The sequence below is a fragment of the Streptomyces sp. MMG1121 genome (assembly GCF_001280015.1).
Taxonomy (GTDB): Bacteria; Actinomycetota; Actinomycetes; order Streptomycetales; family Streptomycetaceae; genus Streptomyces.
Genome location: NZ_LGDV01000203.1, coordinates 1 through 57,671, shown reverse-complemented (window position 1 = coordinate 57,671; position 57,671 = coordinate 1). Strand labels below are relative to the sequence as shown.

Here is a 57,671-nt window from a genome sequence, read left to right as displayed (position 1 = left end):
GCACCTTGGAGGAAGACACCGTGAAGCGCATCGGGATCACCGGAGTGGGGAGAGCGGACGGGCCCTCGTGAGGGGCCTGCGTCACGGGGCGAGGAGTCGTCCGAGGTATTCCTCTCTCCCCGGGGCGCCCCCTGGTGAGGGTCATCCCGAGGTCTCGGCGTGCTCCTCGTCCGGGCCGCAGAGCACTCCGTCCTTGCCGTGGTGGAGCACGGTGTTCGCCGCAAGGCAGTCGCACGCGAAGACGGTACGTACGGCACGTCCGAGTTCTTCCGGGGCCTGGTACGTGGGGTGCTTGGAGGCAGCCGCGGGTGAAGCGCCGCAACACCTGCTGGGCGACCGGCTCCCAGCGGATCGGCCGGGTCAGCGAGGCACGGAAGACGCCCCACCAGCGTACGACCTCGTCCTCGAGCGCGGCCAGGCCGGGCCACAGCCGGTCCAGGACTGCGGACCCGTCCATCGGCACCGTCTCCGCGCCGTCGCGGAAGCGGCTCTTGCCGCCGCAGCAGCACGTGCATCACCGCCGTGGCGACGTGGCAGGAGGCCTCCTACCGCACGGGCGCCGAACACGCGTGGCGCCCGCCACCCCTCCCGCCGACGCCCCGCCCCGCGCCGCCCCGAAACGTCAACCCGTCGCGGTACGGCGCAGGTTGCAGGAAGTACACCGCTACCGCCGTCGTCTTGGCTGGAGTTCAACCCGGTGCTGGACGCCCCCGCCCCCGTGCCGCCCGTAACTTCTCAGGCCAGCAGCACAGCGGCACCGGCTCACCACCGGGCCGCGCACGGCGGGCCGCTACGGGGGGACCCAACGGGGGGACCCCGGCCCGACACTGGGAAGGAAACCGATCCGATGAACACACGCAAGCGCCTGGCCTTCTCGCTGGCCGCTGTGGCCTTCAGCTCCGGCCTCGCCTTCGCACCGATGGCATCGGCCGCCCCGAAGGCCGCCACCGCCGCGTGTCCCTACCCGTACGTCTGCTTCTACAAGGGCTCCACCAAGACCGGTTCCTTCAAGGACGTCACCAGCTCCTGGCAGAACCTGGGTGCCAGCAAGGGCGCAAGCTCCATGGTGAACACCCGTCACGACGACATCGTCTACACGCACTTCACCAACGGCAAGACCTACTGCACCCCGCCGAGCAGCACCACCACGTTCAACTCCTGGGTGGTCGACAAGGTCCGTATCAGCTCTGCCGCCAGCTGCTGACCGACCCGCTGATGCTCTGAGGCTCTGAGGACGTGGCCGGGACACCCTTGGTGTTCCGGCCACAGAAACGGCCGATCCGGCGTCGTACGACCTCGTCCTCGCGCGCGTCCGGTGGTTTCCTCGGCACAACCTCTTGGCGCAGCTGACGACCGGGCCACCAACAGGCCCCCTGGTGCCCTCCCGTCTCGGCCCGGGACCGGATCAGCCGGCCACCTACTGCGCGGCCTCGGAACGTCGGCCGTCGGCCTCGCTCGGGGCCGTCACCGCCCCACGCTCACCGTGCATCCCGGTCGAGCATGCTGGCGGTCCGGGTCGACAGCGGCTGCGTCACCGGCTCCTGTCACGTGCGCAGTCCCGGCAAGCTCACGCGTGTGGGGCGGGAGACCACCGATTCTTCACGCGTTTCGGGAGCCCGGGGGGGCTCCCGGAACTACGTGACTCACACGGGTTGGGGTTGCGGTTCCGGTTGCCGTACTGGCGTGGCCTCCGCTTCCCACAGTCTGGTTGTCCGTACGTAGCCGTGGACCACTGAGGCCAGCGACAGAAGGAGAAGTGGTCCGAACACCCATGGATGTTCGGCCATCTCCATCGGCAGATAGCGATAGGACACCAGGAGTGCGGCGAAGACCGTTGTTCCATGGGCGACCAGCCGGGTCCCTGACCGATCCCAGCCACGGGCGAGCGAGCGCAGAGCCGCCTCGACCGTGAGCGCGAACACCGCGCCCGCGATGAGGTCGACGCCGTAGTGGTAACCGAAGCCCAGCGTCGCGCCGAGCGTGGCGATCAGCCAGAACGCGCCTGCGAATCGCAGAATGCGTGGACCTTTACGGGAATGAATGAAAATCGCCGTTGCCCACGCCGTGTGCAGACTGGGCATGCAGTTGCGCGGCGTGATCTCGTCGAACGGCATCTGGCGCGGGGCACTGATCGGCGGCGGCGTGTCCGGCCACAGGTTGGCCACCGCCCAGTGCCCGCCGTCGGCGCCGTAGGCGAAGACCGGTCCGACCACCGGGAAGATCATGTAGATGGCCGGCCCGAGGAGACCGATGACCAGAAACGTGCGCACCAGATAGTGGCGCGGGAATCGGCCCTGGACCGCCACGTCGCGCAGCTGGTACAGCGCGACGACGACCGCGGCCACCGCGAGCTGGATGTAGACGTAGTCGAGAACATGAGCACCGATCGGACCACTGGCCCGGACCATCCGGCCCACCAGCCACGACGGGTTGCCCAGCGCGTGATCGGCGGTCGCCGCGTACTGGTCGAACACCGCGGGGCGGGTCTTCGACGTGATGAGCAGCCATATGTCGCCCGCCTTGCGGCCGGCCACCAGCAGCAGCCCCAGCCCGACACCCTTCAGCAGCAGGACGCGTTCCCGCCCTGCGCGGCGTGTGAGGGCGATGACCGCACAGCCCAAGATCACCCACAACGCGCCGTTGCCGAAAGGGTGGCCGTCGGCCACTCTGACGCCGAGCGCCCACCGCACCAACGCGAAGACGACGTCGATGCCGATCGCGGCGCCAGCGGCGATCAACCGTTGCCGCCGAGTGAGCACCACCATTGTCAACGCCAGACTGGCGTACAGGAGGAAGCCAGATTTGGGCGGGAATATCACCTCCCGCGCCTGATTGGTGAGTGGCCCCTGAATGCCATGACTACGCGCGGCGATCTCCAGCGCGATGATGAACCCGAAGGCCACCACACCCGCCGCGACCCACAACATCGCGCGTGGTTGACGCCACACGGCGGACTTGGTTAGGCAATTTATTCGCGAGAACGTCCGCGATATTGTAGGTATCAATTACTTGGCCGATTTGTCAGTTGTCAATTAACTAAAGGTCACTCTTCGTTCCGGATAGCAAGGCCTTCCGGTGAAGGACGAGCGACGAGGGCGCTCGCCATGGGTTGGATCATGTTATCCGAGTGGTGAGGAGATCTGTCCGCTCCGGGCTGGCGGCCGAGGCGGTGTCCGATCGCGGTGATGCGGCCCTTGAGCGTCAGGGGGACGGCCTACAGGGCCCCGCGGCGCACCGTTCAGCTCAGTACGTCGGTCAGCCCTGGTCGTCGGTGCCAGGCGTGAATGTGCAGGTAACCGCGGCGGCTCGGCGTCCCCCCGCGGACTGGCGACGCGACCCTGAAAGTCAGCCGGCGAGCCGGACGTGGGTGAGCTTGTCAGGGTTGCGGATCAGCCTGATGGCGCTGATGGTGCCGTCCTCCGCGATGTCGCAGCAGCCCACCGAGTCCGGATGGGCGCCGGAGGTGACGACCAGGCCCGGGCGCCCGTTGACCAGCGCCTCGTACACGCCGTAGTCCGGGATCGAGGTGGAGAGGACTCCGAGGATCCAACGGGCGACCTTCTCGGGGCCGAAGATCGGGCGCAGGGCGGCGCGGACCTTCCCGCCGCCGTCGCTCCAGGCGGTCACGTCCGGGGCCAGCATGGCCATCATCCGGTTGATGTCCCCGCCGATGCAGGCGGCCAGGAATTCGTCGGTGACCTTGCGCCGCACCTCGGCGGGCGCGTCGTACCGAGGCCGGCGGGCCTGCACATGACTGCGGGCCCGGCTGCCTACCTGGCGCACCGAGGCCTCGGTGCGCTCCAGCATTCCGGCGATCTCGGCATAGCCGAAGCCGAACACCTCCTTGAGGATGAACACCGCCCGCTCCAGCGGCGACAGGGTCTCCAGCACCACGAGCATCGCCAGCGAGATCGCCTCCGCCTGCTCGATCCCGCCGCTGGCATCGGGCGTGGTCACCAGGGGCTCCGGCAGCCACGGACCCACGTACGACTCCCGCCGGACGACGGCCGACTGCGCGCGGTTGAGCGACAGGTTGGTGACGATCCGGCAGAGAAACGCGCGGGGGTGGGTGATCGCCTCGACGTCGACGGTGCTCCATCTGAGCCAGGCGTCCTGGAGGATGTCCTCGGCGTCGGCGGAGCTGCCCAGCATCCGGTAGGCGATGCCGAACAGCTCGGGCCGGTGTCGTTCATAGAGTTCGAGTGCGGTCACGCACGCGACGGTACCGCGCAGCGGTCCGAGGAGCCCTGGCCGGTGAGCCCGAAGGCGCTGTTCATCCGGGAGCGCAGGTTCTCCACGACGACCATGGCGGTGAGTTCGACGTAGGCGGGCGCGCCGAGTTCCTCGATCAGCCGGGCCGCCGGTTCGTCGCTGACGGACGGCTGGGTCCCGGTCATCGCCTCGGCGTGCTCCAGGACGTCCAGCTCCGGTGCGGTGAACTCCTCACGGTGCTCGGGCCGGCACGGTACGACGTGCAGCTTCGCACTCGGCATGCCCTCGTTGTGTGCCTCCCCGTAGCCGAGTCGGTGCACCAGAGCAGTCGACGAGGTGCGAACCGGCCATCACGGCGGGCAGCTTGAGCTGGGGGTCCAGCTCGCGAGATACGGGCCATGGGGATCGCCTCCGGCTCGGGAATCCGTCTTCACCAGAGGGGACGGGGCAGTTCGCCCGGGTGTGACATGCCGCCCGGGCGGGCCCTGATAGGCACTCGATCACGTCGGACGACCACTGGGATCAGCTGTCGGTGCCCATGCCCATGCCGACGTTAACCCCCGACCAGCTCATGGCCGGTGCCGACACCCGGGTACACGGCCCGGCCACTGCCGAGTGCGCACAGTTCAAGCCATCTCGGCGACTGCTCAACCGCTGGGCTTCGACGCGTAGTTCGAGAATCCTTTCTCCCGCCTCCGGCCCAGGCCAGAGGCCTGGCGACCCGGGTCGGCACGTGGCTGCGGCGCCCGATCGGATTGTCCGGATCCCCGTCACCGGACCCACTGGTTGTCAGTGGCGTGCAGCAGGGTTCCGTCCGCACTCCATGTCCACGCCTGACCGAAGGAGGCCGGTGCCGTCGACGCCATCGCGCAATCCCCCGCTCGGGTTACGGCAACGCCGCAGTCCCCTCGACGAGTGAATCGAACGGGCACGTGCCACGTGCTCAGGCCGACAGCACTTGCCGTTCACGTCACGCATCGAACTTTCGCTCGACCGTTCGCTCGACGCGACCCGTATCGGTCCTGTGATCAGGGCCGTTGTCCGCAGTACTCCAACCGCTTCCCCTACCGAGGAGGACTCGTGAATCCCATGCTCGTACCCGTCGCTCTTCAGCCTGCGTTCGAAAACCCTCCGGCTCGGGCCACGTTCCCGACCGCACTCCGGCGCCCGGCCGACGCCCGCCGCGCGCTGTTCGCATCCGCGTCACGACCGTCTACGAGGTGGGGTGCATGACCCACTCGACCATGCCCGCGCCGGCCCTGCTCGCCTGGGCCGCCAGGGAACTCGGTGCAGAGGTGTCCGTTGCACACGACGCCGCACCCGTCCGCGAGAACTCCCGTGTCTGGGCCCTTCGCCGCCCCGATGACGTGCGCTTCTATCTGAAGGTCTCGCCGAACCCTCCGAGGTACGAGCGGGAGACCTTCGCCCTGCGCCACGCGGTTCCCGCGCTCGGCGCCGGCCACGTGCCGCAGCTGTGTGCCTCGAGCGCCGAACACCTGGCCCTGCTGCTGACCGCCGTACCCGGCGCTCCGCTCGAGCAGCTGACCCTGCCGGTGACCGGGGAGCGCCGGGCACACCGACAGGGCGGCGCTCTGCTGGCCCGGCTGCACACCGCCGGTGACCTGTCCGGCCCGCATCGTCTTGCGGCGGAACGGGCGCTGCTGGCCGCGGCCGACAGCGCCGACAGGCAGTTGCGGCAGGCCGGCGATCTGCTGACGTCGGCGGAGCGCGAGCTGGTGCGCGGCCTCGCCGGGCAACTGCGCGAACTGCCGCCCCTGCCGCTCGCCTTCATCCACGGCGCCGCAGGGCCGCGCCATCTCCTGTGGTCCCCGCGCCTCGGGCAGGCCGGGTGGATCGGCTTCGAGCGGTCACGGTTCGCGGCAGCGGTACAGGACTTCGTGCCGATGAGCTGCGGGATCTGGGCGGATCGACCCGACCTGGAAGCTGCGTGGTTCCAGGGCTACGGCCGCGATCTGATGTTTGCCGAGCGGCACGCGCTGAAGGGGCTGGCCGCTGTGGACGCGGTGAGCTGTCTGGTCCGGGGCCCCGCGCACGACGATCCGGTCGTCACCGCGCTAGGGCGCCGCACCCTGGACCGGCTCATGGCGGGGGTGTTCGCATGACGTCACCCCGTGATCACGAGAAGGCACCTGTGGCGGAGGCCTGGTGTGAGGCCGGCGAGACGGTGTCCGTCCCGGCGGCCCGGACCGGCACACCGCAGCCGTCCGCGCCTCCCGAACTCGACTACAACGGGCGCAAGCACCGGCGTGCCATGGACGACGCGACGCTGTGGGACATGGCCCGTCGCATCCCCGTGGCGCTGGCGCAGACGGCCCGGCTCGCCTGGTCCGTCGACCGGCGTATGGCGGTCACGATCCTCGTCTGCCAGCTGCTGTCCGGCCTGGGAACGGCGGTGATGCTCAGCGCCGTCGCCACAGCCCTGCCGAAGCTGACCGCATCCGACCCGCGCCGGGGGCTGGAGCAGGCGTGGCCGGCGCTGGCCGTCGCGGTCGTGGCGATGGCCGTGGGGGCGGGCATGTGGATCCTCGCGGACTGGGCGACCAGGCGCCTGAACCCGCAGATCGCCTCGGTCGCCGACCTCACCCTGGTCGACCTGCACATGCGCGCCGAACTGTCCGCCTACGACACCGAGGGCTTCACCGACCGCAGTCAGGCAGCGGAGATCGGTGCGCTGCGCGCCGTCGACCTCGTCGACGACGCCAAGACACTCACCAACGGCCTCGTCCAGCTGATCTCCGCGGCGACAGTCCTCACCTCCCTGCATCCGCTGCTCCTGGGCGTGCTCCTGCTGTCCGTGATCCCGCGGGGCCTGGGCGGGGTGATCGCCGCTCGCATCGACTACCGCGTCCACGACCGGACGATCTCCGCACGCAATGTACGGGGCATGATGCGCTGGTGGTTGACGACCGCGGATCTCGCCGACGAGCTGCGGGCCAACACGATGAGGCCGTATCTGCACTTCTGGTACCGGACGATGTGCGACCGGGTCGAGGGCCGGGAACTGGCGGGCGCGCGCCCGTATTTGCTGGTGACCCTGCTCGCCGCGTCCCTGGCCGGGGTGTTCACACTCGGCATGTGGGTCGCGCTGGCCGTGCTGGTGCTGGCGGGCGCGATGTCGGCGGCGGTCGCGGGCACGGCCGTCGTCGCCTCGCAGACCGCTGGGCGCGCGCTCAACTCGATCGTCCGGTACGGAGCGGTGATGTTCCATCACGGGCTCTATCTCAGCGACTACTACGAGTTCATCGACGAGGTCCGGTCCATGACCACGGCCCGGGGCACCCTGCAGGTCACAGCACCCCGGCGGATCCGCCTGGAGGGCGCCGGATTCACCTACGGGTCCAAGGACATCCCTGCGCTGCATCCGGTGACGCTCACCTTCGAGCGCGGCGAGGTCGTCGCTCTGGTCGGCGAGAACGGGGCCGGCAAGTCCACGCTGATCAGGTTGCTCACCGGGCTGACCACGGCCACTGAAGGAGCCGTTCTGTGGGACGACACCGATCTATCCGGCGCGGACGCCGAATCGGTGTGGCGGCACGTCGGTCTCGTCCCGCAGAAGAACGGCCACTGGCCCTTGTCGGCCCGGGAGAACATCACCCTCGGCCAGCCGAGTGAGCACGACGACGACCGGATCTGGACGGTCGCGGAACGGGTCGGCATGGGCGAGGCACTGCGGGCACTCCCCCGACAACTCGACACCCTGCTCGCCCGATCCGTCTGGGGCGGGCAGGAGTTGTCCGGGGGCCAGTGGCAGCGCCTCGCGTGCGGGCGGGCGATGTACCGGGAGCCGGCCGTTCTCGTGCTGGACGAACCGACCAGTGAGATGGACGCCCGCGGCGAGCACGCGATCTTCCGCGAGCTGCGGGCGATGGCGCCGGGCCGTATCACGATCGTGGTCACACACCGGCTCGACAACGTGAGAATGGCTGACCGGGTCGTCGTTCTCGACCGGGGCCGGATCCGCGAGCAGGGCCGGTACGAGGACCTCATCGCGACCAAGGGCAGCCTGCTCGGCGAGCTGCACGCCCTCGCCCAGGACCGCTGACCCTCCACACCACGGGCCGTGCCGGACCATACCGAAAGACGGCACGGCCCCTTTCCCCCTCCCCTGCGTCTGCCCAGCAGCATCCTGCGTGGGGACACGGACACCTCCCACCGGCGAAGAAGCAGCGCCCGCACCACGGACCCGGCATGCGCCACATGCGGTACCGAGCGGCGGCCGGTGCGCTCGGCCACACTGAAGGGGGACAGGAACAGGAAGAGGGGCAGTACGGGACAGGACGGGGGCACAGGCGATGCGCGCATGGGTGGTGTCCCGGCCGGGACCCGTCGAGCAACAGCCGCTGCGGCTCGTGGAGCGGCCCGTCCCGGTACCGGGAGCCGGGGAACTGCTGGTGCGGGTGCTGGCATGCGGTGTGTGCCGTACCGATCTGCACGTCACCGAGGGCGACCTGCCGGTGCACCGAACGGGGGTGACACCCGGGCACGAGGTGGTCGGCACGGTCACCGACACCGGTGCCGGCGTGAGCGGGTGGACCGTCGGCGACCGCGTCGGAGTGGCGTGGCTGCGCCGTACGGACGGCACCTGCCGATACTGCCTGCGCGGGGACGAGAACCTGTGCCCCGCCTCGGAGTACACGGGCTGGGACGCCGACGGCGGCTACGCAGAGTACACAACCGTACCGGCCGCCTTCGCCTACAGGCTGCCGGCAGACATGGACGACATCGCACTGGCGCCGCTGCTGTGCGCGGGCATCATCGGCTACCGGGCGCTGCTGCGGACGTCACTGCCGCCGGGTGGACGTCTCGGGCTGTACGGGTTCGGCGGCAGCGCGCACCTGTGCGCCCAGGTGGCCCTGGCGCAGGGTGCCACCGTGCACGTCCTGACCCGCGACGAGGCCTCGAGACGGCTCGCGCTCGACCTCGGCTGTGCGTCGGCCCGCGGAGCCTACGACCTTCCGCCCGAGCCGCTGGACGGGGCCATCCTCTTCGCGCCGGCCGGTGAACTCGTACCGGTGGCGCTGCGGGCACTGGACCGGGGCGGAGTCCTGGCCGTCGCGGGGATCCACCTCAGCGACATCCCGGTGCTGCGCTACGAGAGCGAACTGTTCTACGAGAGAGAGGTGCGCAGCGTCACCTCGAACACCCGGGACGACGGACACGACTTCCTGGAACTCGCGGCCCGGTACGACGTCCGGGCCACCACACATCCCTACCCGCTCTCCCAGGCGCAGCAGGCGCTCAGCGATCTCAAGGCGGGGCGCTTCGACGGGGCGGCCGTCCTGCTGACCGACCTGTGAACCCCGCATACGAGCTGGTCCGGGATTCGGGGGCGGTGCCCAGGACGCCGTACGCGGAACGCGGCCCGGCAAGCCGCAGGGGCCTTCACTAGTCGGGCAGGTCTAACCTCGTGGCGGCGCGGAAGGCCGCCGTGGTCTGGGGGTCGGACCCGTCGAAGCCCGCCGCGCGCCGGGAACCGGGTTCCGCACCGCTGTCCTGCCCCGGCGCCACCGCCTTGCCGGCTGCTTGGGCCTGCGTCGCAGAACGCCCCGTGGACCGCAGCTGTACGAGGGCCGACGGTCCCTGTGCACCCTCCCGGACGAATGCGTCGACTGTGGCGCCTGTGAGCCGGCGCCGGTATGTGCTGAACAGCGGGCGCACGCCGGAACACGATCGACGCGAGATCATCAATGCGAGTGACAGAGGACGGTGTGCTCGCCCAGCTCACCGGCGTACTGCGCAGGCTGCTACGCCAGCAGGAGGGCCGCGCACCGAGCAGTCCGCGTGCGGGCGGCCCGACACTTGCTGAGGGTCGAGCGGCAGCCATGCGGCCGTAGCGGGCGGTGCCCCGGGGCTACCGGGCAGACCAGTCGAACACTCTGGGGCAGCCGGCCCCCAAGCGGGTGCCGCCGTAGGCTCGGTTCCTGTCGGGGCGGCATCGCAAAGGCCCCGGACGGGTCAAGGATCCGGGGCCTTTGACATCCACTTCGAGACAGACGGAAGTGGCTACTGAAAGCCGGGCGGGCGCAGGACTTGTGACTCGGGCGCCTGGACCCCGTGCGGTGAGCTACCTGATGGAGCTACCAGCCGTGATCGCATTCGCCGAAGTCGGTGATCTGCCCACCTGGGTTTCCCTCACCGTTCAGCACGTTTCCGGCCAGTCCGTTGAGGATGCCCACCTCGCCGAGAACGTCGACGTTCAGGTTGTGGGACCTACACCCGCCGCCATGCATGACCTCCGCGGCCTGGGCGGTGGCAGTGCCTACGCCCATGACGCTGAAGCCGGTGATAATGGCGGCCGCCGCAGCGACCTTGGATATCTTGCGCATTTTTCCTCCTCGGGCCAAGTAGAGCGCCCCATCAAAAGATCCACTTAGCGCTCACCTCGGAGGCTAGATCGACATCTCCCACAGTGCTCATCGGGGAAGCCATCCGGGGGGGCTGAGGCTCGACCGGCCACGACGGCTTCGTCCGGGGCCGGCGCAAGGCAGGGGTTGCGTTGCGTGCCTCCGGCAGGTAGTTGCCGCCCATCCGGCTGGCGACGGCGGATACCGACCTGACTCCACTCAGGTCTCGGACTGCCCGGTGTCCGCGACGGCTGGACGAGGACGGGCAAGGGTGCGGTTGGGCTTCTCCTGCGACGCGATCCGCAAGGAGGGGACCGGCCGGCGCCTGCGCCCTGTCCGACACCTCATGGGGATCACCACCTGGACCGGCGACGACGGCAACGGCACTCGGCACGGGGTCGCCTGCCTCGTCGAGGTCGACGGCGACCTGGACCATATTGGGGGGCCGGCACAGCGTCCACCACCCACACCTCGGGCGGCTCGCGTCACACAGCCATCGCGGGCCGCTCTCAGTACGCGTCCACGAGGTTGTTCTCGCAAATGATCTTTGGGAGTCAGCGATGCGCTACCCCATGACCTCGCGGGCCGCGTCGAGAAACACCGACCGGTTGCCCTCCAGGTAGTCCCGCACGCTCTCACCATCGGACAAGCCGTGCCACACGGTCCTGTTGAGGTCCAGGAAGTGCGCGTGCGCGGCGTCATGCACGAGCAGGGGGAATTGGATGCGTAGGAGTCGATCGGCGACCCACAACCTGTACATGACGTCCCGGGTCGTGAGGTACCAGGCATCGGTGTCCTCCCACTCGGACGGCCGGGTGTAGGCGCATCGTTCCGCCTCCGCCGATACCTCGATGAACCGCTCCAACAGCGCCAGCCGCTCACCGCGTCGGGTCTCGGACAACGCAATCCGCTGCCGTTGCTGTTCAGCACGTTCCGCTGATTGCTGAGTCCTGTGCTGAACGAGGTAGGACAACACGCCGCCGAGGACAACGCCCCCCAGCGATATGAGTGACACCCAGACCTGACCTGCCATGACGGTCATCGTTCCACAGCGTCGATCATCGATACGATCTCGCTGCGGCTGGTGCGATCACGGCGTCCGGGCCGTCCTGGGCAGCCCCGCTCACCGGGCTGACCCCATGTCAGTTCGGCACGATCGCTGAGCAGTCGAAGAACCACCGGCACTCGACCAACCACCGGGCTGCGCACACGACGGCTCACGGCAGTGGCACGCCGAGCGCCCCTCGATGTCACCGCGTCTGCTCTCGGCCGCGCTGGTGTCGGGAGTTGTTGTTGCAGGTGACGCCGCCTGACTGATCCCCAGCGCAGTAGGCCGCGTGCACCGCTGATGTGCTGTCCGCGGGATCGGCGTTGGCCACCATACGGTCAGCCGCCCGCCAGGCGCCCTGGTGGTCCGCCTTCGCGCGCCCTCCGTCGCGGGCAGGTCGTACGCGCGGACCCTGGTCTCGGATGAGCAGCACCCCGGTGCCCCTTGTCCCGCAGCGAGTGCGTCGCGCCCGGCCCCCTGCAGATGTCAGGAGGGAGGGTGCGGAGAAAGACCTGCCGGCTGAGGGGGTGCACTGCACCCAGGCGCGGCCGTGGTGCGCTCGGCCAGCATGGAGGGCATGAACGACTTCTGGACCGACACGGCGCCGCGCACCTCGCGTCGCGGACACTTCTGGATCACCGGCGAGCGGATCGTGCAGGGCGGCGAGACGTACCAGCGCGCCCCGATGTACGTCGAGTGGGAGGCACCCGAGCGGGTCTCGCGGCCGTACCCCGTCGTCCTCGTGCACGGCGGCCTGCTGCAGGGCACCGAGTGGCTGGACACCCCGGACGGGCGGCCCGGATGGGCACAGCGTCTGGTCGAGGCCGGGTATGCGGTGCTGGTGCCCGACCGCCCGGGGCACGGCCGCTCCCCGGCCCACGCCGAGGTCGTCGGCGCCCCACCGGGCCACCCCTTCCCGTACGAGGACGGCCGACGCGTCTTCTTCCCGCTCGCGGACGGCCCCCGGAGCACGCACGGCCGGGTGGACGGGGTGGAGGAGCACACGCAGTGGCCGTTCGACCCGGCGGACGACGCCGCACTGGACGCCTTCATCGCCCCGTTCGGTCCGCTGCCCGCGGATCTGGCCGCCTCCCAGGAGTTGGATGCCGACCGGCTGGCCCGTCTGCTGGACCGCATCGGCCCGTCGATCGTCGTCACCCACTCGGCGTCCGGTCCGGACGGCTGGCTCCTCGCCGACCGCCGCCCCGACCTGGTCACCGCGATCGTCACGGTCGAGCCGCTGGGCCCGGCCTTCGCGACGACCCCCGGCATCGGCACCCTCGACTGGGGGCTGACCGCCGCGCCGATCCGCTACGACCCGCCGCTGGCCTCCGCCGGCGAGGTCCGCGAGGCCGATCCGGCCGGGCTCCGCATCCCGGCCCTCACCGGGCTGCCGGTTGCGGTGGTCACCGGTGGTGCGTCGGCCTTCGCCGCGGCGGGACCGGCGATCGTGGAGTTCCTCCGTACGGCGGGTGCCGCAGCCGAGCGACTCCACCTTCCCGAACACGGCGTCCACGGCAACGGCCACGGTCTGATCTACGAGCTGAACTCGGACGCCGCACTCACCCCGGTGCTGCGCTGGCTGGACACCAAGCTCGCCCAGACCGCAGACCAGCCCGGACAGCGGGTTGCCCGGGTGGGAGACCAGGTTGCTTAGGTTGGAGACCGTGAACACCGAACTGGGCGAATACCTGCGCGCCCGCCGCGACCTGATCTCACCGGCCCAGGCCGGGCTGCCCGAGGACGAGCCGCGGCGCGTCGCCGGCCTGCGCCGCGAGGAGGTCGCACTGCTGGCCGGCGTGAGCGCCGACTACTACACCCGGTTGGAACAGGGACGCGAGCGGCATCCGTCCGAGCAGGTCCTGGACGCCATCGCACGCGCCCTGCAACTCGACGAGCACGCCGCCACACACCTGTTCCGGCTCGCCCAACCGGCACCCAGCGCGCAGGCGCGGGTCGCGTCGGCGTCCGTACGGCCCGAACTGCGCACGCTGCTCGACCATGTCGTCGCCGGACCGGCCTGCGTCCTCGGCCCGGCACTGGACGTCCTGGCCGCCAACGCACTCGCCATCGCGCTGTACGCCGGATTCGCACGGCTGGACAACATCGTCCGCATGGTGTTCCTCGATCCGGCGGCGCGGGAGTTCTACGCCGACTGGGACCAGGCCGCCCGCGGCGCGGTCAGCAATCTGCGCGCCGCCGCCACGCCGTTCCCCGACGACCCACGAGTGACCGCGGTGGTCGGCGAACTCACCGTCCGCAGCCCCGCCTTCGGCGACCTGTGGGCCCGGCACGAGGTACGGCCGCGCACCGGCGAGACCAAGCACCTGCGCCATCCGCGGGTCGGCGACCTGCACCTGCACTACCAGGGCTTCGCCGTCAGCGCGGCACCGGGCCAGCACCTGTACGTCTACTCGGCGGACCCGGGGAGCCCGAGCGCAGCTGCCCTCTCCCTACTGGAAGGATCACTGTGAGCAAGGTGTAGCTCATCCCTGGTCCGCTTCCAAGGGCTTTGAACACGCGGTACGAGGGGGGTCGCACGGCCGGGCACGGCGCGGAGCCTACCGGCAGGACGCCCACGGAACAGGGAACACCCCGCGCGATACGGGCTACGCGCCCCTGGAGGGCACAGTCGAGTCTCCCTGCCTGCGGGTACGAAACCTCCGAGCGCGCCAGCGAGGTGCCGGAAAAGGCTGCACGGCGTGCCATGTTTCTCCTGGTCAGAGGCCCCGTGCGGCCCGCAGCGACACGGACGACGGCCAGGGCCGAGCGGTGGCGGACAGGTTCGGATCCGATTGCCTGTCGACAGGCGGGCCGGCGCGGCATCCAGGACGGCCCTGGCGCACACCCGAACGCGAGGTGCCGGTTCATGTCGCCGAGCACTGCGGAACGCTCACGGTCGACGAGCTGATCGCGTCCGTTCCCGACCACTACGAACAACGCCTGTGGCCCCGCGTGGAGGAACTGATCACGACATACCCGTCGAGCGGCACGGACGGGGGGCCTCGTCCTGGAAGGATCGGCACTCTTGCCTGCGAGCGTCACGAAGCCGGCGGTCCCGCACCCAGCCGTCGTGTGGCTCACGGTGGACGACGCTGCCCTGCGCGCCCGGGTGCACCAGCCGGCCGTTACAAAGAAGCGACGGCACAGGAGCGCCACCTGATGGACGTGTTCCTGGCCCGCTCCAGGCGCTACCAGACGCTCATGCCGGACGCCGTCTCCAGACTGGGCCTGGACCGAATCGACGGTCGCGGCGGTCGGTCGGTCGCGGATCCGGTCGACGCTGTGCTCGCTGCCATCCGAGCCCGCCGACGACGCGCATAATGGACTCAGAAGTCCAATCCGGGAGGGTGCGATGAGCGGTGCGCTGACGGCGAAGGGGCAGGCCACGAGAGCCCGCATCGTCAAGGGCGCGGCCGAGGTGCTGCGGGAGCAGGGGGTGGCGTTGGCGACGCTCGATGACGTGCGAGCGCGCTCCGGCACCAGCAAGAGCCAGCTGTTCCACTACTTCCCGGAGGGCAAGGACCAACTCTTGCTCGCGGTCGCGCAGTTCGAGGCGGACCAGGTCCTGGATGATCAGATGCCGCACCTGGGGTGCCTGGATTCGTGGGATGCCTGGGACCAGTGGCGGGACGCGGTGCTGCGGCGCTACGAGCAGCAGGGCGACCACTGCCCACTGGGCTCACTGATCCTGCAGGTCGGCCGCTCGACGCCGGGCGCGCGGGCGATCGTGACGGAGCTGATGCGCCAGTGGCAGGAGTACCTGGCCGCGGGCATGCGGGCACTGCGGTCGGCCGGGCATCTGCCGGCGTCGTTCGACACCGAGCAGAGTGCCGCGGCGCTGCTCGCGGGCGAACAGGGCGGGGTGTCGATCATGCTGTCGACCGGCCGGTCCACTCATCTTCGGGCGGTTCTGGACAGCGCTATCGGACAGATGCGTGCGGCGATGCGTGCGGCTGAAGTCGAGTGACATCGAATGGCATCGGGTGACATCGTCCGAGAGCACCACCCGACGCGACGGTTGCGGCGATCACCCGATCGCTTGCGGAACCCGCACGGTCGGCTTCCCCGCCCCCGGCAGACGTCCGCCTGTGCCGTTGGCGGGTGAGGTGTCGCCGCGCGATCGAGGGTGGCCGCTCACCTGAGCTGGTGGCGCCGGTTCCGCGTACTGTCGACCTGTGGGGTGATCGACCTATGCGGTGGTCAACTCAGCAGAGGAGTGCCATGGACCTCCAGCTCAAGGGCAGGGTCGTCGTCATCACCGGGGCGAGCAAGGGCATCGGCCTGGCCATCGTTGACGCGTTCGCCCGTGAAGGCGCACATGTCGTCGCCGGCAGCCGGAGTGTCACTCCCGAACTCGAAGCGCTCCAGGACGGCTACGGCGTCACCGCGGTCCCGGTCGACCTGTCCACCGCGGACGGCCCGGACACGCTCGTCCGGCTCGCACGGGATCAGTACGGCAGGGTCGACATCCTGGTCAACAACGTGGGCACCGCGACGCCCCGTCCGAGCTTCCTGGACATCGACGACGCCGAGTGGCAAAGGATCTTCAACCTGACCCTGTTCAGCGCGGTCCGGACAAGCCGCGCGGCCCTGCCCCACCTGCTGGACGCGGACCAGGGCTCCATCATCAACATCAGCTCCATCAACGCACGCCTGCCGTTCCCCACGGTCGTGGACTACTCCGCGGCCAAGGCCGGACTGACCAGCCTGGCCAAGTCGCTGTCCGAGGAGTTCGCACCGCGGGGCGTCCGGGTCAACTCGATCGCACCGGGACCGGTCCGCACTCCCTTCTGGACCGCTCCGGGCGGCTTCGCCGACGCGACGGCGGCCCAGGCCGGTACCTCCGCGCAGGAAGCCATGGACGTAGTCGTGCCACAGAGCATGGGCATCTCCACCGGACGAGTCACCGAACCCCGCGAGGTCGCCGATCTGGCGCTCTTCCTCGCCTCCCCCCTCGCCGGCAACATCACCGGAGCCGAGTTCACGATCGACGGCGGCCAGGTCAAAACGGTGTGATCCCCGCCGTCCCTCCGACGAGAGGTGACCCCGGCCAGGCGAGCCGAGAGCCTGCCTGCCCAACTGTCCTGCTCTGACCATGTTTTCTCGTGTCTTGCGCTGACCATGGCTTCTCGATGGCGTGAGCCCAGCGGTCGAGGCCGGGACGTGCCGCGAAGGAAGTCGGCGAAGCTGTCGTAACCGCCCGACCCGACCACTTCAGCTTTCTGGATCCAGCTCCGCAGCGCCACCGTCCTCGCACTGCGGACACCTGCCCAGCGGGCGGCCCGCACACGACTGCGATCGATCACCGCGCCGCCTTCGACTGCCACGAGCCGCCGAACGGTGAGGTTCCGCCCGGCAAGAGTGTGTCCCGAGCGTCCCCGATCGCCTCCCTCCGCATGATGACGGCAGACCATTCACCCGATCGGCCTAATTTAATTTGTCCATTCAACATCCAGGCCTCATCAGCTGCGGCAATTCCGGAACTAAACCTGCCGCTGGACATGCGTGGCCCTGGGCCGCTGGTGAGACTTCTGAACGTTGGCCGTCAGGTCGCACGTCAGCGGCTTGCCACGGAGGGAGCACACCGTGGAATCTTCCCTTTCCGCCCTGCGCCGGGAGGCACTGTCCGGCCTCTTTTCTTTTCTCGCCCCGGCTGACCGGGATGCCGTTGCCCGGTCAGCCGGGCGCCTGTGGACCACCTTGACCGAACCCGGAGCGAGAGACCCCGCATGCGTGCTGGTCGCATACGGCGGAGGCAAGGACAGCAGCTACACCCTCTCCTTCGTACGGGCGATGCAACTCCACCTCGCCGACCGGCACGGACAGCCCTTCACACTCCGGTCCGCCACCAACAGGCATGCGGGCATGCCGCGCGCGGTGATGGAGAACATCGACCGTGCGTACCGGGCACTGGGCATGCTCACGGACCCGGCCTGCGAACTGCTGATCGTCGACGGCACCACGGTGTCGCCGTTTCGGGTCGACGCTCCGCCGTCCCCCCTCGTGGCGGCACGCAATCGCCTCGACATCCTGATGACGGGGCATCGCACCTGCGCGGACGCCCGTCCCACGTTCTGCAACGCCTGCAACCTGAGCATGGCCAACGCCTTCGGCGTCGCGGCCGCCCACGGCACGGGAGCCGACGTCATCATCACCGGTGACTCCGCCCAGGAGCAGCGCGCGTACACGGCCTGGATCAACCGGCTCGCACGCCAGGTGCCGCACCCGGACCGCGCACCGCGGGGATCGGGGTTTCCGCAGGTGCTGGGCGCCTTGGACGATGTGGCTCGGGCCTATTTCCGTGACATCCACGGCAGCGACGCCGCGGCATCCGAGGCCGAGCACACGGTCCGGTCCTGCGTGCCGCCGACCCTGCGGTTCTTCTCCATCTACGGAGAGACCGGCTACGACGCGGGGAGCCACTGGGACCTCCTCACCCGCCACCTGGGCTTCGTATTCGACGACCTGGCGTTCAGCTTCACCGAGTCCGACTGCGCCAATCCGGCGCTCATGGCGCATCTCCGGGGCCTGAAATGCCAGTACGTGTACGGCCGCGGATATCACGAGGGGCTGGAGGAATACACGGGCTTCGCCCTGGCTCTGATGCGGCGCAAGGAATTTCCGCAGACCTTGATTGACGTGATGGCGAAGCGGTACGCCGACGCAGCCGCGCACGAGGTTCTGCGGGACCGGGTCAACGCGTTCGCCCGCGACGCCTACGGGCTGGACGAGGAGCAGCTGATCTGCATGGTCCACTCCCCGTTCACGGCCGGCGGCAGGAACCTGCGCCGCTACCTCGCGTGTCGCGCCGAGGACCTAGTGGGACAGGAACCGGCCATCCACGAGCTGCTGTGCGCGTCAGCCGATGAGCCGCAAGGTCACCGCAGTGCCCTCGTCGCGAAGCTGGAAGAGCTCAGTGGCCTGCGCCTGCATCAGCTGCAGATCCTGTACGCCGGCGAGATGCGCCCTGCCCTCGTACAGAGCATCCTGCGGGGCGACCCGCACAAGGGATCCATCCGTACCCGGCACACACCCGAGGGTCCGGAGATCACGGAGACCATTTCGGGACGGTGAGCGCCATGACCGCGATCCACGACGCGTTCGTCCAGGTCGGCGCCGCCCGCGATGGCCTGGATCCCTACCTTGCCTGTGCGCGGCGGCGCGGCATGCCGACGGTACTGGTGGAGGCGCCCGCCTACCTGGGCTGGCGCCGCAAGCTGCGCCGGAAGTCCTTCGACGTCGAACTCGCGGTGCCGACCCCCGAGGATCCACGACAGGTGGCTGCAGCGCTGCACGCCGCCCGAGTGGTTCCGGCGCTCGTGCTCGCCGGATTCGAGCGGTACGCCGACAGCGCCTTCCGCCTGGCGGCGCGGGAGCGAGTGGCGCCGTGGCCGCACGTCGGGCCTGCCTTCCGGGCGCATGACAAGGCCGGGCAGCGCACGGCACTGAGCCGGCACGCGCCCGGAATACGTCAGCCACGGTATGCGCACATGAGGATGGACGGCACCGCAGCCCGGCTCCGTGACGGCGACGGGGCACGGGAACAGGAACGGGAACAAAGGTGGGAAAGGTGGGAGGGGACGGCGGTGACCTTGCGGGAGATGACGTTCCCGCAGGTCGTGAAGCCCGTCGACGGTGGCGGCGGACTGAGTGTCCATCTCGTACGGGACGAGAGCGAACGCCGGCGGGCACTGAACGAGATCGCCACTGCCGCCAACTACGGAGGGGCCGCGTTCGCCGGGCTCCTGGTGGAGGAATGTGTGGTGGGCACGGAGTACTCGCTGCAGTGTCTTGCCTGGGAAGGCACAGCACATGTCCTCTCCTTCTGCGAGAAGGTCGTCCTGACCGAGGAGGACGGTGACCTGCAAGGCTTCAGGGAGACCGGCCACATCGCCGTTGCCGCGCAGCACGCGCCGTCGATGCTCAAAGAGGTGGCGCAGTGGTGTGCGGAGGCCACCGGCTATCTCGAGGGCCCCTTCCACATCGATCTGATCGACGGCGCGGAAGGGCCGTACTTCCTGGAGATGGGATTCCGGCTCTCCGGTTTCGGACTGGTCGCCCTCGTCGAACGCGCCACCGGCCTCGACTGGGCGGAACAGGCCTTCGCCGCCCACGCGGACCGCGCAGAGCCGGCGCGACCGAACTGCGACTCCCCCCGCCGGGCCGTCGCCCAGCTCATCGTGACCCGTCCGGAACAGCTCGCCAGAGCCGAAGAGCTGGCCGCGTCGGATCCCCGGGTACGGGTGGAAGCCACTCCCTCGGCACCGGGCGTCCACGAATTCACCGAGCCCGACCTGGCCTCACTCGCCGCGGATCGTCAACGTCATGCCGCCATTCTGGGCAAGGTGCAGCTGGAGGACGACCGTATCGACCGCCTCCGGGCCAGACTGCGTCACTGCGCCGCGGGCGGGCAGGCGGGCTGATCGCCGTGGTCGCACTGCACCACCCCCTCCTTGGAGCGCTCGTCGACATGCAGCGTGAACACGTCCGGCCGGGCGTAATGGCCCGTCACATCGAGATCGAAACGCGCTCTGGCCAGCTCACCGAGGTCCAACTCGGCCACCAGCGTCCCCTCTTCGCCCCGCAACGGGCCGGCCAGCACCTCGCCCAGCGGCGAGACGATGACGCTGCCGCCTGCGATGAGGACCGTGTGCGGCTCCTCACCCTGCACCGGGTGCACATCGGTCGGCAGATCACCGCGCAGCAGATACTGGCAGGCGCTCAGGACGAAACACCGGCCCTCCATGGCCACGTGTCGCATCGACGCCTGCCAGCTGTCGCGGTCGTCCACGGTCGGAGCGCACCAGACGTCCACGCCCTTGGCGTACATGGCGGTGCGGAACAGCGGCATGTAGTTCTCCCAGCAGATGGCCGAACCCAGCCGCGTACGGCCGGTGTCGACAACGGGGAGTGTGGAACCGTCTCCCAGCCCCCACAGCAGCCTCTCGGCACCGGTCGGCATCAGCTTGCGGTGCTTGGCCACGAAGCCCCCGGGCCCGAAGAACAGTGCCGCACAGTGCAGCGTCCGGGCGCTGCGCTCGACGGCTCCCACCACGAGATGACATCCCAGGTCCCGGGTCAGAGCGGCGAGCGCCTCGGTCTCCGGCCCGGGCACATCGATGGCCGACTCCCAGTAACGGCGGAACTCCTCCCGCCCGGGAGCCGACCGGCGGCCCACCGTGACCCCGAAGTCCAGCCCCTTGGGATACCCGCCCAGGAACGCCTCGGGCAGCACGACCACCTCGCCTCCCTGCCGCGCCGCGTCAGCCACCAGTTCCAAGGCCTTGGCCAGCATGCCGGGAGTGTCGAAGAGCCGGGAGCCCGCCTGAACGACGGCGGCCGTCACATGATTCATACCAGAAATGTACGAACCCGGAGGCAGGGGATGGTGGCAGCGACACCGGAGCGCACGTAACCGCGAGACAAGGGGTGCACGATGAAGACGACACCTACACCCGGCTCATCGATCTACTGGAAGCCGGGGGCGCCAGGTACCGCCTCCTCCACCACTCCTCGGAAGGCCGCACGGACCGCGCCGGCGCCCTGCGCGGCAACCGGCCGGCGATTTCCCAGCCGGCACGGCGGGCGGCACCGGCCGCACGCCCTCGAACGTCGGATGTTCGGCCACGTCGGCGTCCAACTCCCTCACCGGTGGGCGGACGATCAGTCCACCCGTGGCGATCGGCGCCGGTCCGACCTCGGTTCCCCGCCCCTCAGCCCCCGCCACCAAGGCACTTCGGGCAGGTGAGTGTCGGTCACCGATGACCGGACCGGATGTCCCAGCCGTCAAACCCACAGTCCCTGTAGGCGCACTTCAGACGACGATGACCAGCCACCCACCGTGGCGGCGGACCGGCCATCCACCCCGCCCGCTCAGCGCACCGGCACACTGGGAAACGGCATTTTCAGGACAACCTGCGGCCCCAACCCGGCTGTCCACGCAGTGATATTTCTCGATCGAGCGTGGCCGATCGGCAAATGTTCGTGAGCCGGCCTGAATTTCGAGGGTTTCCTTCGCCCCGCCCTTCGCCCGTGCAGGACATGTTTCCGAGGCCGCGGATCCGGGTTGTGGATATGGCGTTATTCTTTCGTTCGAGCGGCCGGGGGGACGCGAACCCTCCCATGCGCGGTATTGCGATCAGGAACATGTGGGGGCATGGAAAAGAGTCTCGGTCTACTCCGTCATTCGCTCGACGTCTGGGGCGAACTCCCCCCGTCCTTCAGGGAAGGCGCCACAGCCCGGTCGATCACCGGGGCACGCGGCGTCCACGACGGAATCAGCGGCTCGAAGGGAACGTGGCGCCCTCTGCGGCCGGCTTTCGTCGACCGGGCCCACTACGACGAGCTGGGGCGTCTCTCCGCACGTCTGATGCGGCTGATCCTCGATTCCTGCCGCCGTAGGGCCGCTACCGTCGGCGAGTTGCAGGACGTCTTGGGGGTGGAGGAGGCCGACACTCCGCTGCTGTCCCGCGCCGAGCTTCTCGGTGAGCACCTGCTTGTCGCGGCGCGCCCCGACATCGTCTATCGATCCGGCGTCCCGTGGTTTGTTGAATTCAATATCGACGGGGCTCTCGGTGGCACACTCCAGGCGGATCTGCTCGCCTCGCGATTCCGTGACCTCTATCGCTCGCTACCGGGTGGGGACCGTATCGACGCACCGCCTTCCGCGGTGGATTCCCGTTTCGCCGAAATCCGTACCTCGTTGGAGCTTTCCGAAGGCTCTCGGGTCGCCATTCCCGTGTTCCGCAACGGCGCGGCACCCGGCCTGGAGGATCCCGACGCCTTTCTCGCCTGGCTGGATCCGATGTGCGAGAGCGGCCGGCGGCACGGGATGGACACGGTCGCCTGTCCGATGGACCAGCTGGAGACCGACGAGCACGGTGTCCTGCTGCTCGACGGGCAACGGGTCGACGCGGTGTTCCGGCTCTTCCTCAGCTTCGACCAGCCGCCGGGCAAGGGCCTCGACGCCCTGGTCCGTGCCGTACGCGCCGGGCAGGTGCGGATGCACACCTCCGAGGCGACCTGGCTGCTCAGCGACAAGACGACGATGGCCTGGCTCTGGGCGGACAAGGACTCGCTCCCGGAGGCCGACCGACTGCTGATCGAACGTCATCTGCCCTGGACGGCCCTCTTCCCCGCGCCCGGCCCAGAGGGCGAGGAGTTGCTGAGGCACGCCCTGGCCCACCGCGCGGAGCTGGTCCTCAAGCCCGTCGGCGGATACGGCGGCGGTGGCGTGGTCCTCGGCCCCGACGTCCCGGACGAGGAGTGGCGGAGCGCGCTGGAGCGTGCGCGGCGGCAGGGACGTCACATCCTTCAGCGCCATGTGCCGCCCGACCGGCTCGCGCTGGACTTCTACGACCAGGAGAGCGGTGCGGTGGAGCACGCGGAAGTGCCCTTCGTCCTCGGCCCGTTCATGTTCGGCGGCGTCCCCTCGGGTGTGCTGATCCGGCACGGCGTCCCCGGCGGCGGTCCGGTGCTTAACGCGCACCACGGGGCCCTGATGAGCTCCGTGCTGCTGGTGGACCGATGTTGAGCGTGCTCCGGAGGGGACGGGACACCCCGGAGAACGGGCGACTCGGCTCGCCGTTCCGCCTCTTTCAGTCCGCCGTGGTCTCCTCGGACCTCGCGGACGGCATCTACAAGATCGCGGTCCCGCTGCTGGCCCTCGGGATCAGCCGCTCCGCGCTCGCGGTGAGCGTGGTGGGCCTTGCGGTCCGGTTGCCCTGGCTCATCGCCACCCTCCCCGCAGGGGTGGTCGCGGACCGGTACCCGCCCCGTACCGTGATGCGCTGGGCCTCGGCGGTCCGGCTGCCGCTGGTGGCCGTGATGTGCGCCCTGGCCGCGACCGACCGGCTGCCGCTCTGGGCGCTGGTGGTGACCGCGTTCCTCATCGGCTGCGTGGGCATCTTCGTCGACGTCGCCGCCCAGTCCCAGCTGCCCCGGCTGGTTCCGGTGGGTCAACTCCCGCGGGCGAACGCCTCCTTGCAGTCCACCCAGATGTTCCTGGCACAGCTGATCGGCCCCGCACTCGGCGGCTACGTGGCGGCGCTGGGCTCGGGCGGCGGACTCGCCGTCGTGGTGGCCCTGTACGTGGTCACCGTCTGGGCACTGGGGCGGCTGCCCTCCACCGTCCTGGAGGCGGCGGCCCACGAGCAGCCGGTGAGGGCGGCGCCCCCGGCCGCCCTTGAGGGCAAGCCGCGTCCGTCCCTCGGCTCGTTGGCCGGCGAACTCGGCGAGGGTCTGCGTTACTTCCGCGGCCGTCCGGATCTGGCCCGGCTCGCGACAGCCGCCGCCGTCAACAACCTGTCGTACTCGATGTGTCTGACCATGCTGCCGCTGTGGGCCGTGGCGCCCGGACGGCTGGGGCTGTCCGAGACCGGGTACGGGCTGCTGCTCACCTGTCTGGCGGTCGGCAGCGTCCTCGCCGGTCCGGTGGCGGGCCGTGTCCTGAAGAAGGTCGGCGACGGGCCGGTCATGCGGATCGGGGCGCCGCTGCTCGGCGTCTGCTTCCTTGCCCTGGCCGTGCCCGGCGTGCCGGTCGCCGCCTTCGGGCTCTTCGCCTACGGGCTGGTGTCCATGGTCTGGAACGTGGCGGTGGTCTCCTACCGTCAGGCGACCATCCCGCTCGCCCTGTTCGGCCGGGTCAACGCCGCCTACCGGTGGCTGACCTGGGGTGTCATCCCGTTCGGCTCGCTGATCGGCGGTGCGCTCGCCTCGAGTGCCGGTACCGCCTGGGTGTTCCTGGTCGCCGGTGCCCTGCCCCTGATCGCGGCGGTCCTGCTGCCCGCGCTGCGGCCTCCGGCCGCCCCCACACAGACCGGCGCGAGCGCCGACGCAGCCGCGGAGGCTTCCGCCGAGGCATCCGCCGGCACGCCCGCCGACCGGGCGGACACGTCCCGCGTGACACAGGACTGACCTGCCCGCGGCACATCGGCCCGGCCGCCAACTCTTCTTCCCATCTCGTCATCCGTTCCGCACGGACCATACGGAAAGTGGTGTCCCCGCATGTCGTTCCTGCATGACCTGCTCACGGCGCAGGCCACGTCGGCCCCCACTCGCACCGCTGCCCTCTACGGGGACTCATCGGCCACCTACGCACGGGTGGAGACCCAGGCGGACCGGATCGCCGCGGCTCTAGTCGCCCAGGGCGTCCGTCCCGGCAGCCGTGTCGGTCTGCACATGTCGCGTTCCCTGGCGCTGCTCCCCGCCCTCTTCGGCGTGCTGCGCGCCGGCGGCGTCTGCGTGCCGGTCGACCCGGAGGACCCGGCCGAGCGCCGCTCCACCATCCTGGAGTACTCGGGTGCCGACGTCGTCCTCACCGAGCGTGCCCTGCTCGACGAGCCCGCACCCGAGGGCGTGCGTCTGCTCGCCGTCGAGAACCTGCTCGACGCCGATGTCGAGCCCCTCGCCGCACCGGTCGAACTCGCCCCGGACGCCTTGGCGTTCATCTTCTACACCTCCGGCTCCACCGGTACGCCCAAGGGTGTGATGCTCACCCACCGTGCGCTGCTCAGCGGCCAGCAATGGCTCCAGCGCACGTTCCCGCTGCAGCCCGGCGACCGCCAGCTGCTGCGTACCACGCTCAGCATCACCAACCTGGTCCGCGAGGTCTTCTGGCCCGTGCTCTGCGGCGGCGCCGTGGTCATCGTCCCGCCCGGGCAGCACAAGGATCCCGACCGCCTGGTCGAGCTGATCAACAGCGGATCCGTGACGACCCTGATGGTGGTGCCGGCGCTGCTGTCCGGGATCCTGGAGAACGCCGCGTTCGCCGCCAACACCTCGCTGAAGTACGTCTTCTGCAGCAGTGACGTGATGCCCGGCGCCCTGCCGGAGAAGTATTTCGCCACCGGCCTGCGGGCCCGGCTGTTCAACGTCTACGGGCTGACCGAGGCGCTCTACAGCACGTACTGGGAGTGCCTGCCCGGCGTCGAGTACGACGGTTTCGTCCCGGTCGGCCACCCGGCCGAGCTGACCCCCCGGGTCCTCGACGGCGACCTCGCCCCGGTCGCGCCGGGCGAGACCGGCGAGCTGTGCCTGGCGGGCGTCGGCATCGCCGAGGGCTACGACCGGCTGCCCGAGCTGACCGCCGCGAAGTTCGCCGAGACCGCGCAGGGCCGGGTGTTCCGGACCGGCGACCTGGCCCGGCAGAGCGAGGACGGCTGTCTGGAGCTGCTGGGCAGGATGGACGACCAGGTCAAGATCGCCGGCTACCGGGTGGAGTTCGGCGAGGTCGAGGCCCGGCTCCTGGAGATCCCCGGTGTCACCGGCGCCGTGGCCTCCGGTCTGCGCGGCCCGGGCGGACACCAGCGTCTGGTCGCCCACCTGACCTGTGCGCAGGAGCCGCCGACCGCCGCCGCGATCCGTGCCCACCTGGCCGACCGGCTGCCGTACTACATGGTCCCGGCCGCGTTCACGGTCATCGACGCGATCCCGCTGACCCACAACGGCAAGGTGGACCGCCGCTCCCTGCACGAACTGCGGGGCGCCCACCTGGAGTTGGCCGAGGAGTACACGGCCGCGCGCAGCGAGCTGGAGAGCTATCTGTGCGCCCTGTGGTCCGAGGTCCTGGAGCTGCCGGCCGTAGGCATCCACGACAACTTCTTCGCGCTGGGCGGCGACTCCATCCAGGGTTTCCTGATCAGCGCCAGGGCGAACCGCGAAGGCGTGGGCCTGAGCGCGACCCAGGTCTTCGCGACCCCCACCATCGCCGAGACCGCCGCCTTCATCGAGGAGCAGCTCCGCACCCGGCCCACCGTGACCGGCTCCTTCGACCCGGAGGGCTTCACCCTCGCGGAGGAGGATCTGGCCGCGGTGCGCGCGTGCGCGGCCGAGCCGGACGGCATCGAGACGGTGTACCCGCTCACCGAGATGCAGAAGGGCATGCTCTTCCACTCGCTGCTCGACCCGGACTCGGGTGTGTACTTCGAGCAGTTCCTGTACGCGATCGACGGCGAGGTGGACCTCGACGCCTACCACCAGGCCTGGCAGCAGGTCGTCGACCGGCACGAGATCCTGCGGGTCTGGATCGCCACCAAGGGCCTGTCCGAACCGCTTCAGGCGGTGCAGAAGTCGGCCGAGCTGGGCTGGACGGTGCTCGACTGGTCCGACCGTGGCGCGGCGGAGCAGAGCGAGCTGCTGGAGCGGTATCTCGACGAGGACCGGCGCCGGGGATTCGCGTACGAGCGGGCTCCGTTGTTCCGGCTGACCATGGTCCGGCTCGGCGCCACCACGTACAAGCTGGTGATGAGCTACCACCATCTGATCCTCGACGCGTGGTCGCTGTTCGTCCTGCTGCGCGACTCGCTGGAGATCTACCACTCCGGGCTCGAGGGACGGCTGCCCGAACTGCGGCCGACGCGCTCCTTCGGTGACTACGTGGCCTTCCTGGAGCAGGAGGACATCGAAGGGGCCCGCGACTACTGGCTGGAGCGGCTGGCGGGCTTCCGCCGTCCGACCGTCATCGGCCGCTCCGCGCAGCTCGGCCTGTCCGCCAGCTCGCAGGAGATGCACGCCGAGGCGCGTCTCGATCTCGGCGAGGAGCTGACCGAGCGTCTGCTGGCCTACGGCCGCGCCAACCAGCTGACCCTCAACTCCCTGGTGCAGGGCGCCTGGGCCGTGGTCGTGGGCGGCTGCAGCGGTCAGGACGACGTCTGCTTCGGCATCACCATCACCCACCGCCCGGTGGCCCTGGCCGGTGTCGAGGACATCGTCGGCATCTTCATCAACAGCCTGCCGATGCGGGTGTCCTTGGAGCCGGAGCAGCCGGTCGGGCACTGGTTGCAGAAGATCCAGCGCACCCAGGTCGCGGCGCGCTCGCACGACCACTACCCGCTGCCCCTGATCCAGCAGCGCACCGACCTGCCGAGCGGCCAGCCGCTCTTCGAGTCGCTGCTGATCTTCGAGAACTTCCCCCGGGGCACCGGCTGGTCGGGGCGGGGCGGTGTGCAGGTGCGCCAGGAGCGCTACGTCGGCTGGACCAACTACCCGTTCGCGATCGAGGCGATGCCCGAGGAGCAGTTGTTCTTCCAGGTCAAGTACGACCTGGCGTTCTTCGACGCGGAGTCGGTCGACCGCGTCCTGGGGGCCTTCCGCGGTGTGCTGGAGTCCATCGCCGACGGCGGTACGGAGTCGGTGGGCAAGCTCGCGGAGCACATCGCGGCCAACCGGCCCGGGCCGGCGACCGAGCCGCTGCCCGCGGACGCGGCGTCGCGGGCCCTGTTCCCGGCGCGCGGTACCGCCGCGGCCGCCGAGGTCGCCGCGGTGCCGAGCACCGAGGACGAGATCGCGCTGGCCCGGATCTGGGCGCAGGTGCTGGAGGTCGAGCAGGTCGACGTCCACACGCCGTTCCTGGCGCTCGGCGGCAGTTCGCTGGCGGCGATGCGGCTCGTGGCGCTGGCCCAGGCGGAGGGCTTCGACTTCGAGCTGAGCCGGCTCTTCACACCGGACGGCACCGTCCACCGGCTCGCCGCGGACGAGGCCGAGGACACACCGCTATAGCGGCACGCGGCGGTGGCCGCACACAGCAGGAGCGGCCACCGCCACGGCGGGAGCGCAGGGGTGACGACGGGCACAGGCAGGAAAGGGGACGGCACGGTGGAGTACACACGGTGGGGTACGCAGGAGCAGGGCACTCTCGCGCTCCTCGGCGAACTGGCCGAACACGGCGTCATGGTGCGCTCCCGCCGTGGCCGGCTGTCCGTCGACGCCCCGCCGGAGACGTCAGCGGAGCTGCTCGGCCGTCTCGCGGCCGCCGAGGAGCCCGTCCTGACGGCGATCGCCGCCCACCCCGGCCTCGTAGGCCCCCGCGTTCACGCGCGGGACGACGGGGCCGGGGCGGGTGCGGCCGGGCGCCCGTTCCCGCTGACCGACCTCCAGAGCGCCTATCAGGTCGGTGAGGCGGACTTCCCGCAGCTGGCCACCCCCGCCTACATCGCGCACGGTTTCGAGGTCCCCGACTTCGACGCCCGGCGCTGGCATGCGGCGCTGCGCGCGGTCCTCGCCCGGCACGAGATGCTGCGCTGCGCGGTCGACGGGGACGGCCGGCAGCGGATCGTCCCGCTCGACGACGCCTGGGGCCCGGCCCGGGCGGACTGGCGGCACCTGGACGCCGGACAGGCCCGGGAGGCGTTCCACCGGGAGCGGGAGACGGCGGCCGCGTTGCTGCCCGCGCTGGCCGACGGGCCCCAGCTGGGCTGTGCGGTCTACTCGGCCCGGGGCACCACGTTCGTCCTGCTGTGCCTGCGGCTGTTCGTCCTGGACGCCCGCTCGATCGGGCTGGTCTGCCGCGATCTGGCGGACGCCTACGAGGGCCGGCCGTTCGCGGACGCGCCCGTGCCGTCCGGGTACTTCGCTCGGTACGTCGACGCCCTGGACCGGCACCGGAGCAGCCAGGCGTACCGCAACGCGGTCGCGCACTGGCAGCGGCGGGCGCCCCTGCTGCCCGGGCCGCCGGCGCTGCCGTCGCTGTCCCTGCCCGCCGAGGCCCGGTTCTCCCGTGTCCGGCACCGGCTGCCCGCACCGGTCTGGGAGCGGCTGCGGGCGCGGGCCCGCGCCGCGGGTCTGTCGGCGAACACCGTGCTGTGCGCCTCCTACGCCGAGGTGTTGCGCCGCTGGTCGGGCCGGGGGTCGTTCCTGCTCACCGTTCTCGTCGCCACCCGCGGCATGCTGGCGATGGACCCGCAGGGGCCCGATCCCGCCCTGGGCACCTGCGTCGGGAACTTCGGCAGCACGCTGCTGCTGGAGTGCGACGGCGCGGGCGGCTCCTTCGCCGAGCGGGCCGGCGCGCTCCAGCAGCGGCTGATGGCAGACCTCGCGCACACCTGGCTGTCCGGGGTCGAGGTGTCCCGCCGCGCCCGCCGGCACCGTCCGGGTACCCCGGTGGGCAGCCCCTTCGTGTTCGCCTCGGGTCTCGACGACTCGACGGCCGAGCCGCTGCCCCCGCATCTCGGGGCCGCGGGCTGGGACCTGGTCTTCAAGTCCATGCACACCCCGCAGGTCCTCCTCGACCATCAGGTCTCGCAGGAGGACGGGGAGCTGGTGTGCACCTTCGATCACGTCGCCGAGGCCTTCCCGGAGGGTCTGGTCGAGGAACTGGCGGCGGCCCACGCCGACCTGTTGCACCGGCTGGCCGAGGACGATGCGCCCTGGTCGGCCCCGCACGTACTGGCGCTGCCCGACACCCTGTTGGCGGCCCGCAGGTCGGCCAACAGCACCGCGCGCCGGTTTCCCGGCGGCGGAGTCCTGGACGGGTTGCGCGAGGGCGCGTCCCGTACCCCCGACCGGATCGCGTTGCACGGCGCGGACGGGGAGTTCACCTACCGCGAGGCGGCGGACCGGGTGGCACGGACGGCGGGGGCGCTGACCGCGTGCGGGACGGCGCCGGGCGAGCTGGTCGGCGTCCTGGCACGCAAGAGCCCCGGCCAGTACCTCGCCGCGCTGTCGGTGATCGCCGCCGGAGGGACCTATGTGCCGCTCGGCGTGGACTGGCCGCCGGCCCGCGTCGAGGCGCTGCTGAGCCGGCACGGCATCGGCCGGGTGCTGGCCGACGCCGAGGGCGCACGGCTCCTGGCCGAGCTGCCGGGGCCCGTCACCACGCTCGCCATCGACGCGCCCGGCCCGTCGGGAGAGCCGGTACCGCTGCCGGTGCCCGCCCCGGACCACCTCGCGTACGTCATCTTCACCTCGGGTTCGACCGGCGCGCCCAAGGGCGTCGCGATCCCGCACAGCGGGCTGCTCAACACCGTCCAGGACATGGTCGAGCGCTTCGGCGTCGGACCGGACGACCGGCTGCTGTCCCTCTCGGAGCTGCACTTCGACCTGTCGGCGTTCGACCTGTTCGGCGCTCTGCACGCAGGGGGCACCGTCGTGGTCCCGCCCTGTGGCTCCCGCCCCGACCCCGATCTGTGGGCGGACTGGGTCCGGCGGAGCCGCGCCACGGTCTGGAACACCGTTCCGGCGCTGCTGGAGATGCTGCTCGACCATCTCGGGGAGCGGGCCGCCGACGTGCTCGGTGGGCTGCGGCTGGTCCTGCTCAGCGGCGACTGGATCCCGCTGGGCCTGCCCGAGCGCGTCCAGCGGGCCGCCCCCAAGGCCGAGGTGATCGCCCTGGGTGGGGCGACCGAGGCGTCGATCTGGTCCAACTACCACGTCGTGGACCGGATCGACCCGTCCTGGAAGTCCGTCCCGTACGGGCTGCCGCTCGCCAACCAGCGCTACCACGTCCTCGACGCGGACTTCGCGGACGTGCCGCACTGGGTGCCCGGCGAGCTGTTCATCGCCGGCGACGGCCTCGCCACGGCGTACTACGGGCAGCCCGAGCTCACCGAGGCTCGCTTCCCGTACCACCCCCGCACCGGCGAGCGCCTCTACCGGACCGGCGATCACGCCCGCTACCGGCCCGACGGAACGCTGGAGTTCCTCGGCCGGGTGGACAGCCAGGTCAAGGTGCGCGGCTACCGGGTGGACCTGCTGGAGGTCGAGCAGCAGCTGGCGGCGGGGACCGGGGTGCGGGCGGCGGCCTGTGTCGTCACCGGTACCGGTGCCGCCGCCCGCCTGACCGCCTTCGTCGTACCCGGGTCCCCCGACACGGGGACGGCGGACGGTGCCGCGGTCCTCGACCCGGCGGCGCTGCGCGCACAGCTCGGCGCGGCCCTGCCCTCGTACGCGGTGCCCAGTGCCTTCCACAGCGTCGCGGCGCTGCCGTTGACCGCCAACGGCAAGCGGGACACGCGGGCGCTGCTCGCCCTCGCCGGGCAGGACGCGGTCCATGAGGAGGGGGCCGGCAGACAGGTCGGGATGTCCGGTCGTGCGCCGCGCACCGAGCGGGAGGCCGCGCTGGCCCGGCTGTGGCAGGAGGTGTGCGGTACGGCCGTCCGCTCGGTCGACGACGACTTCTTCGCCAGCGGCGGCAGTTCGGTCCTGGCCGTGCGGCTGGTGCGCCGGATCGCGGAGGAGTTCGGGGTACGGCTGCCGTTGTCCAGCCTCTTCGAGGCGAGCACGATCGCCGGACAGTGCGCGCTGCTCGACCAGCGCGTCGACGGGCTGCTGGTGCCGATCAGGCCGGGGGACGGGCCGGTCGTGGTGCTGGTCCACCCGGTGGGCGGGCACCTGCTCGGCTACCGCGACGTGATCGACGCACTGCCCGCCGCGTACGCGGTGTACGGCCTGCAGTCCCCGAGTTGCGGTGAACTCCCGGACAGTCTGGCAGAGTTGGCGGCCGAGTACGCGACCGCGCTCGCCTCGCTGGGCCGTGGTGTCCATCTGGTGGGCTGGTCGATGGGCGGTGTCCTCGCGGCGGAGACAGCCCGCCGCACGGACCTCGTCCAGCCGCTGTCGCTGACCCTGGTGGACAGCTTCGTGGCCGCCGCCGAGGGCATGGACTTCGACGAGTCCGCCGCCGCCGTCGGCTTCTTCACCGACCACCTCGGACAGCGAGGCGACGCCGCGGTGGAGATCTCCGTACCCGCCGGGCACCCGGACCCGTTCGCCCACCTGGCCGCGACGCATCTGCCGGACGAGTCACCGGAGGACCTGCGTGAGCTGTACGGCCAGTACCGCGCCCTGTACCGGCTGCTGCTCGGCCACCGGCCGCGGCCGCTGCCGCCGGGCCGTCCGCTGCTGGTCGTACCGGCCGAGCGGGAACGCCCGGACACCTTCCGGGGACTGACGCCGCTGCACCTGCACCCGACGGGCCTCGTCCCGTGCGGCGCGGTGGTGCGGCCGCTGCCCGAGACGCACTACTCGGTGGTCCGCGGGGCCGCCGCCCGGCTCCTCGCGGACCTCCTGCACACCCAGATATCGAAGGGATCGGCATGACCAGCAGAACGATCAAGGACATCGTCGTCTTCGGCGAGTCCGAGCCGGAGCGCGTGCGCGACGTCCAAAAGGGCCCGGACCGCTGGATCTCCGGCGAGCTGGCCATCACCAACACCCTGCACTTCACCAGCCCCGACGGTGCCTTCACCTCGGGCGTCTGGGAGAGCACCCCGGGCAAGTTCCGGGCGGTGTACGAGGAGGACGAGTTCTACCACATGCTCCACGGCCGGGTGATCATCGCCGACGACGAGGGCAACGCCCGTACGTTTTTGCCCGGGGACACCATCGTCGTCCCCGCCGGGTTCACCGGCACCTGGGAAGTCCTGGAGCCGACCAAGAAGTTCTACGCCCACTACCGACCGGTCGGCGGTGGCCGGCCGGGCCCCGCCGTCCAGGCCGGCTGACCCAGGGAGAGATACCCATGACCCCTGCCTGTCCCGGGAAAGCCCCGCACCACCGGCTCCTCGGCATCGGCTTCGGCCCCTCGCATCTGTCCATGAGCGCGCTGCACGCCTCGGCCGGGGCGGCCGGGACGTCCCTGCACTTCCTGGAGTCCAAGGACGCCTTCTCCTGGCACCCCGGCATGCTGCTGCCCGGTGCCCGGATGCAGGTCGCCTTCCTCAAGGACCTGGTCACGCCCCGGGACCCGACCAGCCCGTACAGCTTCGTCAACTACCTGGTGTCCAAGGGAAGGCTGGAGCCGTTCCTCAACCTCGGCACGCTCAATCCGACCCGGCGGGAGTACGTGGACTACTTCCGCTGGGCCGCCGAGCAGCTCGCCTCGTACGTCACGTACGGGAGCAGCGCCGAGCGGATCCGTCCGGTGAGCGGATCCGACGGGCGGGTCACACGGCTGGAGGTGGACTACCGCGGCCCGGACGGCGCCCGGCACACCGTCTCCGCCGACCATGTGTCGCTGGCGCCCGGCGGCACCCCGATCGTCCCGCCCGGCGTCGAGGCGAGCACCCTGCGGGACGGCACCGTCTTCCACAGCAGTTCCTTCCTCGGCCGCGTCCGCTCCTTCCACGAGCGCGGCCGTGAACTGCCCTACCGATTCCTGGTGGTGGGCGCCGGGCAGAGTGCCGCGGAGATCTTCCGGTACCTCGCGGGCGAGTTCCCGGCCGCGGAAGTGACCCTGGCGCACCGCGGTTTCGCGCTGATGCCGGCCAACAGCAGCGCCCTGGCGAACGCCATCTTCGACCCGGCGTCGGTCGACCTGTTCCACGGCGCCGACACCACGCGCCGCCGCGACATCCTCGCCGACCTCAAGGCCACCAACTACGCGGCCGTCGACGAGGAGGACATCGTCGCCGTCGCCGAGCTGCTCTACGACCAGCAGGTGCACGGCGGCGAGCGGCTGCGGTTGTGCCGGTTCACCGAGCTGGCCGGTGCCCACGCCGAGGGCGACCAGGCCGCGGCCACCGTGCGCGACCTGCTGACCGGCGAGACCCGCACCGAGCGCTACGACGCGGTGGTGCTGGCCACCGGCTACGACTTCCGCGAGGCGCGCGGCCTGCTGACGGACGTCGAGCCGTATCTGGTGCGCGACGAGGACGGCGAACTGCTCGTCGACCGCGACTACTCGGTGCGCACCGCCGAGCCCTTCGCGCCGCGGATCTTCCTGCACGGCGCCGCCGAGCACACCCACGGCCTGACCAGCACGCTGCTGTCGCTGCTCGCCCACCGCGCCGGGGAGATCCTCGACGCGTCCCTGGACGCTCCGGCCGCCGGTCAACGGCCCCAGTTCCCTGTCACCCCCGTCCTCGAAGGAGTCCACGCGTGAGCGGCATCCAGATCCAGCGGCGGCAGGACGCCGTGACCCAGGAGGAGTACGGCTGCGCGTTCCGGCGCATCCTGCCCTGGCGGTCCAGCGGGCCCTCGGACACCGGCATGGGCGTGTGCACCGTCGCGCCCGGCACGGTCACCACCCCGCACTCCCACTGGGACCACGAGCACTTCTACGTGGTGCGCGGCAGCGGCCTCGTCGAGGTCGACGGGGAGCGTACGGACATCGCGGCAGGTGACGCCCTCGTGGTCGGCTCCCACCAGACGCACCACTTCGAGAACGCCTCGGACACCGAGGAACTGGAGCTGGTCTCGGTGTGGTCCCTCGGCCCGTTCGGCGAACAGCCCGCACGCTCCGAGGCCCAGGGAGGCAACCGATGACACAGACCCCGCGCCACTTCCTGGTCACCGCCACTCCCCCGACCACCAACGGCGATCTGCACGTCGGCCACCTGTCCGGCCCGTATCTGGGCGCGGACGTGTTCAGCCGCGCGCAGCGGATGCTGGGACATACGGTGCTGTACGCGTCCGGGGGCGATGACCACCAGACGTACGTGGTCACCACCGCGCAGCGCCTGGGCCTCGACCCGGTCGAGCTCGCCGCGCGGTGCAACCGCGACATCGCCGGGACGCTGGAGCTCGCCGGCATCGACATCGACGCCTTCACCAGCCCCGACGACGGGTACCGAGACGAGGTACGGGAGTTCTTCGCCGGGCTGTACCGCGCGGGCAGGCTGGTGACCCGCACGTGGACGTTCCCGTACTGCGCGCAGACCGGCCGCTGTCTCCTGGAGGCGTTCGCCACCGGGTACTGCCCCGAGTGCCTGGCCGGCACCTGCGGCGCGATCTGCGAGAACTGCGGGCACCCCAACGACGTCGGCTCACTGCTGTTCGCCGCGTCCACCGGCGCGGAACGCTCCGTCACCGAGCCGCGCGAGGTGGAGATCCTCGTCCTTCCGCTGGAGGAGTACCGCGAGCAGTTCACGGAGTTCTACCGAAGGCGCCGTGCGACGATGCGCCCGCACGTGCTGCGCTTCGTCGAGGAGATGCTGTCCCGGCCACTGCCGGACTTCCCCGTCACCTACCCGGCCGACTGGGGCATCCCGGTCGGGATCGACGGCTTCGACGGGCAGGTGATCAACGTATGGGCCGAGATGCTGCCGGGTCTGGTGCACATGGCGGAGTCCGCGCGGCTCAGCCGCAGCCCGCAGACGCCCACGGGCGTGTGGACCCGGGATTCTGGTTTCGAGCTGGTGCAGTTCCTCGGCTACGACAACACGTTCTACTTCTCGTTCGCCCATCTCGGGCTGATCCTCGCCCACGGCGGACTGGTCGAGCCGACCGCGATCGTGACCAACGAGTTCTACCACCTGGACGGATCGAAGTTCTCCACCAGCCGGCGCCATCTGATCTGGGCCCGCGACCTGGTGGGCAAGTACGGTCCGGACACCGTGCGGTTCCACCTCGCGCTCGGCAATCCGGAGCACCAGCCGTCCAACTTCTCCGAGGACGAGTTCCTGCGGAGCGTGCGCACCCGGTTGCACGAGCCGCTGCACACGCTCGCGACGGCGCTGGCCCCGCACGCCGGACGGCAGGTGTCGGCCCGGCCGGAGACCGAGGCGCTGCTGGAGCGTTACCGGGACCGGATGCGGCGGGCGTACACCTTGGAGACCTTCTCGCTGCGCCTGGCCGCGGAGACCAGCGCCAACCTGCTCGCGCTGCTCGCCGCCCGGGCGGCCGACGACCCGGGGCTCGCCGTCGCCGGTCTGCGCGCCTTCGCCGCCCAGGCGGCGCCTGTGATGCCCGGCCTCGCCGCGGTGATCGAGGCCCGGTACGCGGCCGCCGCGCCGGGCACCGTCCCACAGCTGGCGGATCTCCTCCCCGTCACCGTCTGAGCGTCCCTCCCCCATCGCCCACAACCAACCGCTAGGCAAAACCCATGCACATCGCGTTCGTCGACTCCAACCCGGCCGCGCTCGAAGCGATCCGGCTGGCCAAGGAGGCCGGCCACCGGGTCACCTACCTGCAGTCCGCCGATCCCTTCTATCCGCCCACCGAGAAGAACCTGCGGATCGTCGGATCCGTGGACCACCTGGTCGACGGTCTGGTGACCACCGACCCCGAGACCGTCACCGAGGCGCTGGCCGCCTGCCACGCCGTCGAGCCCATCGACGTCGTCACCGGCCAACTGGAGCTGAGCGCGGAGTCCGTGGCCCTCGCCTGCCGGAAGCTCGGCCTGCGGGGCACCGCGACCGACGCCGTCCTGACCGCCCGCCGCAAGGACCGGTGCCGGGCCGCCCTGGACCGGGCCGGGCTCGCCTCGGCCCGGTACGCCCTGGCGGAGACCGAACAGGAGGCACTGGCCGCGGCCGAGGAGATCGGCTACCCGGTGATCCTCAAGCCACCGTCGGGCGCCGACAGCCTCCTCTCGTACGTGGCCACCGACGCGACCGAGGCCACCGCCGGCTGCCGGGGCGTGCTGACCGGTCTGGACGCGGTGCCCCCGCAGTGGCACGAGCAGTTCACCCGCGGCATCCTCGTCGAGGAATACCTGCACGGCACGCTGGTCTCGGTGGAACTGGGCGCCAAGGACGGAGAGTTCTTCCCCTTCGCGGTGTCCGGACGGTTCCGCTGGGCCGAGGACGAGGTCGTGGAACTCGGCTCGTACATCCCCGCGTACCTCACCGAGGAACAGTCCACCGCCTGTGTCGCATATGCGATCGACGTGTGCCGGGCGATCGGCCTGGACCTGGGCGTGTTCCATCTGGAGATCATGGTCACCGACCGCGGGCCGGTCCTGGTCGAGGTCAATCCGCGGGTGATGGGCGGCGCGCTGCCCACCATCTACCGGCACGCCACCGGCACGGACATCTTCTCCGCGCTGCTGGACGTCCTGGAACCGGGTGCCGAGGTGGCACTGCCCGGCGCGCTCGACGGCTGCGTCGGCGGCCGCAAGGTCATGGCCCGCGACGGCGGCACCCTGTCCGCCGGTGCCTCGCTGGACTGGGTCGCCGACGAGCCCGGGGTCCTGGAGGTCGTCGGCTTCGACGACTACGGCACCGGACCGGGCCGGCGGGTCCGCTCAGGGCAGATCGTGGCCCGCTTCATGCTGCGCGGCGCGGACCATCCGTCCGTGGTTCGGACGGCCGAGCGGATCCTGCGCCGTTTGGAAGAGGATCTCGGCATTGCCCTGATGATCGGCGAGAAGGACTGACCATGCCCTCCGTATCCGCCTCCACCCGCGCCGCCTCGTCCACCGCGCAGGAGCCGCCCGCCCTTCCCCGGCTGCCCGGGTCCCTCGACGGGTCGCGACTCGCCCGCGCCGCCGAGGAGTACGGCACCCCGCTGTGGGCGTACGACGCCGACACGATCCGGGCGCAGATCGACCGGCTGCGCCGTTTCGACGTCATCCGTTTCGCCCAGAAGGCCTGTTCGAACCTGCACATCCTGCGTCTGATGCGCGAGGAGGGCGTGCTCGTCGACGCCGTGTCGGAGGGCGAGATCGAGCGGGCGCTCGCGGCCGGCTACCAGGTCCAGGGGGCCGACGAGCCGATCGTCTTCACCGCCGACCTGCTCAACCGCTCCACGCTGCGCAGGGTCGTCGAGCTGGGCATCCCGGTCAACGCCGGCTCCCCGCAGATGCTCGACCAGATCGGCGCGGCCTCCCCCGGCCACCCGGTGTGGATCCGGATCAACCCGGGCTTCGGCCACGGGCACAGCCGCAAGACCAACACCGGTGGCGAACACAGCAAGCACGGCATCTGGCACGAGCACCTGGCGGAGAGCCTCGCGCTGGTCGACCGACACGGACTCGACCTCGTCGGCCTGCACATGCACATCGGTTCCGGGGTCGACTACAGCCACCTGGAGTCCGTCTGCGAGACCATGGTCAAGCAGGTCAGGATGGCCGGCCGGGACGTCCGGGCCATCTCGGCGGGCGGCGGCCTGTCCGTGCCGTACGCGCCGGGCGACCCGGAGATCGACACGGACCGCTACTTCGAGCTGTGGGACGCCGCCCGCCGGGAACTCGTCGCCGAGCTGGGCCACCCGGTCCGCCTGGAGATCGAGCCCGGGCGCTTCCTCGTGGCGGGCTCCGGTGTCCTGGCCGCCGAGGTCCGCGCGCAGAAGCCCGTCGGCAGCAACTACTTCGTCCTCGTCGACGCCGGGTTCAACGATCTGATGCGGCCCGCGATGTACGGCAGCAACCACCGCGTCTCCGTCCTCGGCGCCGACGGCGTCTTCCGCGACGAGGACGCCCGCGACACCGTCCTGGCCGGCCCTCTGTGCGAGTCGGGAGACGTCTTCACCCAGGTCGAGGGCGGCGACGTGGAGCCCGTGCCGCTGCCCCGCACCCGGATCGGCGACCTGGTGGTGTTCCACGACGCCGGGGCGTACGGCGCCAGCATGTCCTCGAACTACAATTCCCGTCCGCTCATCCCGGAGGTCCTCGTGGACGACGACCGGACCAGGCTGATCCGCCGCCGCCAGACGATCGCCGAACTGCTGGCGCCGGAACTCGACCCCGGCGTCTGAGCCGACGCGGGCGGAGCACAGCCGCGGCTTGATACATGGAGCGGCCATCGTTTTCCCAACGGACGACGACCGCAGGGCAACGCACGGGTGTGGGGGGTCACAGGTTGGCCAACCCCTTCCCGCGCGTTGGCCGCATGTTCGCCATCCGCCCCTGATGCGTCCCGCTGCCCTGGGCAGAGAGTAATGGACGGGCTCGCCTTTCGCCGGGCCGGCCGTCACCGCGGAAAGCTGCTCTTGCTCTAGAAGGGGCATTCATGGCCGAGTTGACACGCCGTAGACTCCTTGGGTCGGCGGCGGGCGCGCTGGGCGGGGCCGCGGCCCTCTCCCTCCTCCCGCCGAGCGTCCAGAAGGCCGTCGCCGCCGGACCGCCGAGGAACGGTTCGCTGCGCGACATCGAGCACGTCGTCATGCTGATGCAGGAGAACCGGTCGTTCGACCACTACTTCGGCACCCTGTCGGGTGTCCGCGGCTTCCACGACCCGCACGCGCAGAAGCTCGGCACCGGCCGGTCCGTCTTCTACCAGCCCGACACCGTGAACCCGAAGGGCTATCTGCTCCCCTTCCACCTCGACACCCACACGTCGAGCGCCCAGGCCATCCCGTCCACCAGCCACGCCTGGTCCGTGCAGCACCAGGCCTGGAACGGCGGCAAGATGGACCAGTGGCTGCCCGCCCACCGCAAGGCCGACGGCGTCAACGGCCCGTACGTGATGGGCTACTACACGCGCGAGGACATCCCGTTCCAGTTCGCGCTCGCCGAGACCTTCACCATCTGCGACAACTACTTCTGCTCGGTGTTCGGCCCCACCTGGCCCAACCGTCTGATGTGGATGACCGGCTCGATCGACCCGAGCGGCACCCACGGCGGTCCGATCATCAGCAACGTCGCGCCGACGCCGTACCGCTGGACGACGTACGCCGAACGGCTCCAGGCAGCCGGCGTCAGCTGGAAGGTGTACCAGCAGGACGACGACTACGGCTGCAACATGCTGGAGCAGTTCGCCGCCTTCAGGAACGCGCAGCCCGGCTCCGACCTGTACGAACGAGGAGTACGCCCGCAGCCCGAGGGCACCTTCGAGGACGACGCCCGCAACGACCGCCTTCCGGCCGTGTCGTGGATCATGCCGACGAGCTACCAGTCGGAACACCCCGACTACCTCCCGGCGGCCGGCGCCGACTTCGTGGCCTCCAAGATCGAGGCGATCGCGTCGAACCCGAAGGTGTGGCGCAAGACGGCCTTCATCCTCAACTACGACGAGAACGACGGCCTGTTCGACCACGTGGCCCCGCCGACCGCACCGCCGGGGACGGCGGACGAGTACATCCAGGGCCTGCCGATCGGCGGCGGCTTCCGCGTCCCGGCCATCGTCATCTCGCCCTGGACGGTGGGCGGCTGGGTCGCTTCCGAGGCCTTCGACCACACCTCCGCCCTGCAGTTCCTGGAGCGGTTCACCGGTGTGGAGGAGCCGAACATCAGCCGTTGGCGCCGCAACACCTTCGGCGACCTCACGAGCGCCTTCCGCTTCCGCGACGCCCGCCCCCGCCCGCCCCAGCTCCCCCACGACACCGCGGAGCAGCTGGAAAAGGCGAAGGAAGAGGTGGCGACGCTGCCCAAGCCGACCCTGCCCGGAGCCGACCAGACCTTCCCGCACCAGGAGAGGGGCCACCGGCGGCACGTGTGACACCTCCCTGTGGCGCCTTCAGGGCCTTGTCCCGTTCGGGATCCCGGCCGGACGCAGGTGCTGCCTGCCCCGGCCGGGATCCCGGCCTGCTGGAGGCGAACGGGGCAGGCTCGCGGCAGGCCCGGGGCCGACGCCGCGATCCGAAGATCATGACGCGTACGCTCGTGCCATGGTTGAGCATCGCATGATCGACGTGAACGGCATCCAGCTGCACATCGCCGAGCAAGGCAGCGGCCCCCTGGTGGTACTCCTCCACGGCTTCCCCGAGTCATGGCACTCCTGGCATCACCAGTTCGGCCCCCTGGCCGACGCCGGGTTCCGCGTGGTCGCTCCCGACCAGCGCGGCTACGGACGCAGCGACCACCCGGACGACGTCGACGCCTACACCCTCCTCCACCTGGTCGGCGACGTCGTCGCCCTGATCCACGCCCTGGGCGAGGAGAAGGCCTTCGTCGTCGGACACGACTGGGGCGCCCCGGTCGCCTGGCACACCGCACTGCTGCGCCCCGACATGGTCCTCGGAGTCGCCGGCCTGAGCGTGCCACCGCCCTTCCGGGGAACGCAGCCGCCGCTGGCCGCCATGGACAAGCTGTTCGACGGCCGCTTCTACTGGAACTACTTCAACCGCCCCGGTGTCGCCGACGCCGAGTTCGGCCGGGACGTGCGCACCACGCTGCGCAAGTTCTTCTACGCCGCCTCCGGCGACGCCGCACCCACCGGCGAGGTCATGCAGCCGCTGGTCGACCCCGGCCAGGGCTGGCTCGCCACCCTGCCCGACCCCGACGTGCTGCCCGCATGGCTCACCGAGGACGACCTCGACGCCCTCACCGAAAGCTTCTCCCACGGCTTCACCGGAGCCCTCAACTGGTACCGCAACCTCGACCGCAACTGGGAACTCACCGCCGCCTGGGACAACGCCACCATCACCCGGCCCGCCCTGTACGTCTACGGCGACCGCGACCTCGTCCCGGCCTTCCCCGGCACACCCGACCTCATCGGAAAACTCCCCCACCTCATGCCCAGCCTCTGGCGCGACCCCATCAAACTCACCGGCTGCGGACACTGGACGCAGCAGGAGCGCCCCGACGAGGTCAACACCGCCCTGATCGAATTCCTCAAGGCCAACTCCTGATGATCCGCCGTTGCCGATGGTGCAGCAACGCCGTGGATTAGGCTTCCGTGTCCGGGCGTCCGGCAGCGCCGAAAGCCGCCTCTAGCAGAAGGCCCATGGGATATGGCAGTACGGGAGCTTCGTCCGCATCAGCGTGAGGCGGTGGACGCGGTGCTGCGCGCACTGGAGCTGCCGGCCGGGACGACGGTGCCGGAACGGGGCCTGCGGACCCAGGTGGTCATGGCGACCGGGTCCGGCAAGACCCTGGTCGCGGTGCGCAGCGCGGAGGAGCTGCGCGCCGGGCGGGTGCTCGTCCTCGTCCCCTCGCTGGACCTGCTCGCGCAGACCGAGGCCGCCTGGCGTGAGGGCGGGCGCCGAGGGCCGGTGATCGGGGTGTCCTCCCTGCGCGGCGACCAGGCGTCCTTCCCGAACACGACGGATGTGGGTGAGCTGGTCGCCTGGGTGCGGCCGTTCGACAAGGTGACGGTGTTCGCGACGTACGCCTCGCTGGGGCTCGGGACACTGGAGCGCGCGCACGCCACCGGGCTTCCGGGGTGGGACCTGATCGTGGTGGACGAGGCACACCGCACCTCGGGGCGGATCGGCAAGCCGTGGGCCGTCGTGCACGACAACACCCGGATCCCGTCCCTGCGCAGGCTGTACATGACCGCCACACCCCGGCTGTGGCAGCCCGACGACGCAGCCGAGGCCACGGGGCAGGGGGTGCCGGGAGAACTGGTGGCCTCCATGGACGACGCCCCCGACAGCCCGTTCGGGGCGCGCTGCTCCACGCTGACGCTGTCGGAGGCGATCGACCGGGGCATCTGTGCGCCCTATCAGGTGGTGTGCGTGGACATCACCGACACACAGCTCCAGGCCGCCCGGCTCCTCGGCGTGGAAGGGCGTTCGGACGCCGTACGCGGGGCCCGACTGGCCGCCCTGCAGACCGCGCTGCTGAAGGCCTGCGCCGAGGAAGGCTTCGAACGGACCCTCGTCTTCCACCATGTGGTGAAGGAGGCGGAGGCGTTCGCGGCCGGTCTTGCGGAGGTCGCCCGAAAGCTGCACGCCGCCGATCCGGGGCGGTATCCGGAGCGGGTCTGGGCGGAGTGGCTGTGCGGCGACCACACACCTCAGCACCGTCGGCGTGTCCTCACCACGTTCGCCCGTGGGACCGCCTACGACGACAGCCGGGTCGACAAGGCCTTCCTGGGGTCGGTGAAGGTCCTCGGCGAGGGCGTCGACACCAAGAACTGCGACAGCGTCTACTTCGCCGACGTGCGCGGTTCCATGCCCGACCTCGTCCAGGCCGTCGGCCGTGCCCTGCGCATCCAGCCGGGAGAGGGCAAGATCGCCTCCCTGGTCGTACCGGTCCTGCTCGGGCCCGGGGAGACCGCGGACAACATGCTCACCTCCCGCGCCTACGACGGACTCGCCAGACTCCTCGAGGCACTGCGGGCACACGACGCCCGCATCGTGGAGGCATTGGCCGAGCCACAGGCCCGAAGCCGCTCCCAAGGCGTGCGAACCCGCTCAGCAGGCCCGGCCGACGAAGCGGCCGAGGACGCCGGCACCGGCATCAAGCTGTCGGTGCCGGCGCGGGCCCTGCTGAAGTTCAGCACCCCCCGCGACCCGGCGCAGCTGTCGGCGTTCATCAACCTGCGCGTCCTCAACCCCGAACACGAACACTGGCGCCGCGGTGTGGAAGCCGCCGTCATCTACGCGCGCGAGCACGGCGACCTGAAGGTCCCGTTCACCTACCGCGTGCCCGACAGCAGGGGCCAGGAGGTCGAGACCGAGGGACGGGCGTGGCCGGCCTCGCTCGCGCGCTTTCCGCTGGGGCAGTGGATCGCCGACGCCCGCCGGTTCCACTCCCGCGGCACCCTGGGCACCGAGCGCGTCGAACAGCTCGAGAAGCTCGGCATGGTCTGGTCGCACCACGACGTCGCGTGGGAAGAAGGGCTCGCGGCGGCACGCGGGTGGGCTGCCACGAACGGACACCTCCTGGCACCGCTGGACGCCACCTACCAGGGTTACCGGATCGGCATCTGGCTGAAGAACCAGCGGGCCGCCGCCCGCAGGGCACCGCAGACCGAGCAGCGCCGCACCGAGGGGCCCCCGGCGAAGTCACCGGCCGGGGCGCTCTCGGAGGAGCGACGCGAGCAGTTGGACGACGTCGACCCGTCGTGGTGCCCGGCCTGGCCCGTGGAGTGGCAGCGCGCCTTCCACCTGGTCCGGCTCCACCTGGAGTCCGGCGGCACGCTGCCCACCGAGCCGAACGTGGTCGTGCACCAGGGCGAGGACCTGGGGCGGTGGGTGAAGTCGGTCCGGCTCGGCTGGGACAGGCTCACCGGGGTGCAGCAGTGGATGTGCGAACACATCCTCGCCATCGAGCCCGCCGACGAGGACGACAAGCCGCCCGCACGCCGTGCGCACTCCGACAGGTGGACGACGAACTACGCCGCCGCCCGGCAGTTCTACGAACGCGAAGGGCATCTTCACGTGCCGAGGAAACACGTCGAGCGCATCGTCATCGGCCACGGGCAGGGCGAGGACCAGGAGGAACGGGAACTCCGACTCGGGGCATGGATCAGCAACCAGCGGAGCAGAGCCGCCACGCTGAGCCCCGAGCGGATCGAACAACTCACCGTCATCGGCATGCGATGGGCATAGACGGTCCATCGGCCGGAGCGGGTTCGGCCGACCGGAGTCGCCGTCGTGGACGGGCTGGTTTGACCGGCGACCGACCGGGCTAGCCATGGCGCATGATTCCATCCCGGGTCGAGGAAACCCTGCCGGAGCTGGCGCCTTTCGTTCACGCCGTACAGGGACGGCGGCCCGACGACGGCACATGGTGCGAGGCGTGGACGGTCCGGGACGTCCTGGTCCACCAGACAGGCAATGCCGAGGAACTGGCCCGCGTCCTGCAGGCGTTCCTGGAGGGTACGCCGGTGGAGACCAGGAGCTTCGACCGTGAAGATCCCTATCGGCGGATCTCGGACTCCGACCTGTGGACGGCTTTCCTGAACAACTGCGAAAAGCTCAGCGAGGTCGCCGCGGCCGCCGCGCAGCAGCTGACCCCGGACACCGAGGTGATGTGGACCGGGCGGTCCGTGAAGGTCCCCTTCTTCGCGGAACACATGCGCGAGGAGCTGATCCTGCATCGCTGGGACCTGACCGGCGACGACCGTACGGCGGTGGAGGCACTCAACGAGCCCTGGATGACGGAGCACAGCGTGGTGTCCGTCGGCCGCCCCCTGCTGGAGCGGGGCCGCACCGGCCTGAATCTGGGGTCCGAGGGACGGGTCGAGGGCCGTCTGCGCACGCCGGGCATGGACGACGTCGTGGTGACCGCCGACGCCGACGGCGGCTCCATCCGGCTCGCCGCCCCCGAGGGCCCCGCCACGATCGAGAGCGACGCGGCCGTGCGGGTCCTGCTGCTGTGGGGGCGCCGCCCCGCCGACGCCTCCCGCTGGCACAGCTCCGCCGGCCCGGACACCCTGCGCAGGGTACGCGCCCTGCTGGGTGGTTACTGAAGAGGGCTCGGCGCTGGGAACGAGGGTTCCGCCGACCCTCACTCGGGCCGGAAGGTGAGCCTGCGGGCGACCACGTCGCGGGCCACCTCGGTGACCGTACGGCCCTGGACGAAGGCGCGTGCCCGCATCCGGTCCAGAGCCTCCTCGGGGTCGGCACGCAGCCGCATCATCACTATGCCCATCGCCTGGTAGACCTCGCTGTGCCCGGTCTCCGAAGCGTCCAGCCAGGACGCCACGTCGTCTTCCGGCACCCATTCGGTCGCGCCGTGCCGAGGCGGCAGGTCCATGACGGCGAACGTCACCGCGTCCCGCGCCCACAGGGCGGTGCTCAGCTCGTCCGCCGACAGCCCACCGGGCCGGTCGCGGTACAGATCGAGGGTGCCGATGGCCGCTCCGCCGACCCCCAACGGCAGCGAGAACACCGCCCGGGCCCCCAGCGCGAGGGCCTGGTGGGCGAAGACCGGCCACCGCCTGCTGTCCGGCTCGGCGGCGAGGTCCCCGGCCAGCACCGGGGCCGCCACGTCGAGCGCGGTCTGACAGGGCCCGTCACCGAGGGTGTACTGCGCCTCCGCAAGCTGCGCCGCCACGCGGTCGCTGGCGCACCAGGTGGCCCGTACCGTGGGACCGCCGGAGATCGACACCGAGGCACCGGTGACCGGCAGCAGACCCACGCAGGCCCGGCACAGGGCCTGCGGAGCCTGCTGGGTGTCGACGCCCGCGGCAGCAGCAGCGAGCGACTCGATGACACGCAGCCGTCGCTCCACCTCGTCACCTCCCCGTCGGCGGACCCGGCCGGCGGACGTGATCCACCAGGCCCCGATCTGACATCCGAGGCTCTTACGAGAGCACGCTCGCCGCTCGTCTTCAGCGGACGCCTGCCGGGTACCCCGCCCGAGGACGGCACAACAGCCTCCGGGTCAGGGTTGTCGGACCGCGGGCCCGGCCGCTCCCTCAGTACGCGGTGCGGCGCGCGGCCATCAGCTCGGAGCTGGGGGCCTGCACGACCTGTAGTCCTGCGGCCACGAGTTCCGCGCCGATGCGGGAGGGGCTGGCCGGCCACATGGCGAACGACTCCCGCTCCCGGCGCAGGACGCGCCCGTCCCGTTCGACGCTGTAGGTGAAGACGGTGCGTACGAATCCGCGGTCGGGTTCGGGTTCCAGGGTGATGTCGGCGATGTAGAGGTCGGGGCCGACCCGGACCGGTCCGAGTCGGCCCGCCGTTTCGCGCCGGGCCGGCAGCCGGGGAGGCGGCGGGTCGAAGAGGAGCAACCCCCCGGGCAGGAGTGCGCGGCCGATGGCCTGCCAGACGGCATGGCGGGTGGGGGGGTCGAGGCAGCCGATGACGTTGCAGGCGATGGCCAGATCCGCCGTGTTTTCAAGGCCGGCCGCCTCGACGGGTTCGGGGTGGAGGGTGAGGCGGGCACGCTGGTCGGCACCCAGGCGGGACACGCGGGTCAGCAGGGCCGAGCGCATCGCTCCCGCGGGCTCGATCGCATGGACGGGCGCGGCGGAGACGGCGAGCAGGAGTTCGGTGACGATCCCCGTGCCCGCGCCGACGTCGAGGATGGCGCGCCGGGCGCGCCGGGCCGCTTCGGCAAAGCACCGCTCGGCTTGGCGACGTTGGGTCTCAGCCTGCAACAGATCGTAGAACTCAACCGTGACCGCGTAGTCGGAATTGGACACCTCACTCACGTTGTCATGGCTACCGGGGTCCAGGCGTGTAGCGGGCAGGATCCGCGAGTCCGCTGTCGTCCAGGCGGGCGAGGAGCCGGTCGACGCCTGGACGTGATCGGTGTACCACCGGAGAGTGATCTCACCCGCTGCGAAGGCGAGCGGCGGCCGAGACTATCGGGACAGGGGCGCACGGTGGGGGCGTTCTGTGGGTATTCAAGGTAGTGGGTGCCCCTCACCGCACGGAGCGCCGGCCGCGGCGGTCCGCGGCGGGCGGAATGCCAGTTCTGGGAGGTCAGGACGATGCGCACTGCGCACGATGCTCATGCCGTCCGCACCGGAGAGGCCGCGTTGTCCGATCGCGAAGATCTCTGCAGCAGGAAAAGCGGGGCCATCGGTGTGGTCATCACCGTCGGCGGGCCCCGAACCGACCGGCTCGCCGTGCACCGCGTCGACCGGGCAGGCGTCCGAGCGGCCGCCCGACGATCTCCTGATCGCACCGGACACCGCACTCGCAGACACCAGGTCTGCCGGGACCGAGCCCACCACGCCGGTGGGCGGCGCTGTCGCAGTGCGGTGCCTCGGCAGGCTCGTGCCGGACGGGAAGGCGGCATCATGTGCGCACGGTAGGAGTGGAGGAGGAACTCCTTCTGGTCGATCCGGACAGCGGGGAGCCGAGGGCCATGTCGGCCGCCGTCCTCGCCCGTGCGGCCCAGGACGATCCCGGACAGGACGTGTTCGAGAAGGAACTGTTCGGGCAGATGCTGGAATGCGCCACGCACCCGCAGTCGGAGATGGCGGCCCTCGGTGCCGAGATCATGCTCTGTCGCAAGGAGGCGGCGCGGCACGCCGGCGGCATCGGGTGCGCGGTCGCCGCGCTGGCCATGTCGCCGCTGCCGGTCAGCCCGTCGATCAGCCTGAACGACCGCTATCGGTGGATGGCCGAGCGCTACGGGATCACCGCCCGGGACGAGCTGGTGTGCGGCTGCCACGTGCACGTGTCGGTGGACTCCGACGAGGAGGGCGTGGCCGTGGTCGACCGGCTGCGTCCCTGGCTCGCCGTGCTGTGCGCGCTCAGTGCCAACTCGCCGTTCTCCCAGGGCCGGGACACCGGCTACGCCGCCTACCGCAGCCGGGTGTGGGGCCGCTGGCCGTCGGCGGGGCCGACGGAGCTGTTCGGGTCCGCCGAGGGCTATCACCGGCGGGTCGCGGAGATGCTGGCCACCGGGGTCATCCTCGACGAGGCGATGGCGTACTTCGACGCGCGCCTGTCCGCGCGCTACCCGACGGTGGAGATCCGGGTGGCGGATGTGTGCCTGCGCGCGGACACCACCGTCCTCGTCGCGGCGCTGGCCCGTGCCCTGGTTCAGACGGCGGCACGCGACTGGCGGGCGGGCCGGCCACCGCTCGACCACAGTGTGAGCGTGCTGAGACTGGCCGCGTGGCAGGCCGCCCGGTCGGGCCTGGCCGAGGACCTGCTCGATCCCGCGACCATGCGGCCCCGTCCCGCCGCGGATGTGGTGCGCTCGTTGCTGGAACACGTCGGGGACGCGTTGGTCGAGAGCGGCGACGCGGCCTGCGTCGAAGGGGCGATGGCGCAGTTGCTGAGCAGGGGTAACGGCGCGTGCGAACAGCGGCTGCTCATGGAGCGCACGGGCAGCCTGCGGGATGTCGTCACCGAGTGCGTACGGCGTACTCAGGGGTAGCCGTGTGAACCCGGGACATGCATCGCCTGGAGTTCCTGGCCGGGTTCCGGCACGGCACATGAGGAGTCGTACGCGGCCCAGTTGGTGACCGGGACGTATCCGATGCGCTGGTAGAGGGCTTTGCCGGTGGGGTCGGTGGGGTCGGTGGGGTCGGCGAACAGTCGACGTCCGTCGTGCCTGCGGCCAGCGCGGCCCTGCTCACCTCGACCGTCACAGCGCGCACGTAGTCACGGCCCCGGAGGCGAGCCGGGGCGCAGACGGGGTCCACCCGGACCATGCAGCCGGCCGTCGGCGTCGAGCCCGCCATGGAGACGGGAGTGCCGGTCCGGGTCTCCCAGAACGTGAAGTGCATGTCGGCGAAGCGCGAGGTGGCGCAGGAGTCGGCGTCCAGGGCGGGGACTTCGCCGACGGCGTCGACGAACTCGCCGCTCCAGCCCACGAGTTGCTCATGGCCCTGCTCACCCACGACTCGACCCCGGCCCTCTGTGACCGGCTCCGGTGGAGTGGGCGTACGCCCGAGGGCGTCAGGTGGGCGGCGAGGGTGTCGGCCTGCTCGGGGGTGAGGGGATTAAGGGGAGTGAGGCTCAGGCCGCGGGACGGCACCTGGTCGAAGGGTGCCGGAGCTTCGGGCTCTTCGCTCCGCAGGAGGCCGGCCAGCACGGCGAGGGCGTCGCTCTCGACCCGGCGATCAGCGCGTCCAGTCCTGCCTGGATCAGCCGGTCCGGCCCGACGTGCCTACCGGGCATCGGCACGGGCGAGGTGCCCGACGAGCGGAGCCGGCCAGCCAACACGGTCAGCGCACGTCGTCGGGTACCTGCCTGTTCCCCCCACATCCGGTACGTCGACGCCTCAGGCCTGGAGCAACTGGTTGAAGAACGTCCGGTAGTGCCGGACCGCGACCCGGAGCCCTTCGGTCTCGACCTCCTCACCACGGCTCCACTGGTCCTCGATGTCTCGCTTGTGGGCGGCGAAGGTCTCGGCCAGGGACTTGATCACTTCCGCCACCAGGGCATCCGCCGAACGAACCGTGTCCTTGGGGTCGTCGACGAACGCGGCTTGGATCTCTTCCCAGCGCTCGCGGTAGGACCGTGCGTCCTCCGGATCGATCAGCGACTGTTCCTGCTCCTCTGACCGGTCGTCCTCCGCCGTGGGAGGCGGCTCCTCGGGTGGCGCCGCTTCGCCCTCGGAGACGGGGGTCGCCTCGCCCGGGTACGTGGCCGGTGGCTCACCGGCCGTGCGTTCCGGGTCGGTTCGGGCCAGATCTTCAGTCGTCAGTTCGGTGCCGGACCCGATCTTCATGTCGTCGCCGGATTCCATGTCGACTCACTTCCTTCCCTGCGGTCTCGATCCGAGTCGTGTCTTGTTGTTCCGGGCCCGCGTCATTCACTGACGGGTTTGTTCAGCAAGTCCCGGAAAAGAGCGCGGTAACGCACCATCGCACCCCGCAGTTGCTCCGTTGTCGCGCCGCCGCTCCTGGTGAGGAGCGCGACCTCGTGCGCGGCTCGGTATTGGTCCAGGGTGCCGGAGTGCTCGACAGAGAGGTCTTTGACCCGCTGCTCGTAGCCTTCCAGTGGATAACCTCGGTCCGCCATGACCCGCGTGATCAGACGGTCCGCTTCGTCGACGCTCGTATCGGGTTTGTCGACGAAGTCCTGTTCCAGGCCCTTCCACTGCTCGGTGTATCGTTCGCGGTCCTCCGGGGGCAGCTCCTTGAGGTCCAGGTCGGCATGCCTCTTCTCGCGTGAGCGCAGCTCACTTTCGCTGGACAGCCGGCTGTCCCCCGAACTCACGGCCCGGCTGTACTCCGGCCCGAACCGCTCCCGCAGCCGCCGGCGCCTCACCGTGATCCACAGGCCCATCGCGGCGAGGGCCACTATGATCGCTATCGGGACGATGATGGCGATCAGTGTTGCGGTGGTCGACATAAGAGCCTCCTCGACCGCGTCCCGCTCTGCCGTTGATACGTGCTGGAATTCCCTTATCTCCTTAATGCCGTCACACTTCCTGGATCCCGCGAGTACCCGGCCGCGGCCCGGACAGACATGTGCCGCATGAATTCGACGGAAACACCCGGTACGATTCCCGCCCGCCTCCCCCGGCCCCTTCACGCCGGGCATCGGAAAATGCGCGGGCGCATGGGCACCGATCCCGCGCACGTGGGTCCCGCTCCCGGCATGCATGGCGCTCACCGGGGCAGTCGCCGGTGAGCGGCGGACGCCGGCGCGCGGGCGAGCCGGAGTCCCCGTTCGACCAACGTCGCGTCCGTCGAGCGACGCGGCTGTCAGTGACGGCTCGGCAGACTGGAGGGCTGCGTTCGTGACGCACACCGACGGGCAGCGCGATCGGGAGTCCACGGCCCGGGACCTGCGAACCCGGGTCACCGTCTTCGTCGCGCTCGGCGCGAACGTCGTGATAGCCGTGGCCAAAGCGGTCGCCGGGCTCCTCGCGGGATCCCCCGCTCTGCTCTCGGAGGCGGCGCACTCGGTCGCGGACAGTCTGAACGAAGTGTTCCTGCTCATCGCCGTGCACCGCAGCGAGCGGCCCGCCGACGAGCGGCATCCGTTCGGGTACGGCAAGGAACGCTACTTCTGGGCGCTGTTGGCCGCGGTGGGCATCTTCGTCATGGGTGGCTGCTTCTCGGTGTACCAGGGTGTTCAGGCCCTGCGTACGAACCAGCAGGAGCCGCTGAAGGGCTGTCTGCTGGGGCTGGCCGTGCTGGGGGTCGCGCTGCTGGCCGACGGTGCCTCCCTGATACGCGCCCTGCACCAGGCTCGTTGGCATCGGGAGGGCACGACCGACCCGGCTCTGCGCACGGTGATCGCGGAGGACTCGACGGCCGTGATCGGTGTGCTTCTCGCGGCGTTCGGTATCGCGCTGCACCTGGTGACCGGGCAGGTGGTCTGGGAGGCCGGCGCGTCCATGGGGATCGGGGCCCTCCTGGTGGGCGTCGCCTACCGGCTGGCCCGCGAGGCGCGGGACCGGCTGATCGGCGAGGCGGTCGATGCGGAACTACGCGATCGCATCGAGGACTTCCTCGCGTCCCAGGCCGAGATCGACAAGGTCGCGGCACTGCTGACCATGCGGCTGGGCATGGACTCGGTGCTGGTCGCCGCGCGCGTCGATCTGGTGCCCGGGCTCGACAGCGAGGAGATCGAGCTGGTGTGTGTGCGGCTCAAGCGGCGGATCACTGCCAAGTGGCCGCCGGCCACACATGTGTTCCTGGACATCACCGATGCGCCCGGTACGGAAGGAGGCGGACCTGCGCCAGCCCCTCACTGTGCACGAGGAGGCGATCCGGCAGCTCGTCCGCGAACACCACGTCCTGCGCGAGGCGACCAGACGCCGCTCCGTCAGTCCGTCGAGGGTGCACCGGGAATCTGCGCGGGACCGTGCCGGTCGAGGGCTTCTTCCAGCGCGACCCGGATGTCCGGAGAGATCTCACCGCGCCGCCCCCAGACGAGGATCGACTCCGCGACATGGCGCAGTTTGATGTTCGTGCGCTGGGAGACGTCCTTCAGCACGACCCACCCCTGATCCGGGGTGACCCGGCCCAGCGCGACCATCATCCCGATGGCCTGATCCACGACCGCGTGCGAGCTGACGGCCTGCCTGAGCTGGCCGACCTCTTCCTCCAGCTCGCGCACGCGCTCGCCGTCGGCCCCGGCCGGGCCCCCGTCCGTGGTCATCAACCCTCCGGAATCCGATGCGCCGTACGCCCGTCACGTACTGCTCCAGCTCATCCATCCTGCTCTTTCCGAAGGAGCTGTGCCAGCGCGGCGAACCGTCGGTCGTCGTGCTGGCGGAAGGGGCCTCAAGCACATGGCCGCGCGCGCACGGTTCGTACGAGCTGTCATCCGGCACCGGCCGCGGCGAGCACCTCGGCGGCGAGCGGCTTCCCGAGCGCGGCGTGGACCAGGGTCCACCAGGCGGGGTCACGTCGCGGCCCGTGACGAGGCCGCCCAGCCGCTCGGGCGAGACCGGCAGCCCGAGACGTCGGGCCCCGTCCAGGGCCTTGCGGTCGCCACCACCACCCAGTCACCCACAGCGATCCCTCGATCACCGGTCCGGCGTCCCACCCGTTCCCGCGGTGCCTCGCCCCGAGGCCCGCGAGTACCCGCGCCCGCGAGGCGCAGGACCGCGGGAGGGCGTGAGATGACGCTCCGTCATGTGCGTGCTGGTCCTGCTCCGCGTCGGCACCGGCGTACTCCCGCCGTCCGCCGTCGGCCTGGTGGCGCTGCCCGGCCGTACCAGCGTCTGCACGGCCTCACCGTGCTGACGGTGTAGCGGACGGTCACCGCACGGTGGTTCGCCCTGGTCGTAGTTTCCTGTGCACGGTCAGGCCCGCAGTTCCTCCGACGGCACGGATGCGGACCTCCGACCGGCATGGGATCCGCTCCGGTGGGCACCCGGTGGATGCGACCGGCCGTTGGTGAGCGCCGTCCCGACGGATACGAGGGAAATCCTTCCACCACAAGGACGTTCCCGACCACCGCCCGGCCTGCACCCCGCTGGATCCGCTCGACCTGCGCACGGACTTCGACGCGACGCGGCACTTCGCCCGCTCCGTCCCCGACGTGCCCGACACCGCCTCGACGAGCCGGCGTGAGGTGAGAGCCGCGATCATGCGACATCCTGCAGGACCTCTTCGCGCAGTTGGTCGCAGCACCGGTTGATCAGGCGCGAGACGTGCATCTGCGAGATGCCCAGTTGCTCGGCGATACGGCTTTGGGTCATGTCCTTGAAGAACCTCATGTACAGGATCGTGCGTTCGCGCTCGGGCAGGGCCTCCAGACGGGGCTTGACGGCCTCGCGGTCCACGACGGTGTCGAGGGCCGGGTCGCACGCGCCCAGCGCGTCGCCGAGAGAGTAGCCGTCGTCGCTGCCGAAGACCTCCGCATCGAGCGACAACGCGTTGAAGCTGTCGAGCGCCTCGAGCCCGGTCCGGACGTCCTCTTCGCTCAGCTCGGCCAGCCCGGCGATCTCGCGGACACTGGGCCAGCTGTCCGAGACGCCCGGGGACAGCTCCTGACAGGCCGTTCGTACCCGGTTGCGCAACTCCTGGACCCTGCGCGGCACATGGACGGTCCACATGTGGTCGCGGAAGTGCCGCTTGATCTCTCCCGTGACCGTGGGAACGGCGTAACTCTCGAATGCGTGGCCGCGCGCCGGGTCGTAGCGGTCGATCGCTTTGACCAGTCCGAGGGCCGCGACCTGGCGCAGATCCTCGTAGCTCTCGCCGCGGCTGCGGTACCGGCCCGCGATGCGCTCGGCCATCGGCAGCCAGGCCTCGACCAGCTCCTCGCGGAGTGCTTCGCGCTGGCGCCCCGGGGGCAGCACGGCGAGCCGGCGGAACGCCTGCTCGGTGTCCGGGGCGTCGTCATGCGCACGGTACTGCGCGCTCGTAGGGGTTCGCATGGTGCGTCACCACTCTCGTGCGAGACGGATGAACGATCACCGTGGACCTGCGACCGCGTTTCGGACGGCCGCATCCGGGCGACGAAGACGTCGCTCCCACGGATGTGCCTCCTGTCCGAAACACTCTGGTTGTCCCCTGCCCGCGTGCCGGGACACTAAACCTGCCGTTGGGCGGCGGCGCACAGGTGCCCGGCTCTGGAGTACTCCGGCGGACGGAAACGGGCGGACGGAAGGTTACGGGCAGTGACTTTCCGTGAGATCGCGATCCGGCCCGGCGAAGGACCCGTAACCGGTGCGGCAGCCGTACCCGCGCTCGACGTGTGCGCTGAGCCGCCGTGACGGGTCGGCTCGGGCGCGCGGCGGAGCCGCAGGCGGGCATCCGGTCCCCCATGACACCGGAAGCCGCCCGCACCGTTCCGGGCCCCGGCCGTCGCGGGCCGGGCGCACGCCTGATCGCCCAGGACCAGCGACTGTTCGAGAGGGCTGCCGCACCGCACTGGCCCGCCGCCGGCCGGATCTCCCGGAATCTGCCGGTTTCCGCCTCCGCACGCCGGTTACTCGAAAGGGAGCCGGTTTCCCTTTCTGTGACGGAGGTTACACGCATGCCCGAGTACAGGTGCTTCGAAAGGGGACCGATACTCCCCTCGCCCCGCTACTTCCTCGACTTCCAGCACGCGAAGGTGCTGCCGCAGCACCCGGGCGGCGGCCACTGAGACTGGTCCGGCCCCAGGCAGGTACCCGATGAAACTCCTCCGACCCGCGGTGTCCGTGTACACGGTGCCGACCGACGGCCCCGAGGCCGACGGCACGCTCGCCTGGGACACGACGACCATGGTGATCGCCGAGGTCGCGGCCGGGGACGTCACCGGCACGGGCTGGACGTACGGCCCGGCGGCCGTCGGGTTGATGCTCGGCGAGCACCTCGCTCCCCTGGTCGAGGGTCATGACGCCCTGGACATACCGGCCCTGCACGACGCGATGTGCAGATCGGTGCGGAACGCAGGCCGCCCCGGGATCACCGCGTGCGCGATCTCGGCGATGGACATCGCCCTGTGGGATCTCAAGGCGCGCCTCCTGGGACTCCCCCTCGTCCGCCTGCTGGGCGCGGCCCGTACACGCGTGGCGGTGTACGGCAGCGGCGGGTTCACGACCTATCCCGAGGGGCGTCTCGCCGAGCAGCTCAGCGGTTGGGTGCACGGGCAGCACATCCCCCGCGTCAAGATCAGGATCGGCGGGGACCGGGGCCGCGACAGCCCGTGGGACCTCTCCCGCGTCCGCGCGGCGCGCCGGGCCATCGGCCCCGAGGCCGAGTTGTACGTCGACGCCAACGGCGCCTACACCCGCAAGCAGGCGCTGCGCATCGGCGACGGCCTCGCCGATTACGGCGTCAGCTGGTTCGAAGAGCCCGTCTCCTCGGACGACCTGGCCGGCCTGCGCCTGCTTCGCGACGCCCTGCCCTGCGAGGTCACCGCCGGTGAATACGGTTATGACCTCCCCTACTTCGCGCGCATGATCGTGGCGGGCGCCGTGGACTGCCTCCAGACCGACGCGACCCGCTGCGGCGGCATCACCGACTTCCTCCGGGTCGCCGCCCTCGCCCAGGCCCACGGGCTGGAGGTCTCCGCCCACTGCGCCCCGAACGCCCATGCCGCCGCGGCCGCCGCGATCCCGAACCTCCGCCACATCGAATGGTTCCACGACCACGTGCGCATCGAGTCGCTGTTCTTCGACGGCGCGCTCAACCCCACCGGAGGGACGGTCCAACCGGAGCAGGGACCCGGGCACGGAATGACGCTGCGGACGTGCGACGTGGTGAGATACCGGGTTGCCTAGCGCCCCGTTCGGCGCGCGCACCGGCCGAACCGTACGACCAGCGCCGCACCGCAGCTGGTCCAGGACCTGCGACCGACCCAGCTCCACCCTGCCGTACCGCCGTGTAAGGCGCCGTGTTTCAGGTACTCGCCTCTGCGAGAGAGGCACGACTCCCTGAGGAGATGAATCGCATGCTGTTCCTCGGACTGCTCCTCATCGTGGCGACGGGCGCCTTCACAGCCCTCGCGATCAACGACAACCTGTCCGGCGGCCCGGCCCACACCGTGTCCGTACTCGGTCACGACATCGCCACGCTCACCCCGCTCGGTCTCTTCTGCTCCGGCCTCGCCCTGGCGCTCATCTTCTGCCTGGGAGTCGCCCTGATGGCCGGCGGAACAGCGCACCACCGCCACAGGAACACGCGTCCGCGCCGGAGGCACGGCAGGACCACGAGCGACCCCGCGACCGGATCCGCTCACCGGGCAGCCTGACGCGCGCCACCGGGCGACGACTCGGCAGACACAGCGGGCCGTGCTCCTCCGCGAGCACGGCCCACCTCTCACCCGCCGCTCAGCCGGGCCACGCCGCAGCAGTCCTTGGCTGCCGCAGTCCACGGCTCGGAAGGGCCGCTACGCTCACCAGTAGTGGCGTCGGCCACCGACTGCGTGACCAACGGACCCCATGACCCACAGGACGATTCCGATCAAGGTCAGGATGATGCCGATGGTCCACAGGATCGATATACCTGTGAGGAAACCGATGATCAGCAGAATGATGCCGAGGGCGATCATGGCGTGCCTCCTGCGGTTGGCAGTGTTCCCTGGCCACCGAGTTCCCTGAACCAGCCGCCTCATCCATCAGCCGTGACGAAACTTGGAAGAGGGCTCAGGCTGTGTGCTGCCCGGCGATGAGAAGTGGCCAGTCCGGCTTGGCAGCGGTGCCACGGGGGCGAGCCAGTGTCCGCAGACCGAGAAGGAGTGCCCAGCGTGCACCAGGACGCACCCCAGTTCCTCGCCGCGCCCGGGGGCGCCCTCGTGCCACGACTGCTCCCGGCACGCCCACGGGCCGCCGTACTGCTGCTGCACGGAGGAAGTGAGGCCAGTTTCCGCCCCTCGCACCCCTGGCACCTCGCCGCACTGCGCATGGTCCCCTTCCACCGGGCGATCGCGACCGCGCGGCCACACGGCGATGTGCTGCTCGCCCAGGTGCGCTACCGCGTATGCGGCTGGAACGACACCCGGGCCGACCCGGTGGCGGACACCCACGAGGCACTGCGCCGGCTCGCCGCGCTGGCAGGTCCTGTACCGACGGTGCTCGTCGGCCACTCCATGGGGGCAAGGGCCGCGCTGCGCGCCGCCGGCCACCCGCAGGTGTACGGGGTGCTCGGCCTCGCCCCCTGGTGGCCGCCGGGCGAACCGGTGGACCAGGTGACGGGCCGTCACATCGTGGCCCTGCACGGCGAACGGGACCGGGTCACCTCCCCCGGCGACTCGGCCGCGTACGTGCGCCGGGCGCGGGGCACGGCGGCGCGGGCGGCGATGGCCGTCATCCGCCACGGCGACCACGCGATGCTCCGCCGTCACCGGTTCTGGCATCACACCGCGGCGGAAGTCGTCGCCCATCTCCTCGACCCCGACGGCTGCCCGGACCCCCTGCCGACGGAATGCTACGGTGCGGGCGACTATCCACTGCTCTGACCGCCAGTGCCAGGCGCCGTGGAGTCGAGCCGTCCGGAGATCTCTGGTTCCGTGACGTCACAGGCGACCGGCTTGGCGCATGCACGCTCATGGGGCAGGCCGGCCGCGCCTTCGCAGCGTTGCGACCGTGCCCGAAGAACCGGACACGGTCGTATCGGCTTCTCAGTTCTCAGTTCTCAGTTCAGCGCGAACTTCTGGGCGTCGGCACCGTTGCAGTCCCAGATCTGCAACCGCGTGCCATTGGCGGTGGCACCACTCGGCGCATCGAGACAACGCCCGGACTG

At 70.7% G+C, this 57,671-nt stretch carries 42 protein-coding genes and 1 pseudogene; 29 read left to right on the top strand and 14 right to left on the bottom strand.

Annotated features, from left to right (window positions below; all coding sequences use genetic code 11):
* Positions 1–847 precede the first annotated feature (847 nt).
* A complete protein-coding gene (locus tag ADK64_RS27540) occupies positions 848–1,204 on the top strand; it encodes a hypothetical protein (protein WP_053663123.1) in 357 nt (118 codons plus the stop codon).
* A 439-nt stretch (positions 1,205–1,643) separates the two neighbouring features.
* Here ADK64_RS27540 and ADK64_RS27535 read toward each other — a convergent pair whose 3' ends face one another.
* The 3 genes from ADK64_RS27535 to ADK64_RS27525 all read right to left on the bottom strand — a co-directional run bounded on the left by ADK64_RS27535 (position 1,644) and on the right by ADK64_RS27525 (position 4,493).
* The gene (locus ADK64_RS27535) at positions 1,644–2,927 is read right to left on the bottom strand and encodes a phosphatase PAP2 family protein (protein ID WP_053663121.1); all 1,284 of its coding nucleotides are present in this window, start codon (positions 2,925–2,927) and stop codon (positions 1,644–1,646) included.
* 418 nt (positions 2,928–3,345) lie between these two features.
* Complete coding sequence (locus tag ADK64_RS27530) at positions 3,346–4,212, bottom strand: RNA polymerase sigma-70 factor (protein WP_053663119.1); 867 nt, start codon at positions 4,210–4,212, stop codon at positions 3,346–3,348.
* The gene (locus tag ADK64_RS27525) at positions 4,209–4,493 is read right to left on the bottom strand and encodes a hypothetical protein (RefSeq protein WP_159046340.1); all 285 of its coding nucleotides are present in this window, start codon (positions 4,491–4,493) and stop codon (positions 4,209–4,211) included. The genes ADK64_RS27530 and ADK64_RS27525 overlap by 4 nt, the downstream gene beginning before the upstream one ends.
* A 948-nt stretch (positions 4,494–5,441) precedes the next feature.
* Between ADK64_RS27525 and ADK64_RS27520 the strand changes: the two genes are divergently transcribed.
* The 3 genes from ADK64_RS27520 to ADK64_RS27510 all read left to right on the top strand — a co-directional run bounded on the left by ADK64_RS27520 (position 5,442) and on the right by ADK64_RS27510 (position 9,530).
* Positions 5,442–6,335, top strand: coding sequence for an aminoglycoside phosphotransferase family protein (locus tag ADK64_RS27520; protein WP_053663115.1), 894 nt, complete (start codon positions 5,442–5,444; stop codon positions 6,333–6,335).
* On the top strand, positions 6,332–8,275 hold the full coding sequence (locus ADK64_RS27515; RefSeq protein WP_078992861.1) for an ATP-binding cassette domain-containing protein: 1,944 nt from the start codon (positions 6,332–6,334) through the stop codon (positions 8,273–8,275). Before ADK64_RS27520 ends, ADK64_RS27515 begins: the two co-directional genes overlap by 4 nt.
* 250 nt (positions 8,276–8,525) lie before the next feature.
* The gene (locus ADK64_RS27510; RefSeq protein ID WP_053663111.1) at positions 8,526–9,530 is read left to right on the top strand and encodes a zinc-binding alcohol dehydrogenase family protein; all 1,005 of its coding nucleotides are present in this window, start codon (positions 8,526–8,528) and stop codon (positions 9,528–9,530) included.
* A 780-nt stretch (positions 9,531–10,310) separates the two neighbouring features.
* Here ADK64_RS27510 and ADK64_RS27500 read toward each other — a convergent pair.
* Both ADK64_RS27500 and ADK64_RS27495 read right to left on the bottom strand, forming a co-directional pair.
* A complete protein-coding gene (locus ADK64_RS27500) occupies positions 10,311–10,559 on the bottom strand; it encodes a hypothetical protein (RefSeq protein ID WP_053663106.1) in 249 nt (82 codons plus the stop codon).
* Between the two features lie 583 nt (positions 10,560–11,142).
* A complete protein-coding gene (locus ADK64_RS27495; RefSeq protein WP_053663104.1) occupies positions 11,143–11,619 on the bottom strand; it encodes a hypothetical protein in 477 nt (158 codons plus the stop codon).
* Between the two features lie 583 nt (positions 11,620–12,202).
* On the opposite strand from ADK64_RS27495, the gene ADK64_RS27490 reads away from it, so the two are divergent.
* The 6 genes from ADK64_RS27490 to ADK64_RS27460 all read left to right on the top strand — a co-directional run bounded on the left by ADK64_RS27490 (position 12,203) and on the right by ADK64_RS27460 (position 20,051).
* Positions 12,203–13,282: an alpha/beta fold hydrolase gene (locus ADK64_RS27490; RefSeq protein ID WP_107093101.1), complete on the top strand. Its 1,080-nt coding sequence runs from the start codon at positions 12,203–12,205 to the stop codon at positions 13,280–13,282.
* Position 13,283: 1 nt separating this feature from the next.
* Positions 13,284–14,099 (top strand): helix-turn-helix domain-containing protein, encoded by an 816-nt coding sequence (locus tag ADK64_RS27485; RefSeq protein WP_053663102.1) that lies wholly within the window; start codon positions 13,284–13,286, stop codon positions 14,097–14,099.
* Positions 14,100–14,980: 881 nt separating this feature from the next.
* Positions 14,981–15,595, top strand: coding sequence for a TetR/AcrR family transcriptional regulator (locus ADK64_RS27475; RefSeq protein ID WP_053663100.1), 615 nt, complete (start codon positions 14,981–14,983; stop codon positions 15,593–15,595).
* A 254-nt stretch (positions 15,596–15,849) separates the two neighbouring features.
* Positions 15,850–16,644, top strand: a complete 795-nt coding sequence (locus ADK64_RS27470) for an SDR family NAD(P)-dependent oxidoreductase (protein WP_053663098.1) — start codon at positions 15,850–15,852, stop codon at positions 16,642–16,644.
* Positions 16,645–17,361: 717 nt separating this feature from the next.
* Positions 17,362–18,702: a PqqD family protein gene (locus ADK64_RS27465; RefSeq protein ID WP_234384715.1), complete on the top strand. Its 1,341-nt coding sequence runs from the start codon at positions 17,362–17,364 to the stop codon at positions 18,700–18,702.
* 5 nt (positions 18,703–18,707) lie between these two features.
* Complete coding sequence (locus tag ADK64_RS27460) at positions 18,708–20,051, top strand: ATP-grasp domain-containing protein (protein WP_053663096.1); 1,344 nt, start codon at positions 18,708–18,710, stop codon at positions 20,049–20,051.
* Here ADK64_RS27460 and ADK64_RS27455 read toward each other — a convergent pair.
* Positions 20,021–20,983, bottom strand: a complete 963-nt coding sequence (locus ADK64_RS27455) for a nitrilase-related carbon-nitrogen hydrolase (protein ID WP_053663094.1) — start codon at positions 20,981–20,983, stop codon at positions 20,021–20,023. The two genes, ADK64_RS27460 and ADK64_RS27455, sit on opposite strands and share 31 nt — an antisense overlap.
* Positions 20,984–21,784: 801 nt before the next feature.
* On the opposite strand from ADK64_RS27455, the gene ADK64_RS27450 reads away from it, so the two are divergent.
* From ADK64_RS27450 to ADK64_RS27385, 14 genes are all read left to right on the top strand, one after another.
* On the top strand, positions 21,785–23,161 hold the full coding sequence (locus tag ADK64_RS27450) for a hypothetical protein (protein ID WP_053663093.1): 1,377 nt from the start codon (positions 21,785–21,787) through the stop codon (positions 23,159–23,161).
* Complete coding sequence (locus ADK64_RS27445) at positions 23,155–24,543, top strand: MFS transporter (protein WP_234384714.1); 1,389 nt, start codon at positions 23,155–23,157, stop codon at positions 24,541–24,543. The genes ADK64_RS27450 and ADK64_RS27445 overlap by 7 nt, the downstream gene beginning before the upstream one ends.
* A 90-nt stretch (positions 24,544–24,633) precedes the next feature.
* Positions 24,634–28,125, top strand: coding sequence for a non-ribosomal peptide synthetase (locus ADK64_RS27440; RefSeq protein WP_053663091.1), 3,492 nt, complete (start codon positions 24,634–24,636; stop codon positions 28,123–28,125).
* A gap of 96 nt (positions 28,126–28,221) precedes the next feature.
* Positions 28,222–32,442: a non-ribosomal peptide synthetase gene (locus ADK64_RS27435; RefSeq protein ID WP_053663088.1), complete on the top strand. Its 4,221-nt coding sequence runs from the start codon at positions 28,222–28,224 to the stop codon at positions 32,440–32,442.
* The gene (locus ADK64_RS27430; RefSeq protein WP_053663086.1) at positions 32,439–32,846 is read left to right on the top strand and encodes a cupin domain-containing protein; all 408 of its coding nucleotides are present in this window, start codon (positions 32,439–32,441) and stop codon (positions 32,844–32,846) included. The genes ADK64_RS27435 and ADK64_RS27430 overlap by 4 nt, the downstream gene beginning before the upstream one ends.
* A gap of 17 nt (positions 32,847–32,863) precedes the next feature.
* Positions 32,864–34,225: a lysine N(6)-hydroxylase/L-ornithine N(5)-oxygenase family protein gene (locus ADK64_RS27425; RefSeq protein ID WP_053663084.1), complete on the top strand. Its 1,362-nt coding sequence runs from the start codon at positions 32,864–32,866 to the stop codon at positions 34,223–34,225.
* Positions 34,222–34,608 carry a cupin domain-containing protein gene (locus tag ADK64_RS27420; protein ID WP_053663082.1) on the top strand — a complete coding sequence of 129 codons (387 nt, stop codon included), beginning with the start codon at positions 34,222–34,224 and terminating at the stop codon, positions 34,606–34,608. Before ADK64_RS27425 ends, ADK64_RS27420 begins: the two co-directional genes overlap by 4 nt.
* Complete coding sequence (locus ADK64_RS27415; RefSeq protein WP_053663080.1) at positions 34,605–36,122, top strand: class I tRNA ligase family protein; 1,518 nt, start codon at positions 34,605–34,607, stop codon at positions 36,120–36,122. Before ADK64_RS27420 ends, ADK64_RS27415 begins: the two co-directional genes overlap by 4 nt.
* 44 nt (positions 36,123–36,166) lie before the next feature.
* Complete coding sequence (locus tag ADK64_RS27410; protein ID WP_053663078.1) at positions 36,167–37,441, top strand: ATP-grasp domain-containing protein; 1,275 nt, start codon at positions 36,167–36,169, stop codon at positions 37,439–37,441.
* A 2-nt stretch (positions 37,442–37,443) separates the two neighbouring features.
* Positions 37,444–38,760 carry a diaminopimelate decarboxylase gene (lysA, locus tag ADK64_RS27405; protein ID WP_234384713.1) on the top strand — a complete coding sequence of 439 codons (1,317 nt, stop codon included), beginning with the start codon at positions 37,444–37,446 and terminating at the stop codon, positions 38,758–38,760.
* Positions 38,761–39,014: 254 nt separating this feature from the next.
* The gene (locus ADK64_RS27400; RefSeq protein ID WP_053663076.1) at positions 39,015–40,442 is read left to right on the top strand and encodes an alkaline phosphatase family protein; all 1,428 of its coding nucleotides are present in this window, start codon (positions 39,015–39,017) and stop codon (positions 40,440–40,442) included.
* Positions 40,443–40,611: 169 nt separating this feature from the next.
* Positions 40,612–41,574, top strand: coding sequence for an alpha/beta fold hydrolase (locus tag ADK64_RS27395; RefSeq protein ID WP_420713044.1), 963 nt, complete (start codon positions 40,612–40,614; stop codon positions 41,572–41,574).
* Between the two features lie 102 nt (positions 41,575–41,676).
* Complete coding sequence (locus ADK64_RS27390) at positions 41,677–44,223, top strand: DEAD/DEAH box helicase (RefSeq protein ID WP_078992860.1); 2,547 nt, start codon at positions 41,677–41,679, stop codon at positions 44,221–44,223.
* A 92-nt stretch (positions 44,224–44,315) separates the two neighbouring features.
* Positions 44,316–45,086 (top strand): maleylpyruvate isomerase N-terminal domain-containing protein, encoded by a 771-nt coding sequence (locus ADK64_RS27385; RefSeq protein ID WP_053663072.1) that lies wholly within the window; start codon positions 44,316–44,318, stop codon positions 45,084–45,086.
* Positions 45,087–45,124: 38 nt separating this feature from the next.
* Here ADK64_RS27385 and ADK64_RS27380 read toward each other — a convergent pair whose 3' ends face one another.
* Positions 45,125–45,850: a GAF and ANTAR domain-containing protein gene (locus ADK64_RS27380; protein WP_053663070.1), complete on the bottom strand. Its 726-nt coding sequence runs from the start codon at positions 45,848–45,850 to the stop codon at positions 45,125–45,127.
* Between the two features lie 187 nt (positions 45,851–46,037).
* Positions 46,038–46,769 (bottom strand): class I SAM-dependent methyltransferase, encoded by a 732-nt coding sequence (locus ADK64_RS27375; protein WP_053663068.1) that lies wholly within the window; start codon positions 46,767–46,769, stop codon positions 46,038–46,040.
* A gap of 605 nt (positions 46,770–47,374) precedes the next feature.
* Between ADK64_RS27375 and ADK64_RS27370 the strand changes: the two genes are divergently transcribed.
* Positions 47,375–48,463 (top strand): glutamate--cysteine ligase, encoded by a 1,089-nt coding sequence (locus ADK64_RS27370; protein WP_053663066.1) that lies wholly within the window; start codon positions 47,375–47,377, stop codon positions 48,461–48,463.
* An 849-nt stretch (positions 48,464–49,312) separates the two neighbouring features.
* Here the strand turns inward: ADK64_RS27370 and ADK64_RS27365 are convergent.
* Positions 49,313–49,780: a hypothetical protein gene (locus ADK64_RS27365; RefSeq protein WP_063789954.1), complete on the bottom strand. Its 468-nt coding sequence runs from the start codon at positions 49,778–49,780 to the stop codon at positions 49,313–49,315.
* A 62-nt stretch (positions 49,781–49,842) separates the two neighbouring features.
* Complete coding sequence (locus tag ADK64_RS27360) at positions 49,843–50,388, bottom strand: hypothetical protein (protein ID WP_053663064.1); 546 nt, start codon at positions 50,386–50,388, stop codon at positions 49,843–49,845.
* 253 nt (positions 50,389–50,641) lie between these two features.
* Here ADK64_RS27360 and ADK64_RS27355 point away from each other — a divergent pair.
* Positions 50,642–51,754, top strand: a pseudogene (locus tag ADK64_RS27355) (cation diffusion facilitator family transporter); the annotation flags it as partial.
* Positions 51,755–51,813: 59 nt separating this feature from the next.
* Here ADK64_RS27355 and ADK64_RS43485 read toward each other — a convergent pair.
* Positions 51,814–52,149, bottom strand: coding sequence for an ANTAR domain-containing protein (locus ADK64_RS43485; protein WP_078992858.1), 336 nt, complete (start codon positions 52,147–52,149; stop codon positions 51,814–51,816).
* 934 nt (positions 52,150–53,083) lie between these two features.
* Positions 53,084–53,878, bottom strand: a complete 795-nt coding sequence (locus ADK64_RS27350; RefSeq protein ID WP_053663062.1) for an RNA polymerase sigma factor SigF — start codon at positions 53,876–53,878, stop codon at positions 53,084–53,086.
* A gap of 741 nt (positions 53,879–54,619) precedes the next feature.
* On the opposite strand from ADK64_RS27350, the gene ADK64_RS27345 reads away from it, so the two are divergent.
* Both ADK64_RS27345 and ADK64_RS27340 read left to right on the top strand, forming a co-directional pair.
* Complete coding sequence (locus ADK64_RS27345) at positions 54,620–55,711, top strand: enolase C-terminal domain-like protein (RefSeq protein WP_053663060.1); 1,092 nt, start codon at positions 54,620–54,622, stop codon at positions 55,709–55,711.
* A gap of 170 nt (positions 55,712–55,881) precedes the next feature.
* Positions 55,882–56,181, top strand: a complete 300-nt coding sequence (locus ADK64_RS27340) for a hypothetical protein (protein ID WP_053663058.1) — start codon at positions 55,882–55,884, stop codon at positions 56,179–56,181.
* 144 nt (positions 56,182–56,325) lie between these two features.
* Here the strand turns inward: ADK64_RS27340 and ADK64_RS46715 are convergent, their stop codons facing one another.
* Positions 56,326–56,481, bottom strand: a complete 156-nt coding sequence (locus ADK64_RS46715; RefSeq protein WP_199829719.1) for a DUF6131 family protein — start codon at positions 56,479–56,481, stop codon at positions 56,326–56,328.
* A 195-nt stretch (positions 56,482–56,676) separates the two neighbouring features.
* Here ADK64_RS46715 and ADK64_RS27335 point away from each other — a divergent pair, with 195 nt between their 5' ends.
* A complete protein-coding gene (locus ADK64_RS27335; protein WP_078992857.1) occupies positions 56,677–57,387 on the top strand; it encodes an alpha/beta family hydrolase in 711 nt (236 codons plus the stop codon).
* A gap of 176 nt (positions 57,388–57,563) precedes the next feature.
* On the opposite strand, the gene ADK64_RS43480 is transcribed toward ADK64_RS27335, so the two are convergent.
* Positions 57,564–57,671, bottom strand: a 108-nt coding sequence (locus tag ADK64_RS43480) for an RICIN domain-containing protein (RefSeq protein WP_159046339.1), incomplete at its 5' end; no start/stop codon positions are given.

Excerpts from the sequence above, each read along its gene's own strand:
- ADK64_RS27390 (WP_078992860.1), top strand. The coding sequence starts at position 41,677 with ATGGCAGTACGGGAGCTTCGTCCGCATCAGCGTGAGGCGGTGGACGCG.
- ADK64_RS27460 (WP_053663096.1), top strand. The coding sequence starts at position 18,708 with ATGACCGCGATCCACGACGCGTTCGTCCAGGTCGGCGCCGCCCGCGAT.
- ADK64_RS27520 (WP_053663115.1), top strand. The coding sequence starts at position 5,442 with ATGACCCACTCGACCATGCCCGCGCCGGCCCTGCTCGCCTGGGCCGCC.
- ADK64_RS27470 (WP_053663098.1), top strand. The coding sequence starts at position 15,850 with ATGGACCTCCAGCTCAAGGGCAGGGTCGTCGTCATCACCGGGGCGAGC.
- ADK64_RS27395 (WP_420713044.1), top strand. The coding sequence starts at position 40,612 with ATGGTTGAGCATCGCATGATCGACGTGAACGGCATCCAGCTGCACATC.
- ADK64_RS27515 (WP_078992861.1), top strand. The coding sequence starts at position 6,332 with ATGACGTCACCCCGTGATCACGAGAAGGCACCTGTGGCGGAGGCCTGG.
- ADK64_RS27410 (WP_053663078.1), top strand. The coding sequence starts at position 36,167 with ATGCACATCGCGTTCGTCGACTCCAACCCGGCCGCGCTCGAAGCGATC.
- ADK64_RS27510 (WP_053663111.1), top strand. The coding sequence starts at position 8,526 with ATGCGCGCATGGGTGGTGTCCCGGCCGGGACCCGTCGAGCAACAGCCG.
- ADK64_RS27450 (WP_053663093.1), top strand. The coding sequence starts at position 21,785 with ATGGAAAAGAGTCTCGGTCTACTCCGTCATTCGCTCGACGTCTGGGGC.
- ADK64_RS27500 (WP_053663106.1), bottom strand. The coding sequence starts at position 10,559 with ATGCGCAAGATATCCAAGGTCGCTGCGGCGGCCGCCATTATCACCGGC.
- ADK64_RS27415 (WP_053663080.1), top strand. The coding sequence starts at position 34,605 with ATGACACAGACCCCGCGCCACTTCCTGGTCACCGCCACTCCCCCGACC.
- ADK64_RS27425 (WP_053663084.1), top strand. The coding sequence starts at position 32,864 with ATGACCCCTGCCTGTCCCGGGAAAGCCCCGCACCACCGGCTCCTCGGC.
- ADK64_RS27400 (WP_053663076.1), top strand. The coding sequence starts at position 39,015 with ATGGCCGAGTTGACACGCCGTAGACTCCTTGGGTCGGCGGCGGGCGCG.
- ADK64_RS27365 (WP_063789954.1), bottom strand. The coding sequence starts at position 49,780 with ATGGAATCCGGCGACGACATGAAGATCGGGTCCGGCACCGAACTGACG.
- ADK64_RS27350 (WP_053663062.1), bottom strand. The coding sequence starts at position 53,878 with ATGCGAACCCCTACGAGCGCGCAGTACCGTGCGCATGACGACGCCCCG.
- ADK64_RS27385 (WP_053663072.1), top strand. The coding sequence starts at position 44,316 with ATGATTCCATCCCGGGTCGAGGAAACCCTGCCGGAGCTGGCGCCTTTC.
- ADK64_RS27540 (WP_053663123.1), top strand. The coding sequence starts at position 848 with ATGAACACACGCAAGCGCCTGGCCTTCTCGCTGGCCGCTGTGGCCTTC.
- ADK64_RS27430 (WP_053663086.1), top strand. The coding sequence starts at position 32,439 with ATGACCAGCAGAACGATCAAGGACATCGTCGTCTTCGGCGAGTCCGAG.
- ADK64_RS27440 (WP_053663091.1), top strand. The coding sequence starts at position 24,634 with ATGTCGTTCCTGCATGACCTGCTCACGGCGCAGGCCACGTCGGCCCCC.
- ADK64_RS43485 (WP_078992858.1), bottom strand. The coding sequence starts at position 52,149 with ATGACCACGGACGGGGGCCCGGCCGGGGCCGACGGCGAGCGCGTGCGC.
- ADK64_RS27525 (WP_159046340.1), bottom strand. The coding sequence starts at position 4,493 with ATGCCGAGTGCGAAGCTGCACGTCGTACCGTGCCGGCCCGAGCACCGT.
- ADK64_RS27475 (WP_053663100.1), top strand. The coding sequence starts at position 14,981 with ATGAGCGGTGCGCTGACGGCGAAGGGGCAGGCCACGAGAGCCCGCATC.
- ADK64_RS27490 (WP_107093101.1), top strand. The coding sequence starts at position 12,203 with ATGAACGACTTCTGGACCGACACGGCGCCGCGCACCTCGCGTCGCGGA.
- lysA (WP_234384713.1), top strand. The coding sequence starts at position 37,444 with ATGCCCTCCGTATCCGCCTCCACCCGCGCCGCCTCGTCCACCGCGCAG.
- ADK64_RS27495 (WP_053663104.1), bottom strand. The coding sequence starts at position 11,619 with ATGACCGTCATGGCAGGTCAGGTCTGGGTGTCACTCATATCGCTGGGG.
- ADK64_RS27360 (WP_053663064.1), bottom strand. The coding sequence starts at position 50,388 with ATGTCGACCACCGCAACACTGATCGCCATCATCGTCCCGATAGCGATC.
- ADK64_RS27340 (WP_053663058.1), top strand. The coding sequence starts at position 55,882 with ATGCTGTTCCTCGGACTGCTCCTCATCGTGGCGACGGGCGCCTTCACA.
- ADK64_RS27345 (WP_053663060.1), top strand. The coding sequence starts at position 54,620 with ATGAAACTCCTCCGACCCGCGGTGTCCGTGTACACGGTGCCGACCGAC.
- ADK64_RS27445 (WP_234384714.1), top strand. The coding sequence starts at position 23,155 with ATGTTGAGCGTGCTCCGGAGGGGACGGGACACCCCGGAGAACGGGCGA.
- ADK64_RS46715 (WP_199829719.1), bottom strand. The coding sequence starts at position 56,481 with ATGATCGCCCTCGGCATCATTCTGCTGATCATCGGTTTCCTCACAGGT.
- ADK64_RS27535 (WP_053663121.1), bottom strand. The coding sequence starts at position 2,927 with ATGTTGTGGGTCGCGGCGGGTGTGGTGGCCTTCGGGTTCATCATCGCG.
- ADK64_RS27455 (WP_053663094.1), bottom strand. The coding sequence starts at position 20,983 with ATGAATCATGTGACGGCCGCCGTCGTTCAGGCGGGCTCCCGGCTCTTC.